Genomic DNA, 55,705 nt, shown 5'->3' with positions numbered 1-55,705 from the left:
GCCGAGGTGGTGGGGGGGATGGAGGGGAGCCCAGCCGAAGCGTTCAGAATGCGATCGAAACCCCCACCTGGGTCGTGCGGTCCGCCCCGGGAAGCACCAGCAGATTTGTGCGCACGGAATCTTCACGCTGTCGCTCCGGCGCGCCGATCAGGGCGCCCGTCACCAAGCCCACCGCTCCCCCTGCCGCCGACCCTACGACGAGCGCCAACGGCCAGTAGTCCTCGCCAGCCTCACCCCGATTGGCGACCCATGTCACGGCTGCGAACCCGGCACCCCCAACGAGGGCTCCAGCCGCCAGACCCCAGAGCGCTCCGCGCCTGCGGTCGCGTGGCGCGGCATCTACCGGGTGCGGGGCGAGACCTTGCGCGTACTCCAGGGGGCTGCTCGGTGTCAGCAAAACGATGGGCGCTCCCTGCGGCGCTGCCGCACCGTGCGGCGGCAGAGATTCGACTTCCTGCGCACGCGCCGGTCCGGCCGAAAGCGACTGTAGCAGCACTAGAAACAAAAAAACGTACCGCATGAGGTCCTCTCCGGAAGTGTTGCGGCTGTGGACCCCACCGGGCACCGGCGGGCGTCGACGGCTGGTCCCAGCATGCGATCGCTCGGGCTCGTCCCCATGCCAGATTGCCTCCCCGGGTGGGGAGCAAGGGGTGTACCTCCTCTCCCCGCGCCGTTTGCGGGGGAAGGGTTGGGGCTGGGGGCGCCGGCCCGGGCACCGGGCTGTCCCGCCGCACCAAAACCCGAAGTGTACCCCCTCTCCCACGCTGTTTGTGGGAGAGGGTGGCACGCGTGTCAGCGCGGCCGGGTGAGGGCCCCCACGGAAGCCGAGGCCTCGGCTGCCGTGACCGCTGCCGCGCCCTGGTTCGTACGTGCCCGCGTTTAGATCCTTCGGCCCGCGCGGCAGGTGCCACGGGCCGGTTTGGCGCGCCTGGGCCTCAGGATGACAGGCTTGTGAGGGCGCCATCAGCTCTTGGATGACAGCTCGTTGCATGCTGGTGGAACGTCCCTTGCCCCCGGGGGCGCGGCCGGACGACGGGTCCGGATTGGCCTGAACGGGAGCGGAAGATGAGTGGCGTGTTCAAATCGATCGAGATGGTGGGAACGTCGTCCGAGAGCTTCGAGGATGCCACGCGCGCGGCGGTAAAGCGCGCGGGCGAAAGCATGCGGAACCTGGAGTGGCTGGAAGTCGTGGAGCAGCGCGGCTACATCAGCGGTGGCGACATCCGCGAGTACCAGGTGAAGGTGAAGCTCTGGTTCAAGCTCGAAGGAAACGACGAGTAAACTCCACCGCTGGACGGCCACGCGGCCGGCTCCCACATCGGGAGGCCGGCCGCGTTCGTCGTGGAGCCGATTCGCCGCTCAGAAGATCAGCGACAGGGCGAAGGCCGCGACGACGAGGGCGACGATCACGATTCCCCAGCCGGAGAGCCCCATCCGGGTGGACTTTACGTCACCGATGGTGTCGCCGTGGGCGCGGTCCGACGCCCCGAGCTCCGGGTCGGTGGTCTGGAATCGGTTCGGATCGGGTCCGCTCGCCATCTACGCCTCTCGGTGCGGGTCAGGTGTCTGGATCTCCCGGCTACGCAACGCCCGCGCCGCCGCCCTACACCGGCGGCTGCTCCACCAGCGGCGCGCCGTTCAGCACCACCACGCGCACCGCGCCGCCGGGCCGCAGCTCCGCCCCGGCGGGAACGATGGCCAGCCCGTCCGCGGCCGTCATGGAGCTGGCGATCCCCGATCCCTGCGGCCCCGTCAGCTGCGCCAGGAACGACTCGTCGGCCTGCCGGTCCAGCCGCACGCGGGGAAGGTGCATCAGGTCGCCCCGGGCCGAGTAGGGCACGGCCAGCCGCACCGTCATCGACGGAAAGTGGATGCGCGTGTGCCCGCACATCCGCAGCAGCGCGGGGCGCACGAACAGCGCGAACGTCACCATGGTCGACACCGGGTTCCCCGGCAGCCCGAACCACGGGATTCCCCCCAGCGCGCCCACCCGTCCGAATGCCAGCGCCGAGCCCGGCCGCACGCGTACGCGCCAGAAGTCCACCTCCGTGTCCATGGCCTGCAGCGCGCCCGCCACATGATCGTGCTCCCCCACGCTGATCCCCGCCGTGGTGATCAGCGCGTCGCAGCCGGCTGCAAGCTTCAGGTGCTCGATCAGGCTCTCGGGCGTGTCGCGGGCAATGCCCAGCACGCGCGCCTCCAGCCCCGCCTCGGCCAGCTGCGCGGCGAGCGCGTAGCTGTTGGTGTTGACGATCCGCCGCCCGGCGCGCACCTGCTCGAACTCTTCCACCGGCACCAGCTCGTCGCCGGATGCCAGGATGGCGACGACGGGCCGGCGCACCACCCGGAGGGAGGGGCGCCCCACCGCGGCCGCCAAGGCGATCTCCGCGGCGCGCAGCACGGTCCCGGCGCGGAGCACCACGTCGCCCTCGTCCACGTCTTCGCCGCGCGAGCGCACGTTCCGCCCCGTGTCCGCATCTAGGTGGATGGTCACGCGGCCGGCCGCCGCCCCGATCTCCACGCCGCCGTCCGTGTGCTCCACGCGAATCACCGAATCCGCCCCATCCGGCACCGGCGCGCCCGTCATGATGCGGATGGCCTCGCCCGGGCCCAGGGCGCGAGAGGCGAAGTGGCCCGCCGGCACGTCGTCCACCACGGGCAGGGTCACCGGCGCTTCGGGCGAGGCGCCCAGGACGTCGGCCGCGCGCACGGCGAACCCGTCCATCGCGCTGTTGTCCCAGGGCGGCAGGTCCACGGGAGACACCACGTCCTCCGCCAGCACCGAGCCGAGCGCCTGCATCAGAGGCCGCTCCTCCGCAGCCAGCGGTTGGACGCCAGCCAGGATGGCCTGCAGCGCGTCGCCCGCGCTCAGCCAGTCGGGGGCGCGCTCAGCGGGCATTCGCACCCGCCAGGAAGCGGTCGATCACCAGGTCCGCGACCCGCGCCACGTGCGCGTGCGGATCGCCCGGGTCGAGCAGGACGACGGGGACGGGGCAGATGAGATCGGGATCGTCGGTCACGATGGCGGTCAGCAGGGGATCGGGGGTGGCAAGGTCGTGGATCGGGCGATCGTGGACGGCGCGGCGAAAGACCTCGATGCGGGGAAACGGGCCCTGCTTGTAGCCCTCGATCAGCACCAGGTCGTAACCGCGCCCCGTGTAGAAGTCGCGGACCAGCTGCCGCGGATCGGGCTCGCCGTCGATCCGCATCACCAGCGCGATCTTTCCTTCGCCCGCCATGATGGTCGCCTGGGCCTCACCTTCGTTGAAATGCCGCCAGCTGTCGCGCCCGGGCTGGTCGGTCTCGAACGCGTGGTGCCCGTGCTTGATGGAAGCCACGCGGAATCCCCGGCGCTTCAATTCGGCCAGGAGGGCGGTCGCAAGTGTAGTCTTGCCGCTGTTCTTCTTACCGACGATGCACACCACCGGCGGCATCTCGGGGCTGGTGATGCGTTCTGCCGCGCGAAGATCGTCCACCGTGTTCACGTTGAGGAAGAGGACGCCCGGATCGCCGATGCGCCGGACTTGATGGATCGGAATGCGGGCCGCGCGGATGCGGTCCGCGAGTCGAAAGGACTGCCGCTCGCCATCCGCCAGCATGCGGTCGACCTCGGGCAGGCAGCGGACGGAATACCAGGCGCACAGCGGCTCGATCCCACGCCGCCCGCCGCTCTCGGGGACGACCGCGTCCACATCGGTGGATGCAGCCCGGTCCACGACCGCCCGCAGCAGATCGGCGCTGACGAACGGCATGTCACAGGCGACGACCAGTGCGCCCGTGCGGCCCATCTCCAACGCCCAGCGCAGCGCCGTGCGGATGCCGCCGAGGGCGCCCAGCCCGGGAACGTCGTCCGGGCGGATCGGCAGGTCGAGATCTGCGAAGAGCGCGGCGTCGTTGGCGATGATCACCACCGGATCCGCCACCTGCGTCAGCGCGTCCTGAACGCGGTCGACGATCCGCCGCCCGCCGACGGGCGCCAGCGCCTTGGGTGCGCCGAAGCGGCGGCTGGCGCCACCCGCCAGGATCGCGCCCAGCGGGGTGGGGGAGGGCGGTGCGCCGGAGTCCGTCATCGCGTGCCGAAAAGTGGAGTTGCCTGGCCCGAAGCTACCGGCGCGGGGGCGCCGGAACAACCCGGAGCCGGAACGCGTCTTGCGCGCCGGCGCCGCACGAGCGGGATGGGACGGAACGCGAACGGGAGGCTGAGGATGCGCGGATACGACGCGTACCGGGGTGGATGGCAGGGCGGCCCGGGACCGATGGGCGGCTACGACCGCGGCTGGCGCCCGCGCGGGCCGATGGGCGGCGCGCCGTGGGGCGGGGGCGGTGGCCCGTTCGGGCGTGGGGGCTTCGACCGGTACGACCGGGGGATCTACGGCGACGCGTATCCCGGGTTCGACGGCGTTCCGGGCGGCGGGCGCCCCCGGGGCTACGACGCGGGCGGCGGATTCGGGCCCGGGCGCGCGCCCATGCAGCGCGCCTGGGGCGGGTACGCCGAAGATTACGGCGACGAGGGCGGATACGCGCGGGCGCCGTTCCTTCCCGACCACGTCTACCAGCGCCACCCGGAGCTGAACCAGCGGCCGGAGCGTGGGCCGCGCTACGGCTACGAGGTGGACGATACCGACCTGGGCATGGACGACGGCGAGATCCTGGCCGCCGTCCGCCAGCGCCTGTACGAGGACGTGTGGGTGGCCGTCGACCGCATCGGCGTGGAGGTGGAGGATGGCATCGTCACGCTGACGGGCGAGGTGGACGACTTCCTGGAAGCGCGCTATGCCTGGGACGATGCGTGGGAAACCATGGGCGTGCGCGGCGTGCTCAACCACATCCGCGTGCGCCTGGACGAAGCCGGCCCCGCGCACGGCGACCTGCTTCCGCAGAGCACGCACGGAACGTCGTCGGAACCGAGTGCGTGAGTGCGTTAGTGCGTTAGTGCGAAACAGATAAACAGAAGCGGGTCCTGGCACAGTGCGCCGGGACCCGCTCTCAGTTACTTCCGCACTGACGCACTCACGCACTTCCGTTCAGTGGCTCTCCCTCGAGCCATACCCCTCGCCGACCGGCCGGTCGGGTGGCACGTAGGGCGTGCCCTCGTTGACGGCTTCGGTGATGCTGTGGGTGCCGTACATCTGGCCCGCCAGGTCTTCCACCAGGTGCGCGGCCGTGTCGGACTGGTTTTCGTTGGTGTCGCCGAGCTGCGAGTCCGTCTCCATGTCCATCATCACGGCCTCGTCCGCCGCCTCCGGAAGCGTGCCGCGGTGAAGCTCGTCGACGATCAGCTCGTTCGTGAACTCCTGGATGCCCAGGATCTCCACGATCACCTGCTCGGCGACGGACACCTCGGAGTCGCTGCCCACCCGGCCGGAAAGGGTCACGTGCCCGTCCTTTACGGCCACGTCCACCCAGCCCTGGTCGATCTCGGGATGCTCCTGCAGGTGCTGCACGACCACGTCGTACAGCTCCTCGTCGCTCATCCCGGAAAAGTCGAAGATGTCGCCCCTGTATCGTGCCGCCATGCGGCCTCCCTCGCGGTGCTTAGAAGTGGAACGCTCCCCCGACCGTCAGCCCCGCGACCGGGTTCCATTCGCCGCGCTCGGTGCGCGCGATGGAGAACCCTTCGGGCGTGTTCATCCGCCACAGCCGGCCGGTAAGCTCAAGCCGCAGCGAGACGTTCTGCGCGGGGAACCAGTCGGTCCCGAGGCCAGCGCCTACCGCAAAGCCGGGGCCTAAGCGGAAGCGCTCGAGGTCGTCCAGCTCCGCCTCCTCCTCGGCCGGGTCGCCACCCGCCAGGTCGCCGACCAGGCCGCCCATGCCCACGACGAACGGGGCCAGCCCGTTCCAGGTGCGCGGTCCCGTCAGGTGAAAGCGCAGCCCCACGTCGCCCATGACCACCAGGGAGGGAACGTCCACGCCCAGGTCCTCGACCTCGAGGCGGGTGGAGTCGGCCAGGTACTCCGGCCCGAACAGGCGGCGCTGCGTGGGGCTGATGCCGATCGATCCCTCGAGGGACAGCGGGCCGCTCGCGCGAATCTGGTAGCGCACGCCCACGACCGGGCCCGCCTCGGGGCCCAGCGGGATCGAGGTGCTGTCGTCGAGGGCCACGTTCTGGTCCGGCACCATGTACCCGCCGAAGACGTGGATGCTCTGCGTGGTCTCGATCCGCCGGAACGGCGAGGGGATGCTCTGGGCGGCGGCGGTGCCGGGGCCCAACAGGAGGGCGGAAGCCAGCAGCAGGGCGGTCCGCGTGATTCGCGTCATCAGTCAGGTCTGGCGGCGATGGAAAGAACAAGGGGGCCGGCACGTGCCCGCCCCGAACGGCGCGGCCCAGGACGAGAGGCCCGGAACCGCGCTTAATACCGGCCCGAAGCTATGGTTTGTTCCGGGGAGGGGCAAGGAACCGCAGGGAAGTGGGAATCAGGCTCGGCGACTGACGCAAACGGCAATCCGTCATCCAGAGGCCCAGGCGCACCGCACTCGCCCGCACGACGGGCTTCGCGGGCCGAAGGATCTTGCCTGGGATCGGGCGCGGCAGCGACACCGAACCCCGAGACGCGGAACCGTGGTCGTGGTGTGAGCCCAGGCTTGGTCGGGCGAATGAATTCGCGGCAACAACCACCCGAAGTCCGCCTTCGCGGACTGGCCTGCCGTCGTGCTGCCGACGCGCATCCGAGCACCGGGATGTCATCCCGATGGAGCGGCCACGAAAGGCCAGCCCCCACACCGTCGATGGCAGCGACTGAGGGATCCGCCACACAGTACGGCGCCGACGACGACCGCGGACTCACTAAGCCCCGGCTTTTTGGGGGCACTCGCCTGGATCGGGCATCCACGCAAGTGCGCGAGCGGCGAACGTTGGGGACGCCGGTGGATCGCGACGTTTGGCGCGTCAGGCGGAGTGTGTGGCGGATTCCTCAGTCGCTGCGGGCTTTCATGGGCGGGCAGGTCCGGTGGGGCCGCTCCATCGGAATGACATCGTGCGCGCAGGCAGGTGCGGTGGATTCTCCCTCTCCCCTGCGAAGCGGGGGAGAGGGACGGGGGACGGGCCGGGGGAGGGGCCCTACCGCCGCAAATCGCGCCCGGTCATCGCCGCCGGCTGGGGCACGCCGATCAGCCCCAGGATGGTCGGCGCCACGTCGCAGAGCGCCCCGTCCGCCAGCCCCGTGGCCGTCCGCCGGTCCTCCGGCTCCACCAGGATGATGCCCACCGGATTCGTCGTGTGGGCGGTGTGCGGCCCGTTCGTGGTGGGGTCCCACATCTGCTCGCAGTTTCCGTGGTCCGCCGTCACCAGCAGCGTCGTGCCCGTCTCGCGGCAGGCCGCCAGCACCTGCCCCAGCCCCTCGTCCACCGCCTCCACGGCCTTCACCGCCGCCTCCATCACCCCCGTGTGCCCCACCATGTCGGGGTTGGCAAAATTGCACACCATCACGTCGTACTTGCGCGTCCGGATGGCCTCCACCAGTCCGCGCGTGACCTCGGGCTCGCTCATCTCCGGCTGGAGGTCGTACGTGGGCACCCTGGGCGAGGGCACCATGCGCCGGTCCTCGCCCCGGGGCGGCTCTTCGACGCCGCCGTTGAAGAAGAAGGTGACGTGCGGATATTTCTCCGTCTCGGCCGTGCGGAAGCTGGCGAGGTCGTGCGCCTGCAGAACGTCCGCCAGCTTGTCGCCCATCTCCTGCGGCGGAAACGCGGTGGGCAGGGAAAAGTTCTCGTCGTACTGCGTCATCGTCACCACGTCCAGCTTCGGCCGGCCGGGCCCGCGGTCGAAGGCGTCGAACGTTTCGTCCGCCAAGGCGCGCGAAAGCTGGCGCGCGCGGTCAGAGCGGAAGTTGAAGAAGATCACGCAGTCACCGTCGCGCAGCAGGCCGATGGGCTGGCCGTGGTCGTCCACCATCACCCGGGGCTGCACGAACTCGTCGGTCTCGCCCTGCTCGTAGGCGGCGGCGACGGCGCCCAGGTGGTCGCGCACCCCCAGCCCCTCGCCGTACACCATGGCGCGGTACGCCTTTTCGGTGCGCTCCCAGCGCTTGTCGCGGTCCATCGCCCAGTACCGCCCCATCAGCGTGGCCACCTGCACCCCGCTGCCGCTTCCCGTGCGCCCGAACAATTCCGTCATGTAGTCGCGCGCGGACCGGGGCGGCGTGTCGCGGCCGTCCAGGAACACGTGGATGTACGTCTTGGGGATGCCGTGCTTCGACGCGAACTCCGTCAGCGCCAGCAGGTGCGTATCCACCGCGTGCACCCCGCCGGGGCCGATCAGCCCCATCAGGTGAAGGGCGCTCCCCCGCTCCTTCACGCGGTTGACGATGTCCAGGAACACCGGGTTCTCGTGGAACTCGCCCGACTCGATGGCGGTGCTGATGCGCTGCAGCGACTGCATCACCACGCGGCCGGCGCCCAGGTTCAGGTGCCCCACCTCGGAGTTGCCCATCTGCCCCGCGGGAAGCCCCACGGCGGGTCCGTGCGTGGCCAGCCGCCCGCGCGGGTAGCCGTCCTCCTCCCACAGGTGCCGCCAGGTGGGCGCGTGGGCGCAGGTGACGGCGTTGTCGGGGGCGGGCTCGCGCAGCCCCCAGCCGTCCAGGATCACCAGGCACACGCGCGGGCGGGGCGACGAATCGGGCATGGTTGGGCGGTCCGGAAAGATGAACGTGCTTGACGGCCCCGCGGGGCGGTGCATATCTTGGGCGCAATCCCGTTGAGACGACCAGCAAACTACGACGCCCGAACGGTTTCGCCACCCCGGGCCGCGGCTGCTCTCGACGCGCAAGGACTTCGCCGCTCCTCACCGCCGCGCCGCCATCGTGCACCGCGCGGCCCTGCCGGACCTCCGCGCCCCGCGCGCCGGCTGCACCACGTCGCCGGCCGGTCCGTTCCCAGCACACGTTTCACCGCCTAGCCTTCCGGGCCCCGCGCCCTGGAAACGATCCGCCGTTCCCACGGCCGCAGTACACAGGAGCTTCAATGCACCGACCCCGCCGCACCCTCGCCACCGCCTGCTCCCTGGCCCTCGCGGGCACCGCGCTGGGCATGTACGCGCCCAACAAGGCCGCCCCGCCGCTCACCTGGTCGTCCGTGGTCCCCGCGTCGCCTGCGGCCGGCTCCAGCGACGCCGCCGTGCGCCTGGCCGCCAGCGTGTTCGGCCACAGCGGCAAGCTGCGCGCGGTGCTCACCGACCCCAACCGGCCGCTGAACCTGCCGATGGAGTGGGTGGAGGCCAGCCCCTTCGACGCGTCGTACCGGTGGATGCCGCAGGCCGGCACCGAGCTGCGCATGCTCGAGGGGGGCGGGTCGATGGTCGCGGGGCTGCGGGCGCCGGGGTCGGCGGGAGTGTGGCGGCTGCACCTGGCCGGCACCGGCTGGCAGCAGGAGATGGCGGACCTGGCGGTGATCACCCGCGTGCCGTTTTCCGAAAAGCGCGGCGGCTTCCTGAACGGCTACCGAATCGGCACGTACGCCACCGAGCGCGACGTGCGGCAGGGCGCCTACGCGCCCCCCTCGGGGTTCATCGAGGTGACCGAGGCCAACCAGGACCTGCAGGTGTCGGAGCACTTCCGCCTGCGGAACTTCCTTACCAAGGACCAGTTCGGCGTGTGGCCCAAGTACCTGGCGCTGGACCTGAAGCTGATCGACAAGCTGGAGCTGGTGATCCAGGAGCTGAACGCCATGGGCGTGCGCGCCGAGCAGATGGCCGTGATGAGCGGCTTCCGCACCCCCGCGTACAACGGCCCGGGCGAGGGCGGGCGCGCGCGGCTGAGCCGCCACACCTACGGCGACGCGTCGGACGTGTGGGTGGACAACGACCGCGACGGCTACATGGACGACCTGAACGGCGACGGCCGCCGCGACACGAACGACGCGCTGGTGGTGCTTCGCGCGGTGGAGCGCGTGGAGCGCCGCTACCCCGAGCTGACGGGCGGCGCGGGCGTGTACCGCGACAACGGCGCCCACGGCCCGTTCATCCACATCGACGCCCGGGGCTACCGCAGCCGCTGGTAGCCGTCCTCGCCGTGAGAAAAGAAAAGGGCCGGCCTCGTTCGCGGGGCCGGCCTTTTCGTATTCCCAAGCTCCGTCAGGCCTCGCACGGACGACACGGACGAGGAACGGGAGCACCTCCGCAGTTCCTCCGTGTGACCCCCGCGGTTTACGGAGCCGGAGCCGCCACGGCGGGGCGCGTGAACGCGCTTTCGACGGGGCGCCCGGCCCAGTCCGCCGGCACCTCCACGCCCAGCAGCCAGAGCGTGGTCGCGGCGGTGTCGAAGGTGCGGATGGGCGTCTCGATGCGCCCCGGCTTCACCCCCGTCCCCCAGGCGATCCACGGGATGGTCATGTCCTCGGGCGCGTCGGTGCCGTGGTCGCGCCCGTGCCCCCCGTGGTCCGCGGTCACGATCACCACCACGTCGTCGCCGAAGGCGCGCACCGCCGCGCGGCGGATCTGCTCGACCGCCGCGTCGGCCCGGCGAACCGCCCAGCGGTAGGGCGTCGACATCCACCCCACCGAGTGCCCGGCGATGTCGGGATCGGGAATGTGCACGAACAGCAGGTCCGGCCGGCGGAACTGCAGGAACTGAACGACGTCCTGCGTCATCCGCGGCGCCATCACCACCTCCAGCCCGCGCGGCGCCTCCACGTCGTCCGGTGCGCCGGGGTGGATCAGGTGGCGGAACTTGGCCTTGGCGAAGTACGCCGCCGTGTACAGCCCCGCATTGTCGGCCACGTCGAACATCGTGGGCACCGTCACCCGCCCCTCGGCGTCCACCCGCTCGTCGTTGAAGGTGATGCCGTGCACCTCGGGCGGCTGGCCGGTGATCATGGAGGTGTGCGACGGCAGGGTGCGGCTGGGCAGGATGGTCTGCGCCCGCAGCGACCATGCCCCCTCGCGCATCATCCGCTGCAGGTTGGCGGCGCCCGCCGCCTCGATGGCGTCGGCGCGCAGCCCGTCGACCGAGATCACCACCACGTGCCGCGCCACGCCGTCGAACGTCCTGGGCGTGGCCGCGCTCCGGTTCAGCCCGCCGCACGCCGCGAGCGCGGGGGCCAGCACCGCCAGCGCGGCCGCCCGCCGAATGGTCATCATCCGCATCCCGCTGCTTCCCTGCTTCCGGTTTCGGCGAATCGCTCCGCCCCTCGTGCAACCCCATGCGGAGCACTGAGTTCACCCAACATGGCAAGAACCCTGCGCACGCGGCGGGGCGCCGGGTGAAACTTGCGGCCCCCGCCGTCGTATCAGTGGGGGACCGGCAGTCCATGGGACGCGAACCTTGCCGCCCGTCCGCGGCGGCGTGGAGGATGTGGGATGTATTGCTCGACGTGTGGATCCAGCGTGGCCCCCGGCAGCGCGCATTGCTCCTCCTGCGGCGCGGCCGTGCCCCGCGCCATGCATGCCGTGCAGGCGGCCCGCCGCGCGCCCCTGGCCGACGCGGTGGCCATCTGCCCGCGCTGTGGCTTCCAGGGGCAGTCTGTCTCGTACTTTTCGCAGACCGGCCCGCTGGCGGGGATGATGGTGCTGGCCGTGCTGACGCTGCCGTTCTTCGGCGCGGGCGGCATCCTGTACTACTTGATGCGCCACGACCACCGCGCCTGCGCCCGCTGCGGCGAGGGGTGGGGGAAGCGCGGCGAGCGGGTGGCGGCGCTCAGCACCGTCGGCGCGGCGGGGCAGGCCGGGGCCCCGGTGCAGGTAGACGTTCCCGAGCCGTCCGTCGGCTACGCGGGAACCATCCTGCTGGCGTTCATCGCCGTGATGATGGTGACGATCGGCATCACCGAGTTCGCCCCGGTGGTGGCGGTGATGGGCGCGATGGCGGGGGTGGGAAGCGTGCTGCGGTACAACGTGGTCCGCCGCCGGCGCGACGACCGGCGCGACGCCATCCTGCAGGCGCTCCAGCAGCCGGTGCTGCGGCTCGCGGCGGAGCGCGGCGGCGCGCTGACGGTGACGGAAGTCGCCTCGTCGCTGGGGTGGACGCTGCCCCGCGCGGAAAAGGTGCTGAACTCGCTCGAGGACGGGCTGCGCATCGTCTCCGACGTCAGCAACGAAGGGGTGATCGTGTACGAGTTCCGCGAGATGGTGCACGCCCAGCGCGCCCCCGCGCCGCGGATCGCCCCGCCGGTCCCGCCCGCCCCGCGCGCGCCGGGGCTCGACGCCACGCTGGGGCCCGACATGACCATGGCCTCGGCGCACACGCTCCGCGCCTGAGCCGCCGGTCGATATACGGACGAAAGGCCCACGAGATCGTGGGCCTTTCGTCGTTCCCGCGCCCGCCGCGCCTTGAGCGGACGCGCCGGTTGCGGTAGATTCCGTGCCGAAACCCGCCTACAGCTCCGCTTCGGCGATGCCGCCGCCGCCGGGGGTCTTCGACTGCCGCTTGGCTTCGGCCACGCGCTCGCCCAGCGCCTCCAGCGTGGTCCAGCGCTCCGGTCGTACGCTGACGATGGCCGCCGACAGGCGCGTCAGCCGGAATTCGCGCTCCACCCCCTGCCGGTCGCGCGCCACGTAGACGCCCGCCCGCACGGCGTCTTCAGGCAGGTGGCGCGGCAGCCCCTGCGAAAAGCGGGCGCGGGCGGTCAGCACGATCTCCTTGGCGTCCTCGGGCCGGCAGACGGCCACGAAGTCGTCGCCGCCCACGTGGCCCACGAAGGCGTCGCGCCCCTCCACGGTGGTCGCCACGGAGCGCCCGGCCTCGCGGATGGCCTCGTCGGCCACGGCGAAGCCGAAGCGGTCGGCGAAGGGCTTGAAGTCGTCCAGGTCGAAGTAGCAGACGGCGAAGGTGTCGCCGGATTGCCGCCGGCGCTGGATCTCGCGCTCGATCGCCTGCCCGCCGGCAAGCCCCGTCGTGGGGTTGCGGTCCAGCACGCGCTGCACCTGCCGCGTGAGGGCCGCCACCCGCGCCAGCAGCTCGCGGGGGTCGAAGGGCTTGGCCAGGTAGTCGTCGGCCCCGGCCTCGAAGCCGCCCAGGCGGTCCTCGATGCTGGACTGCGCGGTGAGGATGAGCACGGGCAGGTGGCTGACGCGCGGGTCGGCCTTGATGTCGCGGCACACCTCCAGGCCGTCCGGGCGCCCCATGCGGTAGTCCAGGATCACCATGTCGGGGGGCTGGCGGCGCACCTCGGCCAGGGCCTGGGTTCCGTTCTCGGCCAGGCGCACCTCGTGGCCGGCGTGGCGCAGAAAGTCCGACACCAGCTGGCGCAGCCCTTCTTCGTCGTCCGCGTACAGGATCTCGCTCATCCGGCTTCCCACCCCCGACGGTTTTCTTTGGACGTGACCGCATTGAAAACGACGTTCCCCCGCCGCCTGGCCGCGCTGCTGCTGGCGCTCGCGGCGTCCGTGGCCCCGCTGTCGCCGGGGCACGCGCAGAATGTAACCGCTTCGCGCCCCCGCGCCACGCCCGGGGCGGCGGCGGCGCGGCTGGCGGAGCGCATCGACGCGGTGCTGGCCCGGCCGCAGGCGCGCCAGGCACGCTGGGGGATCGAGGTGCGCGACGCCGCCAGCGGGCGCGTGCTGTACGCGCGCGACGCGGGCCGGGCGATGGTTCCCGCCTCCAACCTGAAGCTGGTGGCCGCCGCCGCGGCGGCGCATCACCTGGATCCCGAGTTCCGCTTCCGCACCACGCTGTACGCCGGTGGCGAGGTGCGGGACGGGGTGCTGCACGGCGACCTGGTGCTGTACGGGCGCGGCGACCCCATGATCTCGGCGCGCTACTTTCCCAGCCAGACCGCCGTCTGGGAGATGCTGGCCGATTCGCTGCGCGCCCGCGGCATCCGCCGCGTGGCCGGCGGGGTGACGGCCGACGAGAGCTTCTGGGACACCGAGCGCCACGTGGCCGACTGGGACCCGGAAGACCGCAAGTGGTGGTACGCGGCCCCGGTGGGCGCGCTGGGCTTCAACGACAACTCCATCGACTTCCGCATCCTTCCGTCATCGACGGTCGGCCAGCCGGCGCGCATCGCCGGGGAGCCCGCGTCGGCCTTCTACCGGCTGGACAACGACTCGCGCATGGTGGCGGCGGGCACGACGGCCACGCTGGACTTCGACCGCGTGCCCGGGACGAACCGCATTCGCGCCTTCGGGGTACTTCCCGTGGGCGCCGGGGCCGACGTGGAGTCGTTCGCCGTCGAGGACCCGGCGCGCTGGACCGGCGTCACCTTCCGCGAGGCGCTGGAGCGGCGCGGCATCGCCTTCGGCCGGGCGGAGGTGCGGGTGGTGTCGGATTCCACCCTCTCCGTCTCCCGCACGGCCCCCGTGCTGGCGGAGTGGCTGTCTCCCCCGCTGGACAAGGCGATCGGCCCGGTGCTGCTGAACAGCCAGAACTGGTTCGCCGAGGCGCTGGTGAAGACGCTCGGCAAGCAGGTGCGGGGCGAGGGAAGCTGGGCGGCGGGGCTGGCCGTGGAGCGCGCCTTCCTCACGGGCGTGGCGGGCATCGACAGCGCCGAGTTCGTGCTGCGCGACGGGTCCGGCCTTTCCTCCCTCAATCGCATCACGCCGCACGCCCTGGTGAATCTTTTGGACTACGTGCGCCGTACTCCCCGCCAGGCCATCGTTCGCCAGGCCATGCCCGTGTCGGCCGGGAGCACGGGGTCGCTGCGCGCGCGGCTGACGGACCTGCCGGGGCGCGTGGCCGCCAAGACGGGATACATCGGCGGGATGGACACCCTCAGCGGCTACCTGGCGATGCCGGACGGCCGCGAAATCCTTTTCTCCATCATGGCCAACGAATCGGGCCAGCCGTCCGCGAGAATGAAGGCACTCATCGACGACGTGGTGCGCGCCATCGCGGCGGAAGCGTAAAGACAGATGAAATCGATCGGATTCCTCGCGCTCGGCGCCGCCCTTTCCGCCTGCGCCACGGCTGCGCCCCCCGCGGACGCGCCTTCACCCACGCCCGCGCGGCTGGACCCGGCGGTGGCCCTGGCCACCTTCGACAGCGCGTGGTCGTCGGTGAACCGGACCTTCTGGGACACCACCTTCTACGGGGTGAACTGGCCCGCGGTGCGCGACTCGCTGCGCCCGCGCGCCCAGCAGGCCACCAGCAACGCCGAGCTGCGCCGCGTGATCACGGCGATGCTCGACGAGCTGGGCCAGTCGCACTTCAACGTGATCCCGGGCGAGGCCAGCGAGTCGCTGCGCGCGGGGGGGTCCGAACGCGAGGGCCAGCCGGGCGACGCGGGGATGGAGGTGCGCTACGTGGACGGCCGCGTGCTGGTGACCCGCGTGGTTCCCGGCGGGGCCGCCGACGCGGCGGGGATCCGGCCCGGGTGGGCGGTGGAGGCGGCGGGCGCGATGACCGCCCAGCGCGTCGCCGACGCGGTGCAGAAGCTGAGCGGTACGATGGACGCCCGCCGCGTGGCGTACATGGCGGCCGGGGGCGCGGGTGCCGCGCTCCGCGGAACCGCGGGAGACACGGTGCAGGTGAAGCTCTCGGACGGCGCGGGCCGGATGGTGGAGCGCGCGCTGGTGCTGCGCGAGCTGCGCGGGCAGATGGCGCGCTTCGGCAACCTGCCGCCCATGGAGGTGCGGGTGGAGCAGGACACCCTTCGCGCCTCGGGGCGCACCATCGGCGTGATCGGCTTCAACATCTGGCTCCCCGCGGCGATCCCGGCACTGGACCGCGCCGTGGACGAGCTGCGCGGCACCGACGGCATCGTCATCGACCTGCGCGGCAACCCCGGCGGGCTGGGCGGCATGGCGCCGGGGTGGGCGGGGCACTTCGTGGACCGGCGCGACACGCTGGGCACCATGATCACCCGCCGCGACCGGCTGGAGTTCGTCATCAACCCGCGCCGGGTGAGCGCGGCCGGGCAGCGGGTGCAGCCCTTCGCCGGACCCGTGGCCATCCTGACCGACGAGATGACGGCCAGCACCTCCGAGATCTTCGCGGGCGGGCTGCAGGCGCTGGGGCGGGCGCGGGTGTTCGGCGCCACCTCGTCGGGGCAGGCGCTTCCCTCGCTGATGCCGCGGCTTCCCAATGGCGACGTGCTGCTTCACGCCGTCGCCGACATGATCGGCCCGGGCGGCGTGCGCTGGGAGGGCCCCGGCGTCGTGCCCGACACGCCCGCGCCGGTGACCCGCGAGGCGCTGCTGGCGGGGCGCGACCCGGCCCTGGACGCGGCGGTCGCCTGGATCGTGGAACAGAACTCACGCCGCTGAAACGCGGCTCATCCGTGGCGGACGATGGTCCGCCGCACCCGGGCGGCCGCGGGAGTTCCGGCCGCAGCAAGACCAACCGAGAGAGATTCGCATGAGCTTCCGCACTTCGCCCCTCCGCGTGCTGGCCCTGGCCGGCGCCGCCCTGACCGTGGCCGCGGCGCCCGCCCAGGCGCAGACCCTTCCCACCGCCGAGCAGGTGGTGGCCCGCTACGTGACGGCCATCGGCGGCGAGCAGGCCATCTCGGCGCAGCAGTTCCGCCGGGTGCAGATCGAAATGTCGATGCCCGCCGCCGGCATGAGCATGACCGCCGAGATGATGCAGGCGCGCCCGAACAAGGCGGTGATGAACATCGAGATCCCGGGCATGGGCAGCATGCGCCAGGGCTACGACGGGCAGGTGGCGTGGTCCATCAACCCCATGCAGGGTCCCAAGATCCTGGAGGGCAAGGAGCTGGCGGACCTCCTGCGCCAGTACGACTTCGACGCCAACATGCGCTTCTCGCACATGTTCCGCACCATGGAAACCGTCGCCCGCACCGAGATGAACGGCGAGTCGTGCGTCAACGTGCGCATGGTGACGGAGTCGGGTGACGAGGTGCTCAACTGCTTCGCCGACGACGACGGGCTGCTGGTGGGCGCCGTGGTGAAGTCGTCGACGGAGATGGGGCAGATGGAGAGCACCATCACCTTTCACGACTACCGCGAGTTCGGCGGGCTGAAGATGCCCACGCGCACCTCCATGTCGGTGATGGGACAGCAGATGGAGATGATCGTCAAGTCCATGACCACCGATCCCATCGACGCGTCGGTCTTCGCGCTGCCGGCCGAGGTCAAGGCGCTTCAGCAGTAAGGGACGGTACCAAGTACCAAGTACCAAGTACCAAGTACCAAGTACCAGGGGGGGGGGAGGGCCGGTCGGCTCTCCCCCTCTTCTTTTTCGCGGCAAGCACCGCCTCGCGGCTGGTCGCGCGCGCCCGTATCTTGCCCAGTCGCAAGGTACTTTCCCGATGGTCGCGGCTTTCCCCACTCTCGTCGCCCCTCGTCTTGATCGAATTCCTCGATCTCACCAAGGCCTACGGCGGCTTCGTCGCGGTGCGCGGGCTTTCGCTCGCCGTGCGCCCCGGCGAGGTGTACGCGCTGCTGGGGGCCAACGGGGCGGGGAAGACCACGGCCCTGCGCTGCCTGGCCACGCTGCTGGCGCCCACCTCGGGAACGGCGCGCATCGCGGGGTTCGACGCCCGCGAGCAGCCGCTGGAGGTGCGCCGCCGGCTGGGCTTCCTGGCCGCGTCCATGGGGCTGTACGCCCGGCTGACCTCGCGCGAGCTGCTTCGCTACTTCGCCCGGCTGCAGGGGGTGGACGAGGCGCAGCTGGAGGCGCGGGTGGACGACGTGGTGCAGCGGTTCGGCATCGCGCCGTTCGAGGACAAGCTGTGCGGCCGGCTTTCCACCGGGCAGCGCCAGCGGGTGAACATCGCCCGCGCCACCGTTCACGATCCCCCCGCCCTGGTGCTCGACGAGCCCACGCTGGGGCTGGACGTGCTGAGCGGCGCCGCCATCTACGACTTCATCGCCGAGGCGCGCCAGCGGGGGCGGGCCGTGCTCTTCAGCACCCACCACATGAGCGAGGTGGAGCTGCTGGCGGACCGCGTCGGCATCCTGGCCGGTGGGCGGCTGGCGGCGGAGGGCACGGTGCGCGAGGTGGTGGCGGGGAGCGGGGAAGAGAACCTGGCCCGCGCCTTCCTCAAGATCGCGCGGGAGGCGGCGTGATGCGCTGGGCCACGGTGCGCACCGTGCTGGCCAAGGAGCTTCGCGAAACGCTCCGCGACCGGCGCACGCTGTTCATGATGCTGGTGATTCCCACGCTGCTGTACCCGGCCATGATGGTGCTGGCCGAGCAGCTGGCCCTGTTCGGGCAGCGGCGGCTGGGGGCCGAACAGGCGCGCGTGGCCGTCACCGGCGCGGACGTCCCGCTGGTCCGCTTCCTGGACGCCGACTCCGCCATCCGCGTGATCTCCGCCGAGAGCGCATCGGTGGATGCCGTCCGCCAAGGGGACGTGGACGCGGCCCTGGTGATCGGCGCCGCGGGCGTGGCCCCGGGCGGGGACGGGGGGACGCGGAGCATCGCCCTGCTGTACGATGCCTCCAACGACCGCTCGCAGCGCGCGCAGGGGGTGACGCGCGAGCGCCTGGACGAGTGGGGCGATTCGCTGCTCTCGCGGCGGCTGCGGGCGAGGGGTCTTCCCGCCGGCTTCGCCACGCCCATCGCCGTGGCCGACTCGTCGGTCGCCACCGCCGAGGAGGCCGGGGGATACGCGCTCGGCCGTTTCCTTCCCCTGATCCTGGTGATGATGACGCTGCTGGGCGCCTTCTATCCGGCGATCGACCTGGCGGCGGGGGAAAAGGAGCGGGGCACGCTGGAAACGCTGCTGACCGCGGCGGTGCCGGCGCGGGAGATCGTCGCCGGCAAGTTCGCGGCGGTGGCGCTGATCGGCATCGTGGCCGCCGCGGCCAACCTCCTCAGCATGCTGCTCACCTTCCAGTCGGGCGTCTTTCGCTTCGCCCGCGCGGCGAACGTGCGGTTCACGCTGCCGCTGGAGTCGGCCGCGCTGATCCTGCTGGCCCTGGTGCCGCTGGCCGTTCTCTTCTCCGCACTCTTCCTGGGGATCGCCGTCCGGGCGCAGTCGTTCAAGGAGGCGCAGAACGCGCTGACCCCGGCGCAGCTGGCGGCCATCCTTCCCGTGCTGGTGGTAACGCTTCCCGGGATCGACTTCACCCCCGCGCTGGCGGTGGTGCCGGTGGTGGGCATCGCCATGTTCTTCCGCGAATTGATGGCGGGGGAGGCGCCGCTGGTGCCGTCGCTGCTGGCGTTCGCGGCCACCATCGCCTACGCCGCATTGGCGCTGGCCTACGCGGCCCGCGCGTTCGGGCGCGAGGACGTGCTGTTCGGCGGCGGCGCGGGGACGGCGGCCGTCGGCGGCTCGTGGGGCGAGCGGCTGCGGACGTGGCGCGCCGCCCCGCGCGGCGTGCCGCTGCCGGCCGAGGCGCTGGCCTTCATCGCCCTGGTCGCCCTGCTGTACTTTCACCTGGGAACCCGGCTGCAGGCGGACCTGGGCGAGCGCGGGCTCCTGGTCTCGCAGTGGCTGCTGCTCGCCCTTCCCGCGGTCGCCTTCACCACGCTCGGACCCTACCAGCCCCGCAACGCGCTGGCCCTGCGCGCCCCGGCGCCCCGCGCCCTGGTGGCGGCCCTGCTGATCGCGCTGGGTGGAATTCCGGTGGGATGGCTGATCGGCTGGCTGCAGCTGCAGATGTTCGAGGGCGGGATGGAAAGCCTGGGCTACCTGGAGAAGCTGCTGACGGCGACGGACGCGCGGCGCGCGATGTGGCTGTTCTTCCTGGCCGCGCTGACGCCCGCCATCTGCGAGGAATTGGTGTTCCGGGGCGTGCTGCTGCAGTCGCTGGGTCGCGAGATGCGCGCGTGGCGGGCCATCGTGGTGACGGCGGCGGTGTTCGGCGCGTTCCACCTGTCGTTCGAGACGGCCCTGCGCTTTCTGCCCACGGCATGGGTGGGGCTGCTGATGGGGTACGTGGCGTGGCACTCGCGCTCGATCTTCGCGAGCATGCTGATGCACTTCGCCAACAACGCGTTCGTCGTGCTGCTGCTCTGGCAGCCCGGCGTGCGCCGCGCGGTGCTGAGCGGCGGGTCGCTCTCGTGGCCGCTGGTGGCAGGCGGAGTGGTGCTGCTAGCCGCCGGCATCTGGCTGCTGCCCCGGCGAGATCCCGAGCCGGAGCCACAGGGCCTGTCATCCTGAGGCCCAGGCGCACCGAACCGGCCCGAAGTACCCCCGTCGCGGGCCGAAGGATCTAGCCCGGGGCACGAAATGAACTTGGGCGCGGCAGCGGTCACGGCAGCCGAGGCCTCGGCTGCCGCGGGGCCCTCACCCGGCCGCGCTGACACGCGTGCCACCCTCTCCCACAAACAGCGTGGGAGAGGGGGTACACTTCGGGCCTGGGGTGGGATCATCCGGGATCATCCCGCTATTTTTCTATCTTGACGGATACGATAATCGTAATTATCATAACTACGATTATCGGATAGGGGAGGTGTGCCATGGTGGAGAGGCAGTTTTTCGGGCGAGCGCAGGAAATCCAGGTCATCGAGCGCGAGTTGAGCCGCCCGCGTCCCTCGGTCGTGATCGTGCGTGGGCGCCGTCGCGTGGGGAAGTCGCGCCTGCTGGTGGAGGCCACCCGCTCGCACCCGACGATCTACTACCAGGCCACCAGGATCGCCGAATCCATGAGCCTCCAGCTGTTCAAGGTCGAGGCGTCACGCCTGGTGGGCTCGGACCCGCTGCTGGAGTCGCTGAACGACTGGCTGGCCGTGCTCACCTACCTGGAGCAGTCCGCCGCCAGCAGCAAGCCGGGGCTGACGATCGTCCTCGACGAGTTCCCGTACCTGTGCGACACGGACCCGGCGCTTCCGTCCGTGCTCCAGAAGTTCTGCGACGGCGTGCGGGAGCGGGGCACGCCGATGAACGTGGTGCTGTGCGGCTCCAAGATCTCGTTCATGGAGGAGCTGCTGGGCGAAAAGAACCCGCTGCACGGGCGGCAGACGCTGGAGCTGGATCTGGGGCCGCTTTCGTTTCGCGATGCAGCGCAGTTCTTCCCGGAGTGGAGTACCGAAGAAAAGCTGCGCGCGTACGGGGTGCTGGGCGGCATCCCGTACTACTTGAACCTGTGTGACCCTGAATTCACGCTCAGGGAGAACATCATGGACCTGGTGCTCACGATGGGCGCCCCGCTCAGCGACGAGCCCAACAACCTGCTCCAGGCGGAACTGCGCGACGTCACGCGCTACGCGACCATCCTCCGCTCGGTGGCCGACGGGTGCACGGACTCGGGAACGATCATCGGCCGTGTCCGAGAGCTCCGGGATTCCAGCGCGCTGGCGCCGTACGTACAGAAGCTGGCGGAGCTGCGGCTGATCCGGATCGTGCGGTCGCTGGACGCCACGGAGCGGGAGCGCGACAGGCGGTACTACCTGGACGATCCGTTCCTGGCGTTCTGGTACCGGTTCTACCTGCCGAACGTGTCTCCCCTGGCCGCCGGCCACTGGGACGAGGTCTGGCGCCACAAGATCGATCCGTACATGGACGATCACATGGGCGGCATGTTCGAATGGATCTGCCGCGACTACGCGCGCCGGTACATCAACGAAGTGCTGCCCACCGCGGCGCAGGAGGTGGGGCAGATCTGGGCCGCCAACTTCGACGTCGACGTTGTGGGACGGCTGCTGAACGGGGCGGCGTTCGCGGGAGAATGCAAGTGGTGGAGCGGGCCCGTGGGGCTGAACGTGCTTGAGCACCTGCACGAAACGGTGGCGCAAACGACCTACGAGCGCGCCGCCGACGAGCGGTACTACCTGCTATTCTCGCGTTCGGGGTTCACCCCCGAGCTGAAGCGGAAGGCAAAGCGGGACCCGACGGTTCGCCTGATTGGCCCCGCGGAGCTGCTCGGCGCGCCACGCGCCCGATGAGGCGCTAAAAAGCCGGGAGGCCGCGTGCGCGACCTCCCGGCTTTTTCATGGACAGCGATCGGGTCAGGCCTGCTCGGGGAAGGTTTCCAGGAGCTGCTTGACGCGGGCCAGGAACTGGTCGCCGTCGGCGCCGTTCACCAGGCGGTGGTCGTAGCCCAGCGAAATGTACCCGCGCTTGCGGGGCACGATCGCGTGGTTGCCGTACTCGTCGGTCACCACGGCGGGGCGCATCTCCACCCCGCCGACCCCCAGGATGGCCACCTGCGGCTGGCTGATGATCGGGAACCCGATCGTCGTGCCGAAGATGCCGGGGTTGGTGATGGTGAAGGTGCCGCCCTGGATCTCGTCGGGCTTCAGCTGCTTGTTGCGCGCCCGTGTCGCGATGTCGTTCAGGCGCTTGGCCAGCCCCACCAGCGACAGCTCGTCGGCCTGCTTGATGACGGGCACGATCAGCCCGTGGTCCAGCGCCACCGCGATGCCCAGGTTCACGTCGGCGCGGTAGATCACCTCGTGGTTGCCGTAGCTGGCGTTCAGCTTGGGGTGCTCGCGAAGCCCGCGCGCCACCGCCCACGCAATGAAGTGCGTGTAGGTGATCTTTACGCCCTGGTCGGCCCACAGCTTCTTGTTCTTGCCGCGGATGATGTCGAGCCGCGAGTAGTCGACCTCGAAGTACGAGTGCACGTGCGGGCTGATGCGCCGCGACTGCACCATGTTGTTGGCGATGATCTGCGTCATGCGCGACGCAGGCTCCACGCGGTCGTTGGGGCCCGCGGTGACCGCCGGGTGCTGCGGCGTGCCGTAGAACTCGTCCCACGGGAAGCCGCCCTCGTACGACGGCGCGGGCGCCGCCGGGCGGGGGGCCGGCGCGGCGGGAGCCGCCGTGGCCGGGGCCGCGGCGGGCGCGGACTTCTGCTCCTCGACGAACCTGAGGATGTCTTCCTTGGTCACACGGCCGTTGCGCCCGGTGCCGGGCACCTGGTGCACCGCCACGTTGTGCTCCGCGGCGATCTTCCGCACCAGCGGCGTGCTCTTGGTCCGCAGCCGCTCTTCCAGCGTGTGCGGCCCGTCGCCCAGGGGCGCGCCCGCGGCCTGTCCCGTGCCGCCGCTGCCGGCCGCGCCGGAGCCGGAAACCGCCGTGCCCACCGGGTCCGACTGGCCGCGGCCGTCCGCGGGCATGCCGGTGCCCCCGGTCTCCACCTGGCCCACGCCCGACTCCGGCATGGAGGTGGTGTGCTCGCCCGGCACCTCGATGTGGTCCCCGGAGGACGCGGGAGCGGACGGCGCGGCGGGGGCCGCGGCCGCGCCGGCGCCCGCTTCCGTCTCGATGTAGGCGACGATGGTGCCCACCTCGACGGTCTGGCCCTCGTTCACCACCACCTCGGCCAGCACGCCGGCCACGGGCGATGGGATCTCGGCATCCACCTTGTCGGTGGAAATCTCCATGATGGGCTCGTCGCGCTCCACGCGGTCGCCCACCTTCTTGCGCCACACCGAAACGGTGCCCTCGGCGATGGACTCGCCCATCTGGGGCATCGGGACTTCTACACGGGCCATGATCGTGGTCCTGAGTTTGGGCTTCGCTCTACGTCGATCAGCTTCAGTACGCCGCCAGGTGCCGCGCGGCCTTCACCACGTCCTCCACCTGCGGCAGGAAGTAGTCTTCCAGCGGCGGCGAGTACGGAACGGGCGCGTCGGCGGCGGCCACGCGCAGCACGGGCGCATCCAGCCACTCCCACGCCTTTTCGTTCACGCGCATGGCGATCTCTCCCGCGATGCCGCCGGTGCGCGTGTCTTCGTGCACGATCAGCAGGCGGTTGGTCTTCTTCACCGACTCGATGATCGCGTCCTCGTCCAGCGGCAGCAGCGTGCGCAGGTCGATCACCTCCACCGACAGGCCGTCTTCCTTCTGCAGGATCTCGGCGGCCTCGGCGCTCTTGTGTACCATGGCCGCGTAGGTGACGATGGTCAGGTCCGAGCCCTCGCGGTGCGTGCGCGCCTTACCCAGTGGCACCACGTAGTCGTCCTGCGGAAGCACCTCGCGCAGCTGCGGCCGGCGGTACAGCCACTTGTGCTCGAAGAACAGCACCGGGTCGTCGTCGCGGATGGCCGCCTTGATCAGCCCCTTGGCGTCGTGCGCCGTGGAGGGATAGACGATCTTGAGCCCCGGCGTGTGGAAGAACGCCATCTCGGGGTTCTGGCTGTGGAACGGCCCGCCGCGCACGCCGCCGCCCGTGGGGCCGCGGATCACCATGGGCACGCCGCCGCTGCCGCGGTAGCGGCTGGTGGCGATGTAGTTGGTGATGATGTCGTACGCCGTGGAGACGAAGTCCATGAACTGCATCTCCACGATGGGCCGCATGCCCATGTGGGCCGCGCCCGCCGCCGCGCCGGTGAACCCCGTCTCGCTGATGGGCGTGTCGATCACCCGCATGCCGCCGAAGTGGTCCAGGAAGCCGTCCGTCATCTTGAAGGCTCCCCCGTACGCGCCGATGTCTTCGCCCATCACGAAGACGCGCTCGTCGCGCTCCATCTCCTCCCACATCCCCTCGCGGATCGCCTCGAGCAGGGTGACGGGCTTGCCCTGCTCCGTCAGACGGACGTGCTCGGGCTTTTCAATCACGGTCGCCATCGTTCTCGGCGTCAGGCTCGGGTAGGGTCGGCCGGCTCGTGGCGCGTCCACGGCGCGTTCACGGGCCCGTCTGCGTACACGTCGGTCAGTGCTTCCTCGGGCTCGGGAAGCGGGCTCTTCTCGGCTTCGGCCACGGCCTCGTCCAGCTCGCGGTCGATCTGCTCGCCAATGCCCGTCAGCTCCTGCGCGGTGGCCCAGCCGTTGTCCAGCAGCGACTTGACGTAGCGGTCGATGGGGTCGTTGGTGCTGGCCCAGTGCTCGATCTCGGCCGGGTCCACGTAGGTCTGCGCGTCGTGCTGCGCGTGGCCCTTGCGGCGGTACGTCATCACCTCGATCAGCGTGGCGCCCCCGCCGGCACGGGCGCGCTCCACCGCGCGCTGGGACGCGCCGTACACGGCCAGCATGTCGTTGCCGTCCACCTGCTCGCCGGCCATCCCGTAGCCCGGCGCCTTGTCGACGAACGACTTGGCGGCGGTCATGAACTTCGACGGAGTCGAGTACGCCCAGCGGTTGTTCTCGACGATCACCACCAGCGGCAGCTTCTGGACGGCGGCGAAGTTCACGCCCTCGTGAAAGGCGCCGGTCGACGTCGCCCCGTCGCCGATGTACACCATGGCCACCCGGTCTTCGCCGCGCTGCTTGAAGGTGAGCGCCACCCCGGCCATCACCGGGATCAGGTCTCCCAGCGGGCTGATCTGCCCGATGAACCCCCGGCTGAAGTCGGTGATGTGGATGTTCAGCTCCTTGCCGCGCGCCAGCGAGTCGCCCTTGGCCATGTACTGCTTGACCACCTCCACCGGCTTGGCGCCGATGGTGAGCATGGATCCCAGGTTGCGGATCAGCGGCGACAGCATGTCGCCGATGCCGTCGCTGCGGCGCCGCAGCGCGTAGGCGCTGGCGACGGACTCGCCCTCCTGCCCCAGCGAGCGGAACAGCCCGCCGATCACCTTGCTCTGCTTGAACAGCAGCTCGAGCCGTTCTTCCAGGCTGCGCGTAAGCCGCACCAGCCGGTACATCTCCAGCAGCTGGTCGCGCGTCAGCCCGTGGGGGATGGCGGTGGTGCGGGCCTTGGTGTTGTTCGCCATTTCGATCGACGGTCCGTGCCTGCGCCGCTCTCCGGGCGTGGTTGATCCCCGGGCGGCTGGAAGCGGGACAACTTGCGGCGCAGGCTCCGGGGAGTCAAGCAACGGGAGCCACTACCCGGTCGGGCGCGCGAGGTAAGGCCCGGTGCTCCGGCCGGCGCCCCCCATCCCCAGCCCTTCCCCCGCAAACCGCGCGGGGAAGGGAGCTAGTCGAGTGCACCAGGCCAGCAGAAGCGCAGTTCAGGTCTCCCCCTCCCCTGCGCAGCGGGGGACGGGGGCCGGGGGGAGGGGGCTCCCGCCGCATGCGAGGCAGCCAGTCGAACCTTGTAGGAATTTCTCCTCATTCTCCCGCGTGCGGGGGAGAGGCCGGGAGAGGGGGCTCCCGAGGCATGCAAGCACCCAGTCGAACCCCGACCGAACTTCTCCCCTCTCCGCACAGCAGTACCGTGCGGGGAGGGGCCGGGGGAGGGGCCCACACGGAGCAGACGAAAAGGGCGGGGAAGCCGCAGCCTCCCCGCCCTGATGTCGATCTTCGTCAGAACTAGTCCGGCTCTAGAAAAGCACGCGATAGACGAGCGACAGGTTGCGCCCCGGCGAGGGCACCAGCAGGCGGCTCGTGGGCTCGCGGTACTGCTCGTCGAGCAGGTTGTCCGCCCGCAGCACGATGCTGTGGATGCGGCGGCCCTGCCGCAGGCTCAATCCCGTGCTGAGGTTCACCAGCGTGTAGGCGTCGGTGCGGAATTCCTCCATCTCCGCCCGGTCCTGCGCGAAGGCGTGCCGCGCCTCCACCCCCAGCGAGTAGCGCCCGTCGTCCCACCGCGCGCTGCCGCCCACCCGCGCCGCCGGCATGAAGGGCAGCGCGCCGCCCTGCACGAAGTCGCCGCGCACCAGGTCGCCCATGGCACCCAGCACCACGTGGCGCGCCACCACGGCCTCCACCTGGCCCTCCAGGCCGCGCAGCTCGGCATCCGCCTGGCGGAACACGTTCAGCGGAACGACGTCGGTGTGCCCCTCTTCCTCGTGGAAGATGGCGGTGTCGCCCACCACGTCGGCGGTGATGTAGTTGTCGATGCGGTTGTAGAACGCCGCCACCTGCGCGTTGATGTGCTCCGACTGCGCCCGCAGCACCGCCTCGGCGCCGCGGTTGGTCTCCAGCTTCAATTCCGGATCGCCCACGTCGTACGTGCCCGCGGCGTGGTGGAAGGCGTTGGAGAACAGCTCCTCCACCGTCGGCGCACGGAAGCTGCGGGCCACGCTCACGCTGGCCGACAGGTTGGGGTTCAGCGGCACGTTCAGCCCCAGGGAGCCGGAAAAGCTGCTGAAGTCGCGGGCGCGGACGTTCTCGAACCGCTCGTCGCCCGTCTCCTCCGGCCTCACCTGGTACACGTCGTAGCGCGCGCCGGCCTGCAGCGACGGCGCCGCGTCGCCCGTGCCCAGCGCCATCTCCTGGTAGACGAACGCGCCGCCCGTGCGGCTGTCGGCGCCGGGGGTGAGCGCCTCTTCGCCCTCGGGCGAGTACTGCTTGAGGAGCCCCGATACGCCCACCGCACCGGAAAAGCGCCCGAACTCGGTCTTGGCGTTCAGGCCGCCGCTCTGCGTGTTCAGCCGGAACCGCGTGCCGATCTCGCCGTTGCCCTCGATCTCGTCGTGCCCGTACCACTGCGCGCTGCCCTCCGCGCGCAGGTTGGTGAACCCGCGGTCGCCCAGCCACAGGGTCACCCGGCCGTTGGCATCCGTCCGCTGGCCGTTGATGGTCACGCCTTTCTCGTGGCCCTCCTCCTCGTGGCCTTCCTCTTCGTCGGCATGGAGGCTGGCCAGGCCGTAGTCGAACAGGTACCCGCCGACGGAGGCGCCGGCCTGTACGCGCTCCGTCACGTATCCGATCCCGCCCGTGCCGTACAGGTTGTTGTAGAAGGTGTTCGGCAGCGGGACCCCGCCGCCCGTGTGCACGTCGTCCACCCGCCGGCCGCCGGCGCGGGCCGTCACCGCCAGCGTTTCGCTGAACGGCAGGGTCACCTCGCCGGTCAGCGCGCCGCCAGGGTTCACCGACTCGCCCTGCGCGGCCAGGAAGCCCGACGCCTCGCCCGGGATGGTGTTGGGAATGTCGGTGGAGATCACGTTCACCACCCCGCCCAGCGCGTTGTTGCCATACAGCAGCGACGCGGGTCCGCGCACCACCTCGATGCGGCTGGCCGCCAGCGGATCCACCGAGAGCGCGTGGTCGGCGGAGGTGGACGACAGGTCGCCCGTCCGCTGGCCGTTCTGCACCACCAGCACCCGCTCGCCTGCCAGCCCGCGGATCACCGGCGTGGAGGCCGCGGGTCCGCCGTAGCGGACGGAGAGGCCAGGCTGGCTGGAGAGGGTCTGCGCCACGCTGGTGCCCAGGCTGCGCTCCAGCGCCTTCCCCGAAAGCTCCACGGTAGACTGGGTGATGTTCAGCGGGTCGGCGCTGCGGGGCGACGCGGTGACGTTGATCCCCTCCAGCGACAGCACGGTGCTGCGCAGGGTGATGGTCACCCGCACCTCGCCGCCCTCGGCGGGGACCACGGCTACGGCGTGCCCGGGCGCGTAGCCCAGCAGGGTGGCGTCCACGTGGTACGTTCCCGGCCGCAGCGCGCGGAAGACGAAGGTGCCGTCGCCGCTGGTGAGCGTGGAGCGGCTGAGCTCGTTGATGACGACGCGGGCGTTGGAGAGCGGAACGCCCGCCGTGTCGCGCACCACGCCCACGATGGGCGGGGCGGCGGCGGAATCGGCCGGGGCGGCGTGGGCCGCGGCGGCGGATGCGAGCAGGGCGGCCAGCGCCAGCACGGCGCGGCTCGCGATGCGATGCAGCATGGAAATCTCCTGAATCCGGAACGTCGGCCGGAGTGCGCCCGCGACGATCGCGGACGGCCCGGCACCAGGGTTTCGTTCTGTGCGCCGCGACGGGCGGCGAGGATTTCAGGCGACGGGGGGAGCGCGGGCGCGGGTGGCGCCCTGGACGAGGGACGAAGCGAGCGTGGGCGCCTGGGGAAGACGCCCGGCGACGGCGGCGTGCTCGCCGCCGATCCGCGGCGCGTCCACCGGCAGCGCGACGGAGCCGTGCGCGTGGCAAACGACGCAGTGAAGCTCGTCGTGCGGCGGAAGCCCGTCGGGGTGCGCGTCCGGGAGCTGGGCGAGCGTGGCGTGGCCCGCCGTGGAGGCGGGCGGCACGTCCAGCCCGCTGCCCCACGCGTGCAGCGCCGGAAGCGCCGCCACACCCACCAGGTGCAGCAGCGTTCCGAGCAGCAGCGCAAGGCGCCGCGTGCTGGCGAGGGCTCCGGTCGCGCGATTCATCGTAGTGCGCCTACCCCCTTGCCATCACAGGGGTTCCGCCCCGGCCACGTACGACCGCAGCCGCGCCAGGTTCATCCGGTCCAGCGTCACCAGGTCCTTGGGGTCGTCAGGGTGCTCCTTGGGCGTTTCCAGCACCATGGGAACGCTGGCGAAGCGCGGGTCGTTCATAAGGTGCCGGAAGGGCTCGTCGCCCAGAGACCCCTCGCCGATGGCCGCGTGGCGGTCGCGCCGGCTGCCGAACGCCGTCATCGAGTCGTTCAGGTGGAACAGCCGCACGCGATGAAGCCCGATCACGTCCGCCAGCCGTTCCATCACCCCGTAGTAGTCGTCGCGCAGGTCGTACCCGGCGGCGTACACGTGGCAGGTGTCCACGCACACGCCGACGCGATCCCTGACCCCGGGGGGCACGCGCTCGATCATCTCCGAAAGCTCCTCGAACCGCGAGCCGATCACCTTGCCCGCGCCCGCCGTCGTTTCCAGCAGCACCATCACCGATCCGCCCACCTCCTCCAGCGCCTGCGCCACCAGCTCCGCGTTCTGCGCCAGACCGCGGGGCAGGTCGCCGTCCGTGGCGTTTCCGGGATGGCTGACCAGTGCGTCCAGCCCCAGCTGGCTGGCCCGCCGCAGCTCGCCCACGAAGGCGGCGTACGAGCGTTCGCGAAGGATGGGATCGGCGGTGGCCAGGTTGATCAGGTAGCTGTCGTGCGCGTTGGCGAAGGCCACGCCGTGCTCGATGAGCCCGGTGCGGAACGCCTGGCACTCGTCGTCCACCAGCTGCACCTCGGCCCAGCGGTTGGGCTGCTTGGTGAACACCTGGATGGCGGAGGCGCCGATGTCGGCGGCGCGAGCGGGGGCGTTGCGGCACCCGCCGGCGGTTGAGACGTGGGCTCCCAGCAGCACGGCGATGTCGTTGCGGGTACGGACCTTCGGCGGATCGGCGCGCCAAGGTAGACGCCGGGCGCGGGGGTGTCAACGCGGCGCGCGCACGCTATCTTGCCGCGGATCGATCGGTGACGGGAACGCCACGAGGAAGGATGACGATGAAGCGGGTGCTGATGTTCGCGGCCCTGGCCGGGCTGGCCGGGTGCTTCCCGAACACCTTCCGCACGGGGCCGGTGCCGGGGACGGATGCCAACCAGGAGCTCGCGCTTCCGCTCGGCGAAACGCGGACGCTCGACGAGCAGCGGTTCGCCGTCTCCTTCGGCCGCGTGATGGAAGATTCGCGCTGCCCCACCGGCGCGCAGTGCGTCAGCGCCGGGAACGCGCACCTCGCGCTGGTGCTGCAGGAGCGGGGCGAGGCGACCCGCACGGTGCAGCTGAACACCCACACCGACCCCCGCGTCGTCCGCCACGAGGGCTATCGCGTGGAGGTCGTGGGCCTCGATCCGCTCCCCGCCGCGGGACAGCCGGCGCCGGAGAACTACGTCGTCCGGCTGCGCATCACGCGCGGCTGATCCTCCCTCGGCACCCCATCGCTTCCTCGGGCGCGAACGGAACCCTTGACCGCCGCGCCCGCGAAACGCATCTGTTTGCGCGTCCCCGCTGGATCCCGCTCATCCGTCCCACCGGAGCGTCCATGATGAAGAGCATCGTCGCGATCGTCGTTGGTTTCGTGCTGACCGCCGTGTTGAACCTGGGCATCAACGCCGTGCTGGCGAAGGTGGCCCCCGAGCTGATCCCCACGGGCGCACCGGTAACCGACCCGGCCGCGCTGGTGCTGGTGTGCGCCTACGTGGCGGCGTTCGGAATCCTGGGCTGCTACGTCGCCGCCCGCCTGGCCCCGTCGCGCCCGCTGTTCCACGCGCTGGTGCTGGGCGGCATCGCGCTGGCGATGAGCATTCCCATGACCATCATGGCCTGGAACGACACGCCAGCCTGGTTCAACGTCTACAACCTGCTGGCGGTGATGCCGTACGCGTACATCGGCGGCCGCATCCGCGAGCGGCAGCTGCAGGGGCAGGGCGGGATCCCCGCGCTCGCCTGAGCCGCGGTTCCACGCCGTCGATGAAGCCGCGGCCCGTTTGGGTCCGCGGCTCCTGGTGCATCCCCCTGGTTCCACTTGATGCGTTCATGAATCGATGATGCTGGCCCTGGCGCAGGCCGCCCCCGCCCTCCCGCCGTTCCGCGACGCCGCCATCGCCGCGCTGGTGGGGATGTTCGCGGCCATCGGCCTGTATCACCTGGTGTTCTACGGGATGCGGCGGCACGCGTCGGAGAACCTGTGGTTCGCCCTGCTCTCGCTGAGCGTGGGGATGCTGGGGCTGTGCTACTCGGCGCCGCTGTTCAGCGCCATCTTCGCCGGGATGGCGCGCTTCCGGGGGATGGTGCTGGCCGAGGTCGTGGCCGGCGTTTCCATCGCCCTGCTGATCCGCACGCTCTTCAACGTCCGCTTCCGGTGGTGGGAAACGGCGGCGCTGCTGGCCTTTACCGGATGCCTGCCAGCCGCGCTGATCCTGCCGATGCCCGAGCTGCGGGTGCTGCACTACGGCGTGGACGTGGTGGTGCTGCTGGGCGTGGTGATCCTGGTGAGCCGGGTGGTGATCCTGGCGCGGGGGAACGCGCCGCTCGCGCGGCTGGTGCTGGGCGGAATCGCGGTGTTCGGCTTCTGCGTGCTGGCCGACCTGCTGGCGGAGTACGGGGCGGTGCCGTGGGTGCAGTTGGTGCCGGGAGCGCCGGGTGCGTTCTGGGGCGGGTTCCTGCTGCTGATCTTTACGTTCGGCGTCGCCACCGCGCAGCGCTGGACGCTGTCGGAGATGCAGGCGGGCATTGATCCCCTCACCGGGCTGGCCAGCCGGCGGGTGCTGGACGACGAGCTGGCCGCCGAGGTGGAGCGGGTGAAGGCAGGCGGGCGCTCGTGCCTGCTGCTGATCGACCTGGACGGCTTCAAGCGGGTGAACGACGTGCACGGCCACGTAAAGGGCGACGAGGTGCTGCGGTGCGTGGGCCTGCTCCTGCGCCAGCACGCGCGCCCCGGCGACCTCGCGGCGCGGCTGGGGGGCGAGGAGATGGCGGTGCTGCTGCGCGACGTAGACCTGCCCCGCGCCCGCGAGCTCGCGGAGCGCCTTCGCGCCGCGGTGGAGGTGATGACGGTGCCCATCCCGGGCGGGGCGTTGAGCGTTACGGCCAGCGTGGGCGTCGCCGCGGCCACGCCCGGGCACGACAAGACGGCGCTGGTGCACGCGGCCGACAAGGCGCTGTACATGGCCAAGGCGCAGGGCCGTAACCGCGTGATCGCGGCCTGAATCCCCCGACGGCATCACGCAGAGGCGCGAAGGTCCGGAGCAGAGCAGGGGAATACTCGCTCCCATTCTCCGCGACTCCGCGTGGACCCTCTCCGCAGACTTAGTCCACCAGGCGCAGGATGTCTTCGAACAATTCCCGCTGAACCCGTTCGATCATCTCGTCCGTCAGCGAGCGCCAGAGCTGGCGCCGCTGGTCGCGCCGGCTCTCGTCGCCGAACAGGGCCTGGTCGTCGCGCGCAAGCATCAGCTGGCGCCAGTTGCCCTGGAACACGGGCTCGCGGAAGCGCGCCTGGCCCTCCACCTGGAACACGTCGTCGCCCACCGAGCGGCGGTCGTGCACGTCGACGATGTCGTAGCGCACCCGCGCCCACAGCTCGCGCCGGCCGGAGCGCATCGTGTACGCCGTGTCCTCGCCGGTGCGCAGCCGGGCCGTGCGGCGCTCGCTGCGCACGTCGCGCTCTTCCGTGCGCGTGCTGTCGACGCTCATCCTCACCACCAGGTCGGCGCCCAGAGCGCGGCCCAGGCTCGCCGCGGCCATGATGCCGCCGCGCGGCCGGCGCACGCCGTCGTCTCGGCGCAGCTCCCGCCGCACCTCGCGCGGGTCGATCACCTCGATGAACGTGGGCGGCTCGTCCCACGCGCCCTCCTCCAGCTCGTCCTCCACCTCGCGCAGCCAGTCCACCGGCAGCTCGTCCTCCACGCCCGTCTCCGACGTCACCGGGAGCACGGCCACGCGCACGGTGCCCTCGTCCAGCGCCCGGGCCTGCAGCTCCAGCAGGTCTTCCGCGCCCGGAAAGTCGCGGCCGAGGGAGGCGATGGCCCTGCCGGCCACGTCGTACGCCGCGCGGAAGCGGCCCTGCCCGGCCTCGTGCTCGCTCCAGGCGACGTACGTCTCCACCCGCGCCTCGTTCAACCGCCCGCGCTGCTGCGCCGACGGCTGCCAGCGGTCCGCCGCGCGCTCCAGCCGCCCCAGCGCGTCGCCGAAGCGGCGGGACGAGGCCAGCTGCCCGCCGCGGTCCACCGCCGCCTCGATCGCCGCGTCGAGCACCTGGCGGCGGTGAGCCGCGTAGTCGCCCGGCACCGCCAGCTGCACGCCCACACCCGCGGCGTCGCGACGCAGCCCGTCCAGCCGCAGCAGCACGTCCGCCGCCTGCTCCGCCTCCCCGGCCGAACCCGCGGCCTCGGATTCGGCCAGGTACTGCTCGATCGCAAGCGCGCCGGTCTCGTTCAGCCGCGCGCGGGCCTGCGCCAGCGACCCGTCGCGCCGCAGCGCGTCGATGTAGCGCCGCGCGGCCTCGGCGGACTGGCCGCGCTCCTCCAGCTTGGCGCCCTGCTCCAGCCGCTTGGAGGCGGTCATGCACCCGGCGGCGAGCGCCAGGGGAAATAGCGCCGCCACCAGGGCCGCGCGCCGATATGGAAATGGGATCTTCATGGTCGGAAAGGTGGGATCGTCGTGGGATCGAAACCGCGCCATCAACCTATTCACCCCCGGGCCCCCCGGCGAGTTCCCCAAAAGAGGACACTTTCGGGCGGAGGTTCCGTCCGGCCCGCTGAGCCGCACTCACTAAGTGGACAGGCTTTACAGATCCGCCCCCGAACCACTATCGTAGATACCAGCGGACGCGCACCGGAAACACGAACGAACCCGCCCATGGAATCATCCGAAGACCGCCGTTGGGAGCTTGCGAACGCGCTGACGCACGGCGTGGGCGCCGTGGCGAGCCTGGCCGGCGGCGCCGTGCTAATCGCGGGCGCCGCGGCGTACGGAGACGCGTGGAAGGTGGCGAGCAGCGCCGTGTTCGCGACCACGCTCGTGCTGCTGTACACCGCGTCGACGCTGTACCACGCCGCGCGCTCGCCCAAGGTGCGGGCGCGGCTGCAGGTGTTCGACCACTGCGCCATCTACCTGCTCATCGCCGGCACCTACACGCCCTTCACGCTGCTGGGGCTGCGTGGCGGATGGGGATGGAGCCTGTTCGGGGTGGCGTGGGGGCTGGCGGTGGCGGGCGTGGTGTTCAAGCTGTTCTTCACCGGCAGGTTCCCGCGCATATCCACCGCCATCTACCTGGGGATGGGATGGATGGTGGTGGTCGCCGCCGCGCCGATGCTCGAGGCGCTGTCCCCGACGACCATTGCGTGGCTGGTGGCGGGAGGGCTGGCGTACACCGGCGGGACGGCGTTCTACCACAACCACCGCCCGTACGCGCACGCCGTGTGGCACCTCTTCGTGCTGGCCGGCAGCGTATGCCACTACGTCGCGGTGGCGACGCACGTACTTCCCGGGCCCAGTTGAACCCAGCGCGCCACCCCAGCCGGGCCCCGATCCGCCCGCGAGGAACCTCCTCGCGGGCGGATCTCTTTTCCGCATGTAAATCCCGCCACAGGTGGTATTTTTCGCATCCAACCTTTCACTCTTGACGGAGGATGGGAAATGGTTTTGATTGGGGAGCGTTCCCCGAAACCGCTCGTGTGGATCGGGGCTTCGCGCCGCGAGATGCAGGGGTTTTCCCCCGAAGCCCGCGAGGCAGCGGGTAAGGAGCTGGACAGGGTACAGCTGGGTCGCGAGCCGCGGGACTGGAAGCCTCTGGCAGGCATCGGGGCGGGAGCGAGGGAGATTCGCGTTCGGACGTTCGAAGGCGGGGCGTTGGAACACCGAGTCGTGTACGTCGCCAAGTTCGCGGAAGCGGTGTACGTTCTCCATGCGTTCGAGAAGAAGACGCGGAAAACGCCGCCCCACTACCTGGAACTCGCGGCGAAGCGGTACAAGCAGATGGTCCGGGAACGACGGCACCGGAAGGAGACGCCATGATCGAGCACATCACACCGGCGGACGGAAACGTGTTTGCGGATATCGGCTTCCCGCCCGAAGAAGCCGAAACCCTGCTGATTTGTTCGCGTCTCTCGATCGCGATCGAAGATATCATCGACGAACGGGGGCTCACGCGGGCGGCTGCCGCAAAGCTGTTCGGAGTATCCCAGAGCCGCATCGCCGAGATTACGCGCGGCAAGGGCGCGTTCACGATCGACGAGCTGGTCAAGATGCTGGCGCACGCAGGGTTTCGCGTAGACGTCAGCATCCGCCCAATCTCCGCAAACGAGCGTCCGGCGGCCCAGGCCCTGGATCTCCCCATCGAGGCAGAGGTCGAGCGCGTACCGGCCTGACCACCCTTAAACCCCCGAACCGCGATGCGACGCTCCATCCCTTTGCTTCTCGCGGTGGTCCTGCCGCTCGCGGCGGGGTGCATCCCGTACTCCACCGGCACCACGGCCGTGCCCACGCCGGCCGGGACGATGGAGCCGAGCATGTCGGCATACTTCATCCCCGCGGGTGTCGACTACGATGACGCGGATTCATCAGCGGCGGCGCTGTTCGGCGTGGACCTGGAGGCGCGCATCGGGATCGACGAACGATCTGACCTGGGGATCCGGGCCCCCGGGTTCGTGGGCGTGGTCGTGGACTACAAGCGCCGGCTCGACGCGGGGCCCCACGACGGGGCGGCGGTCGCGGCCACGTTCGGCGGCGGCGTCGTCAACCTGGGCGACCACGCCCTGGTGCAGGCCGGCCTGCTCGCCTCGGGACGGCAAAACAGCGGCGCCACGGCGTACGGCGGGGTCAAGGCGATGCAGGTGATCCCGCTGAACTCCGGGGCCGTCTCCGACCAGCCCACCGTCGGCGCGTTCGCCGGTGTGCGCCTGGGCTCTCAGCGGCTGGGGATCAGCCCGGAGATCGGCGTGTTCTACGACCCATCGGCCCTGGATCTGCGCCAGTCCAACTGGATCGTAGTCCCCTCATTCACCTTTCACGGGCAGGAACTGCTGGACCTCTTCTTCGGCGGCGGCCGGGGCAGGGATCCCTTTCCGCCACGTCCAACGCCGGTGCCGCGCCCGCCCGGAGGCCGCTGGCCGTAGGCGAACGCGCAGACGCAAACAAGGAGGCTCCCGTCGCGCGGGAGCCTCCTCGTCTTCACCCACCGGCTGTGGGTCAGGCCGTCGCGGCCGTGGCCATCAGCTCGTCGGCGTTCGCGTCGTTCGGGGCCAGGGTGTCCATGAAGCTGCTGACGGAGAACACCGCGTTCCCCGGCCCCGGGGGGCCGTAGCCCGGCGGCGGCTGCAGGCCGTGCTTTTCCAGCGCCTCGCGGTACGTTTCCAGCAGCCGGATGTGGTACTCCAGCGGCGCGCCCTCGGGGTTGTCCTGCCCCAGGGGCGTGGAGGGCTCCGGGCACCAGGTGGTGAACCGCGGCGTCACCCCGCGCGACATGAAGTGGTCCAGCCCCTCGCGCGTGCTGGCGATGGCCTCGTTCACCGTCCCGAAGCCGAACGGGCGCGCCATTTCCACCCCGGCCACGAAGTTGGGGATCACGTACCGAGCCCCGAACACCTCGGCCGCGTCGAAGATGCGCCGGTGCCACTCTTCGCGCCCCACGTAGCGCTCCTTGCCGGGGCAGATGATCTCGAACAGGCGCTTGTCCCACACCTCGAAGTTGGGGTGGTAGATCTTGATGCCGTAGTCCTTGAAGCGCTGCACGTCTTCCCGGGGCAGCGCCTGCGCCACCACCTTGCCGATCCAGCGCCCGGGAAAGCGCGCCTCGATGGCCTCGGCGTAGCGGCCGTAGAAGTCGGCTTCGGCAAAGCCGTCCACCTTGCTGGTTACGCTGCCGCCCGTGAGCGTGTAGGCGTGCGAGGTGTGGCCGGTGTCGTACTGGTCGATGATGGCCAGCGCCTCCAGCACCTCGTCGATGGGCTTGATGCCGGTGTACGGGCGCCCCGCCTGCTTGTGCTGCCGCCAGTTGTGGTTGATGTCGCAGTACTGGCACTCTTCCTTGGCGCCGAAGTACTGGCACATGCGGAAGACGGTCAGGTACACCAGGTAGCCCCACTGGATGGTGGGGGCGATCTCCATCACCGTCTTGCCGTTGCTCAGCGTGTGCCGGTAGTACTCGGGCATGGGCGGCAGCGCCACGTCGGCGATGGGCGCGCCGTCCATCGACAGGTTCAGCGTGCCGTCCGCCCCGCGCGAAACGCGGTAGGGCGAATCGGGGTTCACGCGGACGGAAACGATGGTGCGGCGCAGCCCGTACGGCCCGCCGGTGAGCGAAACCTCCTCGGGCGGGCGGCGCCGGGCAGCGTTGCCCAGCTGCGCCAGCGGCTTCTGGTCGAACGAAAAGATGAAATAGCTCTTGGGCTTGACTTCGCCCTCGAGGTTGTCGGTCAGCGCCGAATCGTCGAACGCCATCCCCGTGCGCAGCAGGTCCTCTTTCAGGACCGCCTCGCGCGGAACGTGGGGAAAGCGGGCCATCAGGCCCTCGACGAGCGCCGTGCGGGTTTCCATGGTCTTGGACGCGTCCTTCCCGAATGCGCGAAGGTGAATGCAGCGCACGAATTTAACACGATCCGGGCGCCTCCCGAAACCCGTGGCGCGGGTCTGCCGGCGCGCGGGGAGCGGCTGATGCCGCCGCTGGACCTGCAGAAAGCCCGGCCCGGGCCGCTGTCGCGTCCCGTCCGGGCTTCAACCGCACGCGCGCCTCGCCTGTCGGAGCGCAATCGTCCGCCTACGCCAGCACCCGTACCAGCCGCGCCGGGTCCGCGTACGTGTCCAGCCCCAGCCGCAGCTCGTACGCGGGAAGCGACGCGACCTGCTGCAGAAGCCGCAGCACCCGGGGGGCCGCGCCGCGGTCCGCCAGCAGCCAGGGCGACTGCCTCAGCAGCCGCGCCAGCGCGTCGGAGGCGGGCAGGCGGGCGCGGGCCGTAGGCCGATCGGCCTCCACCCGCGGAAACAGCAGCCCGGCCAGCGGCGCCGTGCGCGTCCACCGCCCCGGCCAGCGCTCGCGCGGGTCGGTGGTCCCGCGGCGGTGCAGGGGGGCGCCGCCCTCCCACCCCTCGTCCAGGTGAAAGGGACGGGGCCAGCCCTCGGCGCGCAACTCCCCGTCCGCCGCCCGGTACAGCACCACCTGGTCGTCCGACACGTACCGCCACCCCGCCTGCAGCAGGTTGGCGCTGGTGGTGCTCTTGCCGGCGTGCGAGTCGCCCACCAGCAGCCAGGCGCGGCCGCCGGGGCCCACCACGGCCGCCGAGTGCGCCAGCGCGCGCCCCATCCGCCCCAGCAGCAGCGCGGTCGCCATCGTCAGGCCCGACGCCAGGTCGGCCGCGCCCTGACCTCCGTCGGCCGGCGGAAGCGCCAGCTCCGCGCGCCCGGCGCCCAGGTCTACGGCGCCCGCCAGCCCCGACGCGGCGGCGAGCGAGGCGCGCTCGCCCGAAAGCCAGGCGGCGACCTCCTGCACGTGCAGGGTCGCGGGGGCGCCGGGAGCTTCGGCCACCCCCGCCGAGGCGCGGACGCACACCACGGCCGCGCCCGGGGCCGCAACGGTGTCCCTGGGAAGGAGCGGAATCCAGAACGAGGCGGCGGGCATCACCGCGGGGGCGACCTCCAGGCGGAGTGCGCCGTCGTGCAGCAGGGAGATGACGGTCACGTCACGCGGGCCGGCCGGCCTTCGGCGAAAAGGCCTGCATGGCGTCGGGCGCGGGGGGCTCGGCGGCGGGGTTGGGCACCACCCAGGCGTGGGCCAGGATTCCGCCGGAGCCCGGGTCGCTCTTCACCCCGATGCGAACCACCGCCGGAATGCCGTATCGCCGCAGCACCAGGCACTCGGCCACGCTGCGGTACAGGCAGGTGCTCTTCCACGGCAGGCCGGGAACCTGTCCCAGCACCCTCACCGTCACCAGCGCCGCGCGCACGGCCCCTCGCGGCGGCCGCGCGCCGGGCCCGGCGCCCGCGGGTTCGTGCAGCAGCTCCGTCCACCGCCGGCCGTGCAGCCACAGGGGAACGCGCAGCCCCGCCCACACCCCGGTGAGCGCGGCGTCGGCCAGCTGCATCACCCCTGCCCGGCGCCGGCGGGAGATACGAGGCGGCGCTCCGCCAGTTCGGCCAGCAAGCTGTCCACGGCCGGGGCCGCGTCAGCGCGTTCCACCTCGAACTGGGCGCAGAGGTCGTCCACCAGGGCGGCACGCCCCAGCCCCCGCTCCAGCCCCTTGAAGACGACCGCCGCCGTGGCGTTCAGGCGGTAGTAGTCCTTGGTGTCCATGTGCAGCAGCACCGCCTCGCCTTCCAGGTGGGCGGCCAGCACGTCGTCGGGAACGCAGTATCTGGGTAGGGAGTCGCTCATCGGCCGTTGTTCGCGAGCCCCCGCGGCGCTCATGCCGCGGGGACGTGCAAAGATGGTGGATCTGCCCCGCGCGCACCGGTTGGGCAGCGGCGGGCGCCTACCGTGGCGGGTTGCGGAACCGCTCGCAGGCGTTGAGAACGGTGGACTTCACCGGCTCTTCCAGCGAGCGTGCCTGGATCATGCAGCTGGCGTACTGCTTCTCGGGAGTGTCGACGAACGGCTCCGTCGGGGCGGTATACTCCGGGCCCATCACCTTGCGGGTCATTGCCTCTCCTTCCGCCTTGGTATTGGCCACGGCCGCGGCCGACTCCGCGGGCGTGAGCTGCGGCGGGACGTACTCCTTCTCGACCACGTCCGGAGCCGGTTCCGTCGCCTGGTCGGAGCCACGCGGTTCGTCGCCTCGGCAGGTTGCAAGGAGGAGGGCGAAGACGAGGGCCAGTCCGGGGCGGAGCATGGGATTCGGCGTGCAGGCTGGGTTATCCGAACAGGCCACACAGCCACGGGGCTCCTGGCCTGTTTCGGCGTCGTCGGCGCCGGGAGTCGCCCGGCGCGGGTTGCGGATTCGTTTCAGGGCGCCGGCTGGGTAGCCAACAACGCCTCGACACGCGCCAGCCGTACCTCGAGCGCCGTCTTGTCGGCCTGCAGCTGCTCGATCTGGCGCCCTTGTTGAGCGATCGTTCGCTGGAGTTCCTGCGCCTGCGCATCCAGGGCCTTGATGGCGGCGAAGTTGACGCCGTCAATGTCCAGGTGTCCGATGGCCAGCGGCTCGGCTCCCAGGCCGAACTCGCGCCAGAAATCCTCGGCGAAGGGGCCCATGTGCCGTGACTGTCTACCCTCGTCGATGTAGTTCCAGGTGTTCACGGGAATGCGCCGCATCCGGGCCAGCACGTCGTCGCCATCCACGTCCACGAAGTTCTCCTTCAGCGTCACGCTGCTGGCGCAGGTGATGGACGCGCCGCCCGCGGCAATGTTGCACCCGTTGGTCAGTGTCGCGTTGCTGCGGAAGCGGAAACCGCCGGCCGCGCGCACGGCGAACTCGTTGTTGGCCACGGCTTCGATGGAATCCGTTGTGGAGGCATCGCCGAACACCTTGGCGCCGGTGTGGCCGTTTGTGCTGGCTCGGTACCCGAAGGCCATGGAATAGTCGGCGTCGGCGGTCGTCCGGTACCCCAGCGCCACCGCCGCATCGCCGTTGCTCCAGGCGTTCTGACCGATGGCGACGCCGGCGGTGTTCAGGACGTCGTTGTTTAGACCCAGCGCCACGCCGAACGAGCCGGTGGTGGTGATAAAATTGCCACTGCCCAGCGCCACGCCGGCTTGAGCGCCGGATTCGATCGTGTTGCTGTTGCCCATCGCGAACGAATAGATCCCCGCGGCGGTGGTCAGCGCCCCGCCGGCCCATGAATAGTAGCCGATGTTGCTTTCATCCCACTGGCCCCCGGCGTCTACGTACCCGGCGCGGAACGCCACTTTTTGCGGATGCCACATCATACGCCAACCCGCGCCCGATGCAGGGATGATCCCATAACCGATCTGACCCAAGGCCACCAGTCCTCCAGCAGAGTCCACCCGGAATCGGTCGCCCGCAGGCAACCCGGAGCGCAGCTGGAGCAGGATGTCGGATTGCGCCGCTACAGGGGCGGCGGTTGACGCGAGCGCCAGGAGCGCGCAGAGGATCTTCACCAGCCGTTGCATGGCTATTCCGTCCGAGGAAGGTGGGTGTTGGGACAGTACGTCGGGAGCCCCGTTACGACGGCCGGACGCGAATGCGTTTGCCGGTGGTGCGCAGCCGGCCGCCCTGCACCACGATGCGGCCGCCGGTGACGTTGACGTTGCTGTCGGCGGTGTAGCTGCCTGTGACGCGCACGTTGCGCATGTTCACGTTCGACACCCCGCCGCTGATGGTTCCCGAGGTTCCGGCCAGGATCACCCGCCCGGTGCCCAGGATCTGGCCGTTGTTCCCCATCGCCAGGCTGCTGTTGATGGTAAGGTCGAACGACGAGATGTTGATGAACGGCTGCACCGTGGAGCCATCGACCAGGGTGAGCCCCGCGACGGTGATGTTCTGCGCCAGCACCGGGTAGTTGGGCCGGTCCCCCGGGATGGTGACGGAGTCCTGCACCCCGGGGTAGAAGTTCTGCGCCCAGTCTCCGTTGGTGAACCAGTTGGTGTCGACGCTGCCCGTCCAGTTGCGCATCATTCCCATCACGCTTACCGGCGACGTGGCGTTCAGCCGGCGGCCCGTGGCCGAGAGCGTCGACCCCCCGTACGTCATGTACACCGGCGAAGCGATGCCCGCCCCACTTACCAGGGGGGTCGGGGCGGGCATCGTGGCTGTCCCGTCCGTGGAGGCTAACCTCACCGTATCGGCGGCACCCGTCCTTACGTTCCCGTACCGGTCCATCGCCCTCAGCGTCATCGGGTACGGCATCCCGAAATTGGCGGGGAGCGCGGTGCCGCCCGTGAAGTTGGCTGCGCACGCGTCCAGCGTTTCGCCGGGGCGGTACACGGCGATGCGCGCGTAGGCACTGGGCGCGGTGATCGCGGTCACGGGCGAGGCGGCGGTGCCCGCGGTGCGGACGGAGCACAACTGGCGCTGCCCCGGGTAGTCGGTTACGAACGGGTCTGCCGCCGGGCTGCCGTTCAGCACAGTGACCGTCGTGGCGCCCAGGGCGGTGGCCCGCTCGCGCAGGCGCCTGACCGCGGCGGTGTCGCGGGCTTCCTCGATGCTTTCCGTCAGCCGCGTCTCGGTGTCGGTGACGGCCAGCACCTGGAAGATGAACGAGAACACGTCGGCGGACGAAGTGGCCTGCAGCGGCACGCGGAACGAAAGCGTCAGGATTCCACCGAACTGGTTGGGATCGGTCGTATGCGCAAGCGTGCGGTTGGCGTTCGTCAGGGCGCTCCTGACGACGTATCCCACGGGAAAGATGTTCGTGACGTCGGCGGGTTTCGTGATGGCGGCCACCTCGCCCTCGGTGAGAACCTGGAGCACGTCGGGGTAGAGCCCCTGCATGCTCACGAGGTCGCTCCCAAGCGCCACCGCGCCGGTTGGCACCACCTGCGCGGCGATCGCCGGATTCGCGGCGGTGCCGTCGAAGCGCCTCAACGTCGACAGGGGGGTGCCGGCCACCGTTCCCGGCCGCTCCACCAGCAGCATCGTCAGGTTCGTGAGCGGCGCGCCCGTGCTGTTCCGCACGCGATAGGTAAAGGATATGTAGCGGTGGCCGCCGTTCGTGCGGGTGCCTTCGACGAGCGAGGTCGATCCGATCGCTTCGAAGACGATGCCCGAGCCGGCGGGGATGACCGCGGCTGCGGGCCCGCGGCCGGCGGGCAGCAGGGCGGAGGTCATCTCGCCGCCGCTGATCCCGGAAACCTCAAACTCGTACAGCCCCACCGCGGTGGGCGGCGGCTTGGGGCGGTCGGAATCCGGATCCGCTACGGTGGGCAGCTTCTCGTCGCTGCACGCCGCCAACGCGAGCAAAATGACCGCGGACGAAAAGAGGGTGATGCGGCGCATGGAAACCGGTGGGCTCAAGGCGGGGAGGCAGGGCCGAGGGGCGCCGGCCGGCACGGGCGACGAGCGCACGTCCCGGGCTGGCGGCCACGGTCGACGGACGTCGGCGTCAGGCGCCGCTGCCGCCGAGCTGCTGCGTTTTGTCGGTAAGGCCGCCCAGGTCCTCGACCGCGGGCTGAACGAACGGCTTGCGGTCCGTCGCCGGCTCGCCGACCAGTGGAGCGGCCTGCTGGGGCTCGGTGCTTTGCTCAGGCATTTGCGCGATCACGGGAGGGGTCGTCGAGGGGCTTCCCACCTGCGCCTTCGCGGGAAGGCGCACTGACTAACATACGGACCATGCGCACGCGCGTCAAGAGCCCGCTACGGCAAGGTTTACGACGTTTTCCAGGTGCTCCGGGTCGCTGTAGCAGTCATTCCCCAGCCGTAACCGGAGGCGAGGGGCCCGGGCGGTGTCGCGCAGCAGCGAAAGTACCGCCGGGGCGGTCGCCGGGTCGCCGACCAGCCACGGACTCTGCCCGAGCAGCCCGACCAGCGCCTCGGCTTCGCCCATCGGCTCCAGCGCGGTGGCGAGCGGCGCCTCCACGCGTGGAAACAGCACCCCTCCCAGCGGAGCCGCGCGCCGCCAGCGGCCGGGGCCCCACGCGGCCGGGTCCACCCGGCGGCGCACGCCTTCCGGGTTCCCACGCTCGTAGCCCGTGTCGAGGTTGAACTTCCGGGGCCACCCTTCCACCCGCACCCCGGCCGGGCCGGGGGCCAGCACGACGTGGTCGTCGGCCAGGTAGTCCCATCCCCGGCGGATCAGGTTCACGCAGGTGGTGCTCTTTCCGCTGAACGTGCCGCCCACCAGCAGCCACGCGCGCCCGTCCGGCGCCACGACGGCCGCCGCGTGCACCAGGGTTCGCTCAAGGCGCCCCAGCAGGAACGCGGCCGACAGGGTGAGGCCCGCCGAGACCTCGGCCTGCCACTCGGGCGTCAGTTCCTCGTTCCCCGCCACCCGTACCGTGGCACGCCCCCGGGACGGGTCGATTACCGCGCTCAGGCGGCGTCCCGGCTCGCACAGCAGCACGCGGCCGGACGGGTCCGTCCAGCCGGCCACGGAACGCAGCTCGATCATCGGCTTTCCGTTCGGGACGTCGAAGCCGGGGTCGCCGCGTTCCACGTGGATCAGGGCACGGGGGCTTTGGGCCGCCTCGGATGGCACGAGCGGCACCCAGGGCTCCACGCAGTCCCACACGTCGGCGTCGGCGTGCAGCGCGAGCGAGCCGTCCTCCAGGAGCGCCCGCGCCAAGAGAGCGGGCGGAACGGCGTCAGGAGGGGCGGGGGAGGAAGTCGGCATGTCCTCGGGGCATGGCCGCGCGGGGCGACCTCCCGCTCCTTCGCGAAGAGGGAGCGGATGGGGGCGGCTAGAAGACGCTGCTGCCAGGGGTGTTCACGTTGCCGGTACCGCTGATCTCGTCGCCGCACGCAATCGTGCACAGCGTCAGGCTGGTCAGGCGCGGAAGGGTCTCCACGCGCGGCGCCACCCAGGCCCTGCGGGCGGGGGGCGTCTGGACCGGAACAGGCATGCTCTTGCCGTGCAAAGGAATTCACCTCGAAGGCGGGTGCACCGGAAGGGCCGGCACACGGGGACGAACGACGAAACGCCGCGGACGGCGCCTGCTTTCAAGCGGCTTGCGCCGCGGGGCGGTAGGTCAGGCCCACGAGCGCCGGCCGGGCTTGGCCGGGTCCGGCCGCCGCGTGCCAGGGCGTGCCGGCGTACGCGGCGATCCACTCCATCTTGCCCAGCGCGCGCGCGCAGCGGATGCACGGAAACGCCTCGAAGGGCCCGCCGCCGGGGCGGGGGCGGCTGGCCGCGCGCAGCCGGTCGATCCCCTCCACGTAGCGCGGCCACGCCTGGCCGAAGGGCTCGCGTGCCAGGTCGGCCACCACGTCGGCGTCGTTGAAGCCGTACTCCGAAAGCTGGCAGCAGAGCGAAAGCCGGCCGCGGGCGTCTACGGACAGGCGGCGCCCGGCGAAGGTGTCGCACTGCATCTCTTCGCCCTCGGACGGCGCGCCGTAGTCCAGCCGGATCCGGCACCGCCGCCCGGGCTCCGCGGCCAGCGCCATGATCTCGTCGCGCACGGGCCGCCATTCCTCCGGGGGCAGGTCGCTGTCGCGGGCGGCGCTTCCGGGAACCGGCTGGGGAAGGATGAAGTGCATCCGCACCGCGCCCAGCGACTCGGCCAGCTCCGCCGCCGCGCGCAGCTGGTGCCGGTCGCGCCGGTCGACCACGATGGACAGCCCCGCGGGAATCCGGCGGCTGGTCAGCAGCGCCATCGCCAGCATCACCCGACGGAAGCTGCCGCGCCCCCGCTCCTCGTCGTGCACCGCCTCGTCGGCGCCCGACAGGCTGATGCGCACGAACTCCGGCGGGTGCCGCTCCAGGCCGGGCATCAGCCGGCGCATGTGCCACCCGTTGGTGACCACGCGATACGGAACCCCCCGCGCGTGCAGCCCGGCGATGATGCCCTCCCATTCCGGGTGCAGCGTGGGCTCGCCGCCGGTCATGCTCACCGTCACCGGCCCCAGCATCGCCCGCGCCGCGTCCACCGTGTCGAACAGCAGCCCCGGGGGCAGGTTCTGAACGGTGGTGACGTCGTCGCGGATGCAGTGCGGACAGCGCAGGTTGCAGTGCTCGGTCAGGGCGAAGCCCAGGAGCATCGGTTCTCCGGCAGCAGGAGAGGCGGCGGACGCAGGGGTCCCGGCGGTGCGACGGCTGACGGGCAGGCCCGTGGCGGGCGGCGGCTGTGCGTGGGAACGGCGGAAGCACGGTGGACAAGCGCCTTTGGCGCCAGCGCCGCTCGTGCGGACCCGAAATCCTAATACTGCGCACGGGTTTGCGCAACCTCCCTGGGGGCGATCCGGGGACGCGGGCGAGCCCACGGGGCACGTCCGGGCGCGGTGGTGGTACGCAGGGGCTGTGCAACGGACGTCCTCGCGTCCATATTGTTCCCTTTGATGTGCACACCGGCCCTTGGACCGCCGCGCGATGAGCCAGGCAGCACCCGCCGCTTCCCCGATCCCCGATCCGCTGGACCGCGCCCGCGAAGAGCTGGGCCGGTACTGGGGGTACCCGGATTTTCGCCCCGGGCAGGACCAGGCCATCCGCAACATCCTGGCGGGCGGCGACTCGCTGACCATCATGCCCACGGGGGGAGGGAAGTCGCTCTGCTTCCAGGTCCCCGCGCTGCTGCTGCCGGGGGTCACGCTGGTCGTCAGCCCCCTCATCAGCCTGATGAAGGATCAGGTCGACAACCTGGAGGCGGCGGGGGTGCCGGCTACGTTCGTCAACTCCACCCTGGGCCAGGCCGAGATGAACGCCCGGCTCGACGCGGCGCGCCGGGGCGAGGTGAAGCTGCTGTACGTGGCCCCGGAACGCTTCGACGCCGAGGGCTTCCGCCACCGCCTGGCCGACATCCCCGTATCCCTCCTGGCGGTGGACGAGGCGCACTGCGTCTCCGAGTGGGGACACGACTTCCGCCCGTCGTACCTGCGCCTGGGCGAGGTGCGCACGCTGCTGGGCGGCCCGCCGGTGGCCGCGCTGACCGCCACGGCCACCCCCGAGGTGCGCGACGACATCGTCCGCCAGCTGAAGCTGCGCGAACCCCTGGTCCTGGTCACCGGCTTCGACCGGCGCAACCTGGTGTGGCACGTGCTGCAGGCCAAAAGCGACTCCGAAAAGGACCGGCTGCTGCTGAAGCTGCTGAAGGGGCGCGAAGGATCGGCCATCGTCTACGCCTCCACGCGCAAGGCGGTCGACGCCCTGACGGCGCTGCTGAACGGGGTGGGAACGCGGACGGTGGGGTACCACGCCGGGCTGCCGGACCGCGACCGCAAGCGCATCCAGGAGGAGTTCATGACCGGCAAGGTGCGGGTGGTGGTGGCCACCAACGCCTTCGGCATGGGCATCGACAAGCCCGACGTGCGCATCGTGGTGCACTACAACCTTCCCGGCAACCTCGAGGCGTACTACCAGGAGGCGGGGCGTGCCGGGCGCGACGGGGGCGACAGCGACTGCGTGCTCCTGCACGCCTTCCGCGACAAGTTCACGCACGAGTACTTCATCAACTCGGCCTATCCCCCCCGCACGTCGGTGGAAGCCGCCATGAAGGCGCTGCGCGAGCGTTCGGACGCAGACGGGCTGTACGACCTGCCCGTGGCCGCCCTCGCGAACACGGTCGCCGCCATCGACGACGAGCGGCAGGCCGCGTCGGCGGTGCGGGTGCTGGAGCAGTTCGGGCTGGTGCGGCAGACGTACGGCAGCGGTCCCCGCCCCGTGCGCGTGCGCCTGCTGGCCCGCCCCGAGCGCATTTCCCGCGAGCTGGCGGAGCGCCCCGACGAGCTGCAGATGCTGCGCGGGCTGTGGCGCGCCGCGCGCGGCGAGGCCATCTACCGCGGCGTGGAGCTCGACTGGCGGGCGCTGGACGGCGCCGCGGGCGGGGGCCGGGGCCGGGCGGCGCCGCTGCTGGACACGCTGCAGGACGAGGGGTTCGTGGAATGGCGGCCGCTGACGGGCGAGGGCACCTGGGTGCTGGACCGCGCCACGCCCGTGCACAAGCTGGCGGTGGACTGGCGGGCGCTGGACGAGCGCAAGCGGCGCGAGCTGGGCAAGCTGCGGCAGATGCAGAACTACGCCTACGCGGAAGGGTGCCGGCGCGGGTACGTCCTGCGCTACTTCGGCGATCCCGCGGCCATGGACCACTGCGGGGCGTGCGACAACTGCCTGGGGCAGAAGCCCATGGCCATGGTGGACCCCGCGGACCCGGGCGACCGGGCCATGCCGCGCCGGGGCAAGGTGCCGCGGGCGGACCGCGTGCGCGACGCCCTGCTGACGCTGCGCCGCGAGCTGGCGGCCCGGGAAAGCGTGCCCGAGGGGATGGTGTTCGGCGACGCGGTGATCGACGCGCTGGTGGAGGCGCGCCCCCGCCGCCCCGAGGCGCTGCTGCAGGTGGAGGGCGTGGCCCGGCCGCTGGCGGAGCGCTACGGGGCGGGGATCCTGCGGGCGATCGGCGGGGCCCTGGACCAGTACCGCGACCGTGGCGGAAAAGGCGACGCCTTCGAGCGCGCCGCGCCGGCCGGGGCGGCGCCGGCGGCCCCGCCCAGCGCCGAGCAGCGGCAGCTGTACGCGAAGCTCCGGGAGCTGAGGACGTCGCTGGCGCGGGAAGAGGAGGTGCCCGCCTTCTGCGTCTTCGCCGACCGCACCCTGGTGGAGATCGCCCGGCGCCATCCGCGGAGCGAAACGGAGATGCTGGCGGTGCCCGGGGTGGGGCCGGGCAAGATGCAGAAATACGGCTCGGCCTTCCTCGAAATCCTGCGCGGCGGCTGAGCGGCGCTCATTCCGGCGCCCCGCGCCGCTCCCCCGGGGCCACCTTTCCCAACGTCCCGTTCGCTGCTACATTCCCCCGGTTTAGCACAAGGGTCCGGGCGCGGAATTCCGCGTCCCACAACGACAAACGACTGCATCGCGGGGCTGCGGAACCACCCATGGAACGGTACTTCGACGAGAACCACCTGATGATCCGCGACATGGTGCGCGAGTTCGCCCAGAACGAAATCGCGCCCGTCGCGGGCGAGCTGGACCAGGCGTCGGAGTTTCCCTGGGAGAACGTCGCCAAGATGTCGGAGCTGGGGCTGCTGGGCGTGCCCTGGCCCGAGGCGATCGGCGGGGCGGGGATGGACGGCATCGCCTACATGATCGCCATCCACGAGCTCGCCAAGGTCGACGCGTCGCACGCCATCACCATCTCGGCGCACACCACGCTGGGCACCTCGCCCATCATGAACTTCGGGACCGAGGAGCAGAAGCAGCGCTTCGTCCCGCACCTGGCCTCCGGAAAGGTGCTCGGCGGCTTCGGGCTCACCGAGCCGGGGGCCGGCAGCGACGCGGGGGGCACGCAGACCACCGCCGTAAAGGCCGACGGCGGGTGGATCCTGAACGGCAGCAAGATCTTCATCACCCACGCGGGGGTCGGCGAGATCTTCGTGGCCACGGCGGTGACGGACCGCGACAAGGGCACCAAGGGCATCACCTCGTTCATCGTCACCAAGCCGACGACCGACCTGGAGCGGGCGCGCGAGGTGGGGGTGGGGCACAGCGACGAGCTGGCCTTCATCGAGGGCGTGCGCGCGGGGAAGAAGGAAGACAAGATGGGGTGGCGCGCCTCCGACACCCGCGAGCTGGTGTTCGAGAACGCCTTCGTCCCCGACGAGAACGTGCTGGGCGAGGTGGGGATGGGCTTCATCAACTTCATGAAGACGCTCGACGCCGGCCGCATCGGCATCGGCGCGCTGTCGCTGGGCATCGCCGAGGGCGCGTACGAGCAGTCGGTGAAGTACGCGGCCGAGCGGCACCAGTTCGGCAAGCCCATCGCCGAGTTCCAGGGCATCCAGTTCATGCTGGCCGACATGGCGACGGAGATCGAGGCGGCCAGGCACCTCGTGTACCACGCGGCCTGGCTGAAGGAGCAGGGAAAGCCGTACACCCGCGAGGCGTCGATGGCCAAGCTGTTCGCCTCGGAATGCGCCATGCGCACCACCACCAGGGCGGTGCAGGTCCACGGCGGGTACGGCTACACCAAGGAATACCCGGTGGAGCGCATGATGCGCGACGCCAAGATCTGCGAGATCGGGGAGGGGACCAGCGAAATCCAGCGGATGGTGATCGCCCGGGGCCTTCTCCGCGAGCTCTCCCACTGACCGGCGGGCCGCCGCCGCGGCACCTTCGCGGCGCTGCCCTTTGCAGAGGACCGATGCACATCCACAGGCGGAACGATGGGCGCGCCCGCGTCCTTCGCGGCTTCCCGCCCCCCCGTCCGGGTCTCGCCCGGGCGTGCCTTCGCGCCGCGGGGGCCGCATGAAGCGCGAGATCCTGATCAACGCCACGGCCCGCGAGACGCGAGTCGCCATCCTCGAGGACGACGTCCTGGTGGAGCTGATGGTGGACCGTCCGGACGCCACGCGCATGGTGGGCGACGTATACAAGGGGCGGGTCGAGGCCGTGCTTCCCGGCATCCAGGCCGCGTTCGTCGACATCGGCACCGAGAAGGCGGCGTTCCTTCACGTGTCGGACGTGGCGCTCGAGGACGACGACGAGGCCGAGGAAGACGAGCCGGGGGGCGACGAGCCCGCGGCCGACGAGGGCGACGGCGCCTCCGGCGGGGGCGGCAGGCGCTCGCGCAAGTACCCGCCCATCCAGGAGATCCTGAAGAAGGGGCAGGACCTGGTGGTGCAGGTGAGCAAGGAGCCCATCAGCACCAAGGGCCCGCGGGTCACCGCGCACATCTCGCTTCCCGGCCGGTTCCTGGTGTACATGCCCGGCTCCTCGCACGTGGGCGTGTCGCGCAAGATCGAGGACCGCGAGGAGCGGGCCCGGCTGCGCGCGCTGGCCAAGGAGATCCTTCCCGAAAAGTCGGGGGGGATCATCGTGCGCACCGTGGGCGAGGAGCTGACGCGCGAAACCTTCGCTCGCGACCTGCAGACCCTGATGGGCACCTGGGCGCAGATCAGGAAGAAGGCGAACAAGTCGCGCGGGCCCACGGCCATCCACCGCGAGGCCAAGCTCACGGCGGGGATCATCCGCGACCTGTTCTCGCAGAAGGTCGACTCGCTGACGGTGGACACCAAGACCGCCTTCGACGAGATCCGCGCGTACCTGGAGCAGGTGGACCCGTCGCTGGTGGAGCGCGTGCACCTGTACGACGACCCCAAGCCCCTCTTCGACGCGTACGACCTGGAGCGCGAGATCCGCGACGCCTTCCAGCGCCGGGTGAACCTGCCCTCGGGCGGCTACATCATCGTGGAGCCCACCGAGGCGCTGGTCAGCATCGACGTGAACACGGGGCGGTACACGGGAAAGAAGGACCCCGAAAAGACCATCCTGAAGACCAACGTCGACGCCGCGCGCGAGATCGCCCGGCAGCTGCGGCTTCGCGACGTGGGCGGCATCATCGTCTGCGACTTCATCGACATGGAGTCCAAGGCCAACCGCGACAAGGTGCTGCAGGAGCTGCGGCAGTGCCTTTCTCGCGACCGGGCGCGCACCAAGGCGTTCCAGGTGAGCGAGCTGGGGCTGATCGAGATGACGCGCCAGCGGGTGCGCCCCTCGCTCTACCACACGCAGACGGCGGCCTGCCCCACCTGCGCCGGCACGGGGCGGATCTTCACCCCCGAAACGGTGGTGCGCCGGATCGAGCGGGCGATCCGCCGCGCCGCGGCCGAGGGCAAGGAGCGCCAGCTGACGGTGCGGGTTCACCCCGAGGTCGCGCTCTTCGTGCTGGAGCAGGAGCCCCGCTTCCTTCGCACGCTCGAAGGCTCGCTGAAGATCACGCTGGCCATGCGCGACGACCCCCTGCTGCACCCCGACGAGATCAAGCTGATGGCCACGGCCACCCAGCAGGACGTGTCGCAGCGCTTCAACCTGGGCTAAGCGCAAGCCGCGCAGGCAGGTAGCGCCCAGGGGCATTCCGCCTCCGGGCGCGCGCCGCTAGATTCCCGGCGTGCCGCCGCCCGTCCCCCCGGGCCGCGGCGCGTGCGTTCCCCAGCCCGGCCGCTCCCGTTCCGCGCGGCAGGCCCGACCCTTCCGTGCGAGGTTCTCCGTGGCACTCACGTTCTTCCGCCGCCTTTCGCCGCGCCCGCTGGGCGCGGCCGTGGCCCTGCTGCTGGCCGCGGGGTGCAAGGACGGCACCGGTCCCGATCCCGAGGTGCCCGCCAAGCCCACCTTCACCGTTCCGTCCGATGCCCTGGCCGCGCTGGACTGCACCGCCAACGTGGCGGGCGCCATGGTTTCCTGCTCGCCCGTCGCAAGCGCGGCGGCGCACGTGGAGTTCTCCGCCGCCAACGTCACCTCGTCGAATGGGGTCTTCGGGTTCGACGCGTCCGTGAAGAACCTGCTCGTCTTCAAGCTGGGCACCACCGGCGGCGCCCCGGCCGAGGGCATCCAGGTGTACCTGGCCGCGGGCCCCACGGCGTCGGCCGGCACCGGGGCCGTGGACGCGCGCAACGGCCAGGCGCGCACGGTGGAAGGGAAGCAGCAGGCGTTCTTCCAGTACGGCCAGGTGCTCGCCCTGAACGAGACCGCGTCGCAGCGCTGGGAGTTCACCGTGGGGAGCAAGGTGACGGCGTTCACCTTCCGGGTGTACGTGCAGGCCGCGAAGCTCCCGGTGGTGCTGTTCGACCGCGTGGTGGGCGGCAACCGCGACCTGTACCGGGTGGCCCTCGACGGCAGCGACCTGGTGCGGCTGACCACCCACGGCGCCGAGGACATGAACCCCACCTCCGGCGGCGGGACGGTGGTGTTCACCAGCTTCCGCAACGGCAACGCCGAATTGTACTCCATGCCGCTGGCGGGCGGGGCCGAGACGCGGCTGACCACCACCGCGGCGTTCGAGACGGAGCCCGCGCTGAACCGCGAGGGAACGCGGCTGGCCTACTCCTACGACGCCAGCGGCGTTTCCAAGGTGTTCGTGGCGGCGGCCAACGGCACCGGCGCCACGCGCGCGGCCTCGAGCAGCTTCGGCTTCGGCGGCGCGCCCGAGGCGTCGCCGGCCTGGTATCCCGGGGCGGACCGCCTGGCGCTGGTGGGAACGGCCAGCGGCACCGCCGACGTCTTCGACCTGGCGGCGCCGGGGAGCATGCCCTCGCTGCTGCGCGGCGGCGAAAGCGCCGAGGTCACCCCCGCGTTCAGCCCCGACGGGAAGTTCCTGTCCTACTCGTCGAACGCGCCGGGGAACGCCGAGCTGTTCGTGCTGGCCCTGGCCGGCGGCGCCGTCACCCGGCTGACCGACCGCGCGGGAAGCGACGCGTCGGGCACCTGGACGCCGGATGGCCGCATCGTGTACCTGGCCTACACCGCCACCGGCAACGAGCTGCGCTGGGTGAACCCGGCGGGGGGCGCGAGCGGGCTCATCCTGAGCGGCGGCGCCGGCGCCACCCCGGTGCTGCGCCCCTTCGCGGTGCCCTTCTGACCCGCCCGGGCCGGGGAGTCCCGGCCCGCCACGCCTTGACACATGGGGTGTTTGGGGCGATATTGCTCGTCTTGTGTTGTTTTTTGGAGAACGGGCCAAGTCCGTGCAACGGGGTTCCAACGACATGTACGCCATCATCCGCACCGGCGGCAAGCAGTTCCGTGCCGAGCCGGGCAAGACGCTTCGCATTCCGTCCGTCGCCATCGAGCCGGGCGAAAGCCTTCGCTTCGACGACGTGCTCCTGGGCGCCGACGGCGACTCGATCAAGATCGGCGCGCCGGGCGTCAGCGGTGCGTCGGTGACGGCCGAGGTCGTGCGGCACGGCAAGGGCGAGAAGATCATCATCTTCAAGCACAAGCGGCGCAAGAACTACCGGCGCAAGCAGGGGCACCGGCAGAAGTTCACTGAGGTTCGCGTCAACGAGATCAACCTCGGCTAACAGGAGAGAGCAGCCATGGCACATAAGAAGGGCGGCGGCTCGACCCGCAACGGGCGCGACTCGAACGCGCAGCGGCTGGGGGTCAAGCGCTTCGGTGGCGAGAAGGTTCTCGCCGGCAACATCCTGGTCCGCCAGCGCGGCACCCGCTTCCATCCGGGCGCCAACGTGGGCATCGGCAGCGACGACACGCTGTTCGCGCTCGTCGACGGCCAGGTGCAGTTCGTCCGCAAGGACAAGAAGCGCAAGTCGGTGGCGGTGCTCCCGTTTACGCTGGAGCCCGTGGAAGCCGTCGTGGAGCTCGAGGCCGGCGACTGACGCCGGGCTTCGCCGCACGCAGCATTCGGGAACCGCCCCGGCAGTGATGCCGGGGCGGTTCTTCTTTTTGCGCCTGCTCGCGACGGGCGCGCACTTCCGCATGCGACGTGCTTCAGTCCCCGCGCCCCCGCGCGCGGGCGAGGTTCGTGCATGGGCGGGGACGGTTTCGGCAGGATGGCTCTGCCCTCCGGATCACCCGTCGCACCCAAAACGCATGACCGCGCAGCCCTCGCCCTGGCCCCCGACCTCCAGCGCCGACTTTCCCCGCATCGGCAGCCTTCCCGCGTACGTGTTCGCGGCCATCAACGCCGAAAAGCTGGAGCGCATCGCCGCCGGCCACGACGTCATCGACCTGGGGATGGGCAACCCCGACCTGGGCACCCCCGGCCACATCGTGGACGAGCTGGTGGAGCACGCGCGCAAGCCCAAGCACCACCGCTACAGCGCCTCGCGCGGCATTTACGGCCTGCGCGAAGGGATGGCCGAGCACTACGCGCGGCGGTACGGCGTGACGGTGGATCCCGAGACCGAGGTGGTGGTCACCATCGGCGCCAAGGAAGGGATCGCGCACCTGATGCTGGCCCTGCTGGGCGACGGCGACACGGTGATCGTTCCCTCGCCGGCGTACCCCATCCACCGCTACTCGGTGCTGTTCGCCGGGGGGCGCGTGCACGGGCTGCCGCTGGTGGCCGCGGCGGACGGGTTCGTGGATGGCGACGCGCTGCTGGCCGGCGTGGAGGAGGCCTGCCGCACCGTTTCGCCCGCGCCCAGGCTGCTGGTGCTTTCGTTCCCCAACAACCCCACCACGCTGCAGGCGCCGCCGGGGTTCTTCGAGAAGGCGGTGGAGGTGTGCCGCCGCAACCGGCTGCTGCTGGTGCACGACTTTGCCTACGCCGACTTCGGCTTCGGGGCCGAGCCGCCCAGCCTGCTGGCGGTTCCGGGGGCGCGGGAGATCGCGGTGGAGTTCTTTTCCATGTCCAAGTCGTACTGCATGGCCGGCTGGCGGGTGGGCTTCTGCGTGGGAAACCCGGCCATGGTGGGGGCGCTCACGCGGATCAAGAGCTATCTGGACTACGGCATCTTCGAGCCCATCCAGATCGCCGCCGCGCACGCCCTGCGCGCGGGGCAGGAGTGCGTGGCGGAAACGCGCGAGGTGTACCGGCGCCGCGCCGACGCCCTGGTCGGCGGGCTGAACGCCGCCGGCTGGCCGGTTCCGTCGCCGGCCGCCACCATGTTCGTGTGGTCGCGCATCCCGGACGCGTTCCGGGAGATGGGCTCCATCGAGTTCGCCCGCCTGCTGCTGCGCGAGGCCGGCGTGGTGGTGTCGCCCGGGCTGGGCTTTGGGCCCGAGGGCGAGGGGCACGTGCGCTTCGCCCTGATCGAGCCCGAGTCGCGCCTGGCCCAGGCGGCCGAGCGCATCGGGGCGGTGCTGGGGCGGGCCGCGGCCGGGTGACGGGCACGCGCTTTCGGCCCCCGGCACTCTTCCGGCTGCCCCCTGGCAGGGGCCTTCCCCCGCCGTCCGGGCCGGTCGTGGAGCATCGAGCGGCGGCTGGGCCCGGCGCCGCCCCCGTCTTTCGCGTGTAGGCCGCCCCGCGGCAATGCCGGCGCGGTTTTCGTCTTGGCGCGTCGCACGCGGCGTGTGAAACAGTTGTAAACCGTCCGGAGGGGTAGTGCGAGCGACGGGTGGGCCTGGCCTGTTTGGTCCCCGGCGTGGAAGGGCCGATAGGAGTTGCCCAAGGTTTGGACACGAAACGAGCCGTCCCCATGCCGCGTTCGGGCAGTTGTGGCGAATCTGCGACGATCTGCTTCAACTCGTGAGGCGGCTGAGACTTGCCAGGAACGGATGCCGCCGTTATCATGCCATTCGCCCGCGAGGGTCTGCCCGGGAGTTCTCACCCGACTTTCTCGCCTGCTGGTCCGGTCCCGTCCTTCAGCGACTTCGACGCTACCATGCATATCGATGCCCCCGTGTCCCCGGCCGCCCCGGCAGCCGAGCCCCGCCGCTCCTGGATTGCGCCGTCCGTGGTGGCGCTGGGAAACATGCGCGAGCTGACGCTGCTGACCAACCACACCATCGAATTCGAATGTCCGGCCGAGGACCCGTTCTGCGAGTAGTGAGCCCCGCCCCCCTTCCTGCCTCCTTCAACCGGTAGTTCACCATGAAGATCCGCCACGCCCTCAAGTTTGCCGCGCCGTTCCTGGCGCTTGCCTTCGTGCTCGGCTGCTCCGACGCGTCCATGCAGGACGCGCTGCCTACGCTCAGCGAGCCCGGGTTCTATCCGCTCCTGACCACCCAGGCCGCTCCGTCCGGCACCAGCCGCGTGAACCTGTCGCTCA

At 71.0% G+C, this 55,705-nt stretch carries 51 protein-coding genes; 25 read left to right on the top strand and 26 right to left on the bottom strand.

Annotated features, from left to right (window positions below; all coding sequences use genetic code 11):
- Window positions 1–1,065 precede the first annotated feature (1,065 nt).
- Window positions 1,066–1,281 carry a dodecin gene (locus tag VGB24_RS11525; protein WP_349263915.1) on the top strand — a complete coding sequence of 72 codons (216 nt, stop codon included), beginning with the start codon at window positions 1,066–1,068 and terminating at the stop codon, window positions 1,279–1,281.
- 78 nt (window positions 1,282–1,359) lie between these two features.
- Here VGB24_RS11525 and VGB24_RS11520 read toward each other — a convergent pair whose 3' ends face one another.
- From VGB24_RS11520 to mobB, 3 genes are all read right to left on the bottom strand, one after another.
- Entirely contained in the window at window positions 1,360–1,539 is a 180-nt protein-coding gene (locus tag VGB24_RS11520) for a hypothetical protein (RefSeq protein ID WP_331073091.1), read from the bottom strand.
- 64 nt (window positions 1,540–1,603) lie between these two features.
- Entirely contained in the window at window positions 1,604–2,899 is a 1,296-nt protein-coding gene (glp, locus tag VGB24_RS11515; RefSeq protein ID WP_331073090.1) for a gephyrin-like molybdotransferase Glp, read from the bottom strand.
- Window positions 2,889–4,070 carry a molybdopterin-guanine dinucleotide biosynthesis protein B gene (gene mobB, locus VGB24_RS11510; RefSeq protein WP_331073089.1) on the bottom strand — a complete coding sequence of 394 codons (1,182 nt, stop codon included), beginning with the start codon at window positions 4,068–4,070 and terminating at the stop codon, window positions 2,889–2,891. The genes glp and mobB overlap by 11 nt, the downstream gene beginning before the upstream one ends.
- 135 nt (window positions 4,071–4,205) lie before the next feature.
- On the opposite strand from mobB, the gene VGB24_RS11505 reads away from it, so the two are divergent.
- Entirely contained in the window at window positions 4,206–4,916 is a 711-nt protein-coding gene (locus VGB24_RS11505; protein WP_331073088.1) for a BON domain-containing protein, read from the top strand.
- Between the two features lie 108 nt (window positions 4,917–5,024).
- On the opposite strand, the gene VGB24_RS11500 is transcribed toward VGB24_RS11505, so the two are convergent.
- The 3 genes from VGB24_RS11500 to gpmI all read right to left on the bottom strand — a co-directional run bounded on the left by VGB24_RS11500 (window position 5,025) and on the right by gpmI (window position 8,620).
- On the bottom strand, window positions 5,025–5,516 hold the full coding sequence (locus VGB24_RS11500; RefSeq protein ID WP_331073087.1) for a BON domain-containing protein: 492 nt from the start codon (window positions 5,514–5,516) through the stop codon (window positions 5,025–5,027).
- A gap of 19 nt (window positions 5,517–5,535) precedes the next feature.
- On the bottom strand, window positions 5,536–6,258 hold the full coding sequence (locus tag VGB24_RS11495; RefSeq protein WP_331073086.1) for a hypothetical protein: 723 nt from the start codon (window positions 6,256–6,258) through the stop codon (window positions 5,536–5,538).
- 799 nt (window positions 6,259–7,057) lie between these two features.
- On the bottom strand, window positions 7,058–8,620 hold the full coding sequence (gene gpmI / locus VGB24_RS11490; RefSeq protein WP_331073085.1) for a 2,3-bisphosphoglycerate-independent phosphoglycerate mutase: 1,563 nt from the start codon (window positions 8,618–8,620) through the stop codon (window positions 7,058–7,060).
- A 338-nt stretch (window positions 8,621–8,958) separates the two neighbouring features.
- On the opposite strand from gpmI, the gene VGB24_RS11485 reads away from it, so the two are divergent.
- Window positions 8,959–9,993, top strand: coding sequence for a hypothetical protein (locus VGB24_RS11485; RefSeq protein ID WP_331073084.1), 1,035 nt, complete (start codon window positions 8,959–8,961; stop codon window positions 9,991–9,993).
- A gap of 145 nt (window positions 9,994–10,138) precedes the next feature.
- Here the strand turns inward: VGB24_RS11485 and VGB24_RS11480 are convergent, their stop codons facing one another.
- A complete protein-coding gene (locus VGB24_RS11480) occupies window positions 10,139–11,071 on the bottom strand; it encodes an ectonucleotide pyrophosphatase/phosphodiesterase (protein ID WP_331073083.1) in 933 nt (310 codons plus the stop codon).
- A 288-nt stretch (window positions 11,072–11,359) separates the two neighbouring features.
- Here VGB24_RS11480 and VGB24_RS11475 point away from each other — a divergent pair, with 288 nt between their 5' ends.
- Window positions 11,360–12,187: a hypothetical protein gene (locus VGB24_RS11475; RefSeq protein WP_331073082.1), complete on the top strand. Its 828-nt coding sequence runs from the start codon at window positions 11,360–11,362 to the stop codon at window positions 12,185–12,187.
- 117 nt (window positions 12,188–12,304) lie between these two features.
- Here VGB24_RS11475 and VGB24_RS11470 read toward each other — a convergent pair whose 3' ends face one another.
- Window positions 12,305–13,216, bottom strand: coding sequence for a response regulator (locus tag VGB24_RS11470; protein WP_331073081.1), 912 nt, complete (start codon window positions 13,214–13,216; stop codon window positions 12,305–12,307).
- A gap of 42 nt (window positions 13,217–13,258) precedes the next feature.
- Between VGB24_RS11470 and dacB the strand changes: the two genes are divergently transcribed.
- From dacB to VGB24_RS11440, 6 genes are all read left to right on the top strand, one after another.
- Window positions 13,259–14,776, top strand: a complete 1,518-nt coding sequence (gene dacB, locus VGB24_RS11465) for a D-alanyl-D-alanine carboxypeptidase/D-alanyl-D-alanine endopeptidase (protein WP_331073080.1) — start codon at window positions 13,259–13,261, stop codon at window positions 14,774–14,776.
- Window positions 14,777–14,782: 6 nt separating this feature from the next.
- Window positions 14,783–16,135, top strand: coding sequence for a S41 family peptidase (locus VGB24_RS11460; RefSeq protein WP_331073079.1), 1,353 nt, complete (start codon window positions 14,783–14,785; stop codon window positions 16,133–16,135).
- A 91-nt stretch (window positions 16,136–16,226) separates the two neighbouring features.
- Window positions 16,227–16,985 (top strand): hypothetical protein, encoded by a 759-nt coding sequence (locus VGB24_RS11455; protein ID WP_331073078.1) that lies wholly within the window; start codon window positions 16,227–16,229, stop codon window positions 16,983–16,985.
- A gap of 194 nt (window positions 16,986–17,179) precedes the next feature.
- The gene (locus VGB24_RS11450) at window positions 17,180–17,902 is read left to right on the top strand and encodes an ABC transporter ATP-binding protein (protein WP_331073077.1); all 723 of its coding nucleotides are present in this window, start codon (window positions 17,180–17,182) and stop codon (window positions 17,900–17,902) included.
- Complete coding sequence (locus VGB24_RS11445) at window positions 17,902–19,944, top strand: ABC transporter permease subunit/CPBP intramembrane protease (protein WP_331073076.1); 2,043 nt, start codon at window positions 17,902–17,904, stop codon at window positions 19,942–19,944. Before VGB24_RS11450 ends, VGB24_RS11445 begins: the two co-directional genes overlap by 1 nt.
- 299 nt (window positions 19,945–20,243) lie before the next feature.
- On the top strand, window positions 20,244–21,668 hold the full coding sequence (locus VGB24_RS11440) for an ATP-binding protein (protein ID WP_331073075.1): 1,425 nt from the start codon (window positions 20,244–20,246) through the stop codon (window positions 21,666–21,668).
- Between the two features lie 63 nt (window positions 21,669–21,731).
- On the opposite strand, the gene VGB24_RS11435 is transcribed toward VGB24_RS11440, so the two are convergent.
- The 6 genes from VGB24_RS11435 to VGB24_RS11410 form a co-directional block, all read right to left on the bottom strand.
- Window positions 21,732–23,222, bottom strand: coding sequence for a dihydrolipoamide acetyltransferase family protein (locus VGB24_RS11435; RefSeq protein ID WP_331073074.1), 1,491 nt, complete (start codon window positions 23,220–23,222; stop codon window positions 21,732–21,734).
- A 43-nt stretch (window positions 23,223–23,265) separates the two neighbouring features.
- Window positions 23,266–24,297, bottom strand: coding sequence for an alpha-ketoacid dehydrogenase subunit beta (locus VGB24_RS11430; protein WP_331073073.1), 1,032 nt, complete (start codon window positions 24,295–24,297; stop codon window positions 23,266–23,268).
- Window positions 24,298–24,308: 11 nt separating this feature from the next.
- A complete protein-coding gene (locus VGB24_RS11425) occupies window positions 24,309–25,382 on the bottom strand; it encodes a thiamine pyrophosphate-dependent dehydrogenase E1 component subunit alpha (protein ID WP_331073072.1) in 1,074 nt (357 codons plus the stop codon).
- A 549-nt stretch (window positions 25,383–25,931) separates the two neighbouring features.
- Entirely contained in the window at window positions 25,932–28,214 is a 2,283-nt protein-coding gene (locus tag VGB24_RS11420; protein ID WP_331073071.1) for a TonB-dependent receptor, read from the bottom strand.
- Window positions 28,215–28,319: 105 nt separating this feature from the next.
- Window positions 28,320–28,694, bottom strand: a complete 375-nt coding sequence (locus tag VGB24_RS11415) for a hypothetical protein (RefSeq protein ID WP_331073070.1) — start codon at window positions 28,692–28,694, stop codon at window positions 28,320–28,322.
- A gap of 24 nt (window positions 28,695–28,718) precedes the next feature.
- The gene (locus VGB24_RS11410; protein WP_331073069.1) at window positions 28,719–29,594 is read right to left on the bottom strand and encodes a deoxyribonuclease IV; all 876 of its coding nucleotides are present in this window, start codon (window positions 29,592–29,594) and stop codon (window positions 28,719–28,721) included.
- 134 nt (window positions 29,595–29,728) lie between these two features.
- Between VGB24_RS11410 and VGB24_RS11405 the strand changes: the two genes are divergently transcribed.
- The 3 genes from VGB24_RS11405 to VGB24_RS11395 all read left to right on the top strand — a co-directional run bounded on the left by VGB24_RS11405 (window position 29,729) and on the right by VGB24_RS11395 (window position 31,936).
- Window positions 29,729–30,148 (top strand): hypothetical protein, encoded by a 420-nt coding sequence (locus tag VGB24_RS11405; protein ID WP_331073068.1) that lies wholly within the window; start codon window positions 29,729–29,731, stop codon window positions 30,146–30,148.
- 122 nt (window positions 30,149–30,270) lie between these two features.
- Window positions 30,271–30,678, top strand: a complete 408-nt coding sequence (locus tag VGB24_RS11400; RefSeq protein WP_331073067.1) for a hypothetical protein — start codon at window positions 30,271–30,273, stop codon at window positions 30,676–30,678.
- A gap of 94 nt (window positions 30,679–30,772) precedes the next feature.
- Complete coding sequence (locus tag VGB24_RS11395) at window positions 30,773–31,936, top strand: GGDEF domain-containing protein (protein WP_331073066.1); 1,164 nt, start codon at window positions 30,773–30,775, stop codon at window positions 31,934–31,936.
- A gap of 100 nt (window positions 31,937–32,036) precedes the next feature.
- Here the strand turns inward: VGB24_RS11395 and VGB24_RS11390 are convergent, their stop codons facing one another.
- The gene (locus tag VGB24_RS11390) at window positions 32,037–33,368 is read right to left on the bottom strand and encodes a hypothetical protein (protein ID WP_331073065.1); all 1,332 of its coding nucleotides are present in this window, start codon (window positions 33,366–33,368) and stop codon (window positions 32,037–32,039) included.
- A 219-nt stretch (window positions 33,369–33,587) separates the two neighbouring features.
- Between VGB24_RS11390 and trhA the strand changes: the two genes are divergently transcribed.
- The 4 genes from trhA (at window position 33,588) to VGB24_RS11370 (ending at window position 35,845) form a co-directional block, all read left to right on the top strand.
- Entirely contained in the window at window positions 33,588–34,229 is a 642-nt protein-coding gene (gene trhA / locus VGB24_RS11385) for a PAQR family membrane homeostasis protein TrhA (RefSeq protein WP_331073064.1), read from the top strand.
- A gap of 138 nt (window positions 34,230–34,367) precedes the next feature.
- Entirely contained in the window at window positions 34,368–34,745 is a 378-nt protein-coding gene (locus VGB24_RS11380) for a type II toxin-antitoxin system RelE/ParE family toxin (RefSeq protein WP_331073063.1), read from the top strand.
- Window positions 34,742–35,098 (top strand): helix-turn-helix domain-containing protein, encoded by a 357-nt coding sequence (locus tag VGB24_RS11375; protein WP_331073062.1) that lies wholly within the window; start codon window positions 34,742–34,744, stop codon window positions 35,096–35,098. Before VGB24_RS11380 ends, VGB24_RS11375 begins: the two co-directional genes overlap by 4 nt.
- 24 nt (window positions 35,099–35,122) lie before the next feature.
- The gene (locus VGB24_RS11370) at window positions 35,123–35,845 is read left to right on the top strand and encodes a hypothetical protein (protein WP_331073061.1); all 723 of its coding nucleotides are present in this window, start codon (window positions 35,123–35,125) and stop codon (window positions 35,843–35,845) included.
- Between the two features lie 73 nt (window positions 35,846–35,918).
- Here VGB24_RS11370 and VGB24_RS11365 read toward each other — a convergent pair whose 3' ends face one another.
- The 11 genes from VGB24_RS11365 to VGB24_RS11315 all read right to left on the bottom strand — a co-directional run bounded on the left by VGB24_RS11365 (window position 35,919) and on the right by VGB24_RS11315 (window position 45,313).
- Window positions 35,919–37,265 (bottom strand): radical SAM protein, encoded by a 1,347-nt coding sequence (locus VGB24_RS11365; RefSeq protein WP_331073060.1) that lies wholly within the window; start codon window positions 37,263–37,265, stop codon window positions 35,919–35,921.
- A gap of 220 nt (window positions 37,266–37,485) precedes the next feature.
- Window positions 37,486–38,403, bottom strand: a complete 918-nt coding sequence (locus tag VGB24_RS11360) for a hypothetical protein (RefSeq protein ID WP_331073059.1) — start codon at window positions 38,401–38,403, stop codon at window positions 37,486–37,488.
- A gap of 1 nt (window position 38,404) precedes the next feature.
- A complete protein-coding gene (locus tag VGB24_RS11355; protein WP_331073058.1) occupies window positions 38,405–38,806 on the bottom strand; it encodes a lasso peptide biosynthesis B2 protein in 402 nt (133 codons plus the stop codon).
- Complete coding sequence (locus VGB24_RS11350; RefSeq protein WP_331073057.1) at window positions 38,806–39,096, bottom strand: PqqD family protein; 291 nt, start codon at window positions 39,094–39,096, stop codon at window positions 38,806–38,808. Before VGB24_RS11350 ends, VGB24_RS11355 begins: the two co-directional genes overlap by 1 nt.
- A gap of 97 nt (window positions 39,097–39,193) precedes the next feature.
- A complete protein-coding gene (locus VGB24_RS11345; RefSeq protein ID WP_331073056.1) occupies window positions 39,194–39,550 on the bottom strand; it encodes a hypothetical protein in 357 nt (118 codons plus the stop codon).
- A 113-nt stretch (window positions 39,551–39,663) separates the two neighbouring features.
- A complete protein-coding gene (locus VGB24_RS11340; protein ID WP_331073055.1) occupies window positions 39,664–40,791 on the bottom strand; it encodes a tail fiber domain-containing protein in 1,128 nt (375 codons plus the stop codon).
- Window positions 40,792–40,843: 52 nt separating this feature from the next.
- Window positions 40,844–42,616 carry a hypothetical protein gene (locus VGB24_RS11335; RefSeq protein ID WP_331073054.1) on the bottom strand — a complete coding sequence of 591 codons (1,773 nt, stop codon included), beginning with the start codon at window positions 42,614–42,616 and terminating at the stop codon, window positions 40,844–40,846.
- A gap of 106 nt (window positions 42,617–42,722) precedes the next feature.
- Window positions 42,723–42,869, bottom strand: a complete 147-nt coding sequence (locus VGB24_RS11330; RefSeq protein ID WP_331073053.1) for a hypothetical protein — start codon at window positions 42,867–42,869, stop codon at window positions 42,723–42,725.
- A 93-nt stretch (window positions 42,870–42,962) separates the two neighbouring features.
- Window positions 42,963–43,949 carry a hypothetical protein gene (locus tag VGB24_RS11325; RefSeq protein ID WP_331073052.1) on the bottom strand — a complete coding sequence of 329 codons (987 nt, stop codon included), beginning with the start codon at window positions 43,947–43,949 and terminating at the stop codon, window positions 42,963–42,965.
- Window positions 43,950–44,016: 67 nt separating this feature from the next.
- Window positions 44,017–44,178: a hypothetical protein gene (locus tag VGB24_RS11320; protein WP_331073051.1), complete on the bottom strand. Its 162-nt coding sequence runs from the start codon at window positions 44,176–44,178 to the stop codon at window positions 44,017–44,019.
- 97 nt (window positions 44,179–44,275) lie between these two features.
- Entirely contained in the window at window positions 44,276–45,313 is a 1,038-nt protein-coding gene (locus VGB24_RS11315) for a radical SAM protein (RefSeq protein ID WP_331073050.1), read from the bottom strand.
- 328 nt (window positions 45,314–45,641) lie between these two features.
- Here VGB24_RS11315 and VGB24_RS11310 point away from each other — a divergent pair, with 328 nt between their 5' ends.
- The 8 genes from VGB24_RS11310 to VGB24_RS11275 all read left to right on the top strand — a co-directional run bounded on the left by VGB24_RS11310 (window position 45,642) and on the right by VGB24_RS11275 (window position 55,483).
- A complete protein-coding gene (locus VGB24_RS11310; protein ID WP_331073049.1) occupies window positions 45,642–47,978 on the top strand; it encodes a RecQ family ATP-dependent DNA helicase in 2,337 nt (778 codons plus the stop codon).
- A 158-nt stretch (window positions 47,979–48,136) separates the two neighbouring features.
- On the top strand, window positions 48,137–49,348 hold the full coding sequence (locus VGB24_RS11305) for an acyl-CoA dehydrogenase (RefSeq protein ID WP_331073048.1): 1,212 nt from the start codon (window positions 48,137–48,139) through the stop codon (window positions 49,346–49,348).
- A gap of 157 nt (window positions 49,349–49,505) precedes the next feature.
- Entirely contained in the window at window positions 49,506–51,077 is a 1,572-nt protein-coding gene (locus VGB24_RS11300) for an Rne/Rng family ribonuclease (protein WP_331073047.1), read from the top strand.
- Between the two features lie 169 nt (window positions 51,078–51,246).
- Window positions 51,247–52,614 carry a hypothetical protein gene (locus tag VGB24_RS11295; RefSeq protein ID WP_331073046.1) on the top strand — a complete coding sequence of 456 codons (1,368 nt, stop codon included), beginning with the start codon at window positions 51,247–51,249 and terminating at the stop codon, window positions 52,612–52,614.
- A gap of 124 nt (window positions 52,615–52,738) precedes the next feature.
- Window positions 52,739–53,053 carry a 50S ribosomal protein L21 gene (gene rplU, locus VGB24_RS11290; protein ID WP_331073045.1) on the top strand — a complete coding sequence of 105 codons (315 nt, stop codon included), beginning with the start codon at window positions 52,739–52,741 and terminating at the stop codon, window positions 53,051–53,053.
- A gap of 15 nt (window positions 53,054–53,068) precedes the next feature.
- Window positions 53,069–53,368 carry a 50S ribosomal protein L27 gene (gene rpmA, locus VGB24_RS11285; protein WP_331073044.1) on the top strand — a complete coding sequence of 100 codons (300 nt, stop codon included), beginning with the start codon at window positions 53,069–53,071 and terminating at the stop codon, window positions 53,366–53,368.
- 214 nt (window positions 53,369–53,582) lie between these two features.
- Window positions 53,583–54,821 carry an aminotransferase class I/II-fold pyridoxal phosphate-dependent enzyme gene (locus tag VGB24_RS11280; protein WP_331073043.1) on the top strand — a complete coding sequence of 413 codons (1,239 nt, stop codon included), beginning with the start codon at window positions 53,583–53,585 and terminating at the stop codon, window positions 54,819–54,821.
- A 497-nt stretch (window positions 54,822–55,318) separates the two neighbouring features.
- The gene (locus VGB24_RS11275) at window positions 55,319–55,483 is read left to right on the top strand and encodes a hypothetical protein (RefSeq protein ID WP_331073042.1); all 165 of its coding nucleotides are present in this window, start codon (window positions 55,319–55,321) and stop codon (window positions 55,481–55,483) included.
- Window positions 55,484–55,705: the final 222 nt, after the last annotated feature.

It is taken from the genome of Longimicrobium sp. (assembly GCF_036399935.1).
GTDB lineage: Bacteria > Gemmatimonadota > Gemmatimonadetes > Longimicrobiales > Longimicrobiaceae > Longimicrobium.
This window is presented reverse-complemented; position numbering and strand designations above follow the sequence as displayed.

Bases quoted from the DNA above. Each gene is read 5' to 3' on its own strand.
- trhA (WP_331073064.1), top strand. From the start codon at position 33,588: ATGGAATCATCCGAAGACCGCCGTTGGGAGCTTGCGAACGCGCTGACG.
- VGB24_RS11415 (WP_331073070.1), bottom strand. From the start codon at position 28,694: ATGAATCGCGCGACCGGAGCCCTCGCCAGCACGCGGCGCCTTGCGCTG.
- VGB24_RS11280 (WP_331073043.1), top strand. From the start codon at position 53,583: ATGACCGCGCAGCCCTCGCCCTGGCCCCCGACCTCCAGCGCCGACTTT.
- VGB24_RS11355 (WP_331073058.1), bottom strand. From the start codon at position 38,806: ATGCAGCTGGCCGACGCCGCGCTCACCGGGGTGTGGGCGGGGCTGCGC.
- mobB (WP_331073089.1), bottom strand. From the start codon at position 4,070: ATGACGGACTCCGGCGCACCGCCCTCCCCCACCCCGCTGGGCGCGATC.
- glp (WP_331073090.1), bottom strand. From the start codon at position 2,899: ATGCCCGCTGAGCGCGCCCCCGACTGGCTGAGCGCGGGCGACGCGCTG.
- VGB24_RS11375 (WP_331073062.1), top strand. From the start codon at position 34,742: ATGATCGAGCACATCACACCGGCGGACGGAAACGTGTTTGCGGATATC.
- VGB24_RS11435 (WP_331073074.1), bottom strand. From the start codon at position 23,222: ATGGCCCGTGTAGAAGTCCCGATGCCCCAGATGGGCGAGTCCATCGCC.
- VGB24_RS11455 (WP_331073078.1), top strand. From the start codon at position 16,227: ATGAGCTTCCGCACTTCGCCCCTCCGCGTGCTGGCCCTGGCCGGCGCC.
- VGB24_RS11275 (WP_331073042.1), top strand. From the start codon at position 55,319: ATGCATATCGATGCCCCCGTGTCCCCGGCCGCCCCGGCAGCCGAGCCC.
- VGB24_RS11310 (WP_331073049.1), top strand. From the start codon at position 45,642: ATGAGCCAGGCAGCACCCGCCGCTTCCCCGATCCCCGATCCGCTGGAC.
- VGB24_RS11330 (WP_331073053.1), bottom strand. From the start codon at position 42,869: ATGCCTGAGCAAAGCACCGAGCCCCAGCAGGCCGCTCCACTGGTCGGC.
- VGB24_RS11480 (WP_331073083.1), bottom strand. From the start codon at position 11,071: ATGATGACCATTCGGCGGGCGGCCGCGCTGGCGGTGCTGGCCCCCGCG.
- VGB24_RS11325 (WP_331073052.1), bottom strand. From the start codon at position 43,949: ATGCCGACTTCCTCCCCCGCCCCTCCTGACGCCGTTCCGCCCGCTCTC.
- rplU (WP_331073045.1), top strand. From the start codon at position 52,739: ATGTACGCCATCATCCGCACCGGCGGCAAGCAGTTCCGTGCCGAGCCG.
- VGB24_RS11345 (WP_331073056.1), bottom strand. From the start codon at position 39,550: ATGCTCCGCCCCGGACTGGCCCTCGTCTTCGCCCTCCTCCTTGCAACC.
- VGB24_RS11405 (WP_331073068.1), top strand. From the start codon at position 29,729: ATGACGATGAAGCGGGTGCTGATGTTCGCGGCCCTGGCCGGGCTGGCC.
- VGB24_RS11505 (WP_331073088.1), top strand. From the start codon at position 4,206: ATGCGCGGATACGACGCGTACCGGGGTGGATGGCAGGGCGGCCCGGGA.
- rpmA (WP_331073044.1), top strand. From the start codon at position 53,069: ATGGCACATAAGAAGGGCGGCGGCTCGACCCGCAACGGGCGCGACTCG.
- VGB24_RS11495 (WP_331073086.1), bottom strand. From the start codon at position 6,258: ATGACGCGAATCACGCGGACCGCCCTGCTGCTGGCTTCCGCCCTCCTG.
- VGB24_RS11320 (WP_331073051.1), bottom strand. From the start codon at position 44,178: ATGCCTGTTCCGGTCCAGACGCCCCCCGCCCGCAGGGCCTGGGTGGCG.
- VGB24_RS11300 (WP_331073047.1), top strand. From the start codon at position 49,506: ATGAAGCGCGAGATCCTGATCAACGCCACGGCCCGCGAGACGCGAGTC.
- VGB24_RS11335 (WP_331073054.1), bottom strand. From the start codon at position 42,616: ATGCGCCGCATCACCCTCTTTTCGTCCGCGGTCATTTTGCTCGCGTTG.
- VGB24_RS11425 (WP_331073072.1), bottom strand. From the start codon at position 25,382: ATGGCGAACAACACCAAGGCCCGCACCACCGCCATCCCCCACGGGCTG.
- VGB24_RS11420 (WP_331073071.1), bottom strand. From the start codon at position 28,214: ATGCTGCATCGCATCGCGAGCCGCGCCGTGCTGGCGCTGGCCGCCCTG.
- VGB24_RS11340 (WP_331073055.1), bottom strand. From the start codon at position 40,791: ATGCAACGGCTGGTGAAGATCCTCTGCGCGCTCCTGGCGCTCGCGTCA.
- VGB24_RS11485 (WP_331073084.1), top strand. From the start codon at position 8,959: ATGCACCGACCCCGCCGCACCCTCGCCACCGCCTGCTCCCTGGCCCTC.
- VGB24_RS11445 (WP_331073076.1), top strand. From the start codon at position 17,902: ATGCGCTGGGCCACGGTGCGCACCGTGCTGGCCAAGGAGCTTCGCGAA.
- VGB24_RS11395 (WP_331073066.1), top strand. From the start codon at position 30,773: ATGATGCTGGCCCTGGCGCAGGCCGCCCCCGCCCTCCCGCCGTTCCGC.
- VGB24_RS11390 (WP_331073065.1), bottom strand. From the start codon at position 33,368: ATGAAGATCCCATTTCCATATCGGCGCGCGGCCCTGGTGGCGGCGCTA.
- VGB24_RS11430 (WP_331073073.1), bottom strand. From the start codon at position 24,297: ATGGCGACCGTGATTGAAAAGCCCGAGCACGTCCGTCTGACGGAGCAG.
- VGB24_RS11525 (WP_349263915.1), top strand. From the start codon at position 1,066: ATGAGTGGCGTGTTCAAATCGATCGAGATGGTGGGAACGTCGTCCGAG.
- VGB24_RS11500 (WP_331073087.1), bottom strand. From the start codon at position 5,516: ATGGCGGCACGATACAGGGGCGACATCTTCGACTTTTCCGGGATGAGC.
- VGB24_RS11380 (WP_331073063.1), top strand. From the start codon at position 34,368: ATGGTTTTGATTGGGGAGCGTTCCCCGAAACCGCTCGTGTGGATCGGG.
- VGB24_RS11470 (WP_331073081.1), bottom strand. From the start codon at position 13,216: ATGAGCGAGATCCTGTACGCGGACGACGAAGAAGGGCTGCGCCAGCTG.
- VGB24_RS11460 (WP_331073079.1), top strand. From the start codon at position 14,783: ATGAAATCGATCGGATTCCTCGCGCTCGGCGCCGCCCTTTCCGCCTGC.
- VGB24_RS11350 (WP_331073057.1), bottom strand. From the start codon at position 39,096: ATGAGCGACTCCCTACCCAGATACTGCGTTCCCGACGACGTGCTGGCC.
- VGB24_RS11305 (WP_331073048.1), top strand. From the start codon at position 48,137: ATGGAACGGTACTTCGACGAGAACCACCTGATGATCCGCGACATGGTG.
- VGB24_RS11520 (WP_331073091.1), bottom strand. From the start codon at position 1,539: ATGGCGAGCGGACCCGATCCGAACCGATTCCAGACCACCGACCCGGAG.
- VGB24_RS11315 (WP_331073050.1), bottom strand. From the start codon at position 45,313: ATGCTCCTGGGCTTCGCCCTGACCGAGCACTGCAACCTGCGCTGTCCG.
- gpmI (WP_331073085.1), bottom strand. From the start codon at position 8,620: ATGCCCGATTCGTCGCCCCGCCCGCGCGTGTGCCTGGTGATCCTGGAC.
- VGB24_RS11365 (WP_331073060.1), bottom strand. From the start codon at position 37,265: ATGGAAACCCGCACGGCGCTCGTCGAGGGCCTGATGGCCCGCTTTCCC.
- VGB24_RS11440 (WP_331073075.1), top strand. From the start codon at position 20,244: ATGGTGGAGAGGCAGTTTTTCGGGCGAGCGCAGGAAATCCAGGTCATC.
- VGB24_RS11370 (WP_331073061.1), top strand. From the start codon at position 35,123: ATGCGACGCTCCATCCCTTTGCTTCTCGCGGTGGTCCTGCCGCTCGCG.
- VGB24_RS11400 (WP_331073067.1), top strand. From the start codon at position 30,271: ATGATGAAGAGCATCGTCGCGATCGTCGTTGGTTTCGTGCTGACCGCC.